Below are 56,793 nucleotides of genomic sequence, written 5' to 3'. Positions count from 1 at the left end.
CATCGAAACTCGCACTCGTCTCCTACCGCTTGCCCGAAGAATCACCCTTGGGCCAATGGGGGGTGCTGATCGAGTGCAGCGCCGACTACTGCGCGCTGATTAACAATAAGTCCGTTGAGGTGATTCGAGCAGAGCACGTGGCGCGCATTCTTCCTGGTGACACGTCCGACAGGCATCGATACGGCGCACCTGACCCAAGTCCCCATTTCTGTCCCGACCGCTTTTACAAGGCGCACTCAACAGAGAGTGGCGCAGAAGCAATAAGAAAAAATAATGGGTGACCATTGAAATGGTCGTTTGTCCACTGGACACGGTTTGTCGACCATGGCGGCTTAAAAAGGAGAACCACATGATCGCTCGACGACAGTTCCTGCAATGGACCGGCGCGGCCGCCGCGTCTGCGCTGGCGGCCACCGCCACCGCCACCGCCTTCGCCAAGACGCCGCTGCCCGCGCCGAAACCCGCCGTCGCGGCGAAAGACTTCGCCGCGTTGGAAGTAGCAAGCGGCGGGCGCCTCGGCGTGACCCTGCTCAACACCGGCACCGGCTGGCGCACCGGCAACCGGCAGGACGAACGCTTCCCGATGTGCAGCACGTTCAAGTTCGTATTGTCCGCCGCAGTGCTGCACCTGGCCGACCAGGGCAGGCTCTCGCTGGACCGGCGCGTGGCCGTGCGCCAGCAGGACATGCTCTCGCATGCGCCGGTGACCACGCGGCACATCGGCAAGGACGTCACCGTGCGCGACCTGTGCCGGGCGACCATGATCACCAGCGACAACCCCGCCGCGAACCTGCTGCTGGGCATGGTGGGTGGGCCGGCCGGCGTGACCGCCTTCCTGCGTGCCAACGGCGATGCGGTGACCCGCAATGACCGTCTCGAGCCGGAGATGAACCGCTTCGCCCCGGGCGACCCGCGCGATACCACCAGCCCGGCCGCGATGGCCGCCAGCCTGCAGCGCTTCGTGCTCGGTGACGTCCTCAAGCCCGCCTCGAAACAGCAGCTGGCCGACTGGCTGATCGACAACGAAACCGGCGATACACGGCTGCGCGCCGGATTGTCCAAGGCGTGGCGGGTGGGTGACAAGACCGGCAGCAATGGCGAGGACACCACCAATGACATCGCCATTCTGTGGCCGCTCGCCGGCGGTGCACCGTGGGTGCTGACCAGCTACCTGCAGGGCGCGACGGTGGACGATGCCGGCCGTAACGACGTGCTGCGCCAGGTGGCGGTGATCGCCGAAGGCATCATGCAGCACGCCGGGTAAGCCACACCGCCCGGTACGCCACCCCGCCGGCAGGCACCGACCGTTGGTCGGTGCAGCACAGGGTAGTGCCGGCCGCTGGCCGGCAACCCATGAAACCGGCACCGCTTGGAGCCGGCACCGCTTGGAGCCGGCCAGCGGCCGGCACTACCTCTACAACGTCAGCCTTCGGTGTGGCTGGTGCGTACCGCTTCCAGGAAGTCCCGGCCCCAGCGATCCACGTCGTAATACTCCACGCTGCCGAACAGCTGGCGCATGCGCCCGGTGGCTTCCTCGTCGGGCATCGACAACGCCTGCAACAAGCCCGCGGTGAGGTCGGCCGGGTCATGCGGATTGGTCAGCACCGCGCCCTTCAGCTCGGCCGCCGCACCGGCGAATTCGCTCAGCACCAGCACGCCGTTGCTGCCCTCGATGCCCTGCGTGGCCACGAACTCCTTGGACACCAGGTTCAAGCCATCGCGCAACGGGGTGATCCACATCACCTGCGCGGCGGCGTAGTGCGCCACCACCTCTTCGAACGGCAATGCCTGGGCGAAGAAGCGCACGGGGGTCCAGTCGAGCCGCGAGAAGCGCCCGTTGATCCGCCCCACCGCCTGCTCGATCTGGTTCTGCAGCGTGCGGTAGATGGTCATCTCGCGCGCGGCCGGTACGCAGATCATGAGCAGGGTGACTTTGCCCTGGCGATCCGGATGCTGCTCCAGCAACCGCTCGAACGCCTCCAGCTTGGCCAGCGTGCCCTTGGTGTAATCCAGGCGCTCCACTGACAGCACCAGCTTGCGCGCGCCGATCTCGCGGCGCAGCTTGAAGATGTCATTGCGCACGTCGCTGCGGGCGAGCACGTTGTGGATGCGGCGCAGATCGGTGCCGACCGGGTGCGCACCGAGGGCGACTTCGCGGTCGCCCACGCGCAGGCGCGTGGTCATCGTGTCCAGACCCACGGCGCACCCATAGGTGAGGAAGCGCGGGGCACAGCTTTCCCACGCCAGCCGTTCGGCCGGCATCGCACCGCGCACGACGTCCACGAAGTTTTCCACCTGGCGCGGAATGTGGAAGCCGATGTAGTCGCAGCTGAGCAGGCTGCCGATGATCTCGCGGCGCCACGGCACCACATTGAACACATCCGCCGACGGGAAGTAGGTGTGGTGGAAGAAGGCGATCTTCAGGTCCGGGCGCAGTTCGCGCAGCGTGGCCGGCACCATCCACAGGTTGTAGTCGTGGATCCACACGGTGGCGCCATGCGCGGCCTCGGCGGCGGTGGCCTCGGCGAACTTGCGGTTGACCTTCAGGAATACCTGCCAGTCTTCCTCACGGAACTTCGCGCGTTCCCAGAACACGTGCAGCATCGGCCAGAACGCTTCCTTGGAGAAGCGCTTGTAGAAAATGTCCACTTCCTGTTTGCTCAGCGGCACGCGCGCAGCGGTCAGGGTCGGGTAGCGCTCGGCATCCACCGCCAGGTGCGTCTGGAACGGACCGCGCTTGGGTTCATCGATGCCCCAGGCGACCCAGGAGCCCTTCTGGCCGCCTTCGAAGAAGCTCAGCAGCGAGGGGATGATGCCGTTGGGCGAGCGCGGCGGGCGCTGCACCAGCACGCCGTCTTCCATCACTTCATCGAAGGGCAGGCGGTGATAGACCATCACCAGGTCGGCGCCGTCGGCGCGCGCCTGCGGCGGTGGGCGCAGGAAGGGATCGTCATCGGCGAGCAGGCCGAAATGTTCGATCGCTTCGAGGATGCCGCCGCAACCCGGCGCCTGTGCATGGAAGGTGTGCTTCAGGTCGGCCGTCGCGGCAGTCAGCGCCGGCTCCGAATCGCCCACGCACACCCCGCGGAAACCGGAGGTGTACATCGACAGGTCATTGAGGGTGTCACCGGCCACCAGGATGCGGTCGCGCGGGAGCTCCAGCAGGCGCGCAAGCGCGGCCAGGGTGCGGCCCTTGTCGGTGTCCGGCGGCAGGATGTCGAGATAGCGGTCGGCCGAGTACAGCACATCGCAGCCCAGCGCCTGCGCGGCGGCCTGGATCTGCGAGCGCAGCGGCGCCAGCGTGTCCGGATCGCAGAAATACGAGCAGCGGCGTTCCTGCGGCACATCCTGGCGCTGGAGTGCGGTGAACGGACGCATCGCGGCGGCGACCACCTGCTCGCCCGGCCAGTGCGCGTCGATCATCGATTGCAGGGGCTGCAGCGGCTGCAGGGTGTGGCCGTCGACGACGGTCGCACCGACATCGCAGACCACGTAATCCGGGCGCGGAATGGCCGGATCGGAGAGCAGGGGCATCACTGCTTCCAGGCCGCGGCCGGTGATGAAGATCAGGCGGATGCCCGGGTGCTGGTCGACCAGCCGGTAGAGCCGATGACGCGCGGCGGGATCGCCGGCGAGGAAGGTGCCATCCAGATCGGTGGCGAGAATCAATTGCGGGGCCGGCGGCGCCGGCGGTGTACGGGTTGGAGTGAGGGAGGTCGGTGTCGAAACAGTCAATGCACTTCCTTATCGGAGTCAGAGGGGAGGGGGATATCGGGATCCGGCGGCGCGGTGTCGGTCTCGGGCATCAGTTCCAGCGCCGAGGGGGTGGTGCGCAGCATCAGCCGGAAGCCGACCGGATGCGTGCGCAGCCGCTGGAAACTGAGCAGGCGCGCGGTGGTGAACAAGGCCAGCAGCATCAGGACCACCGCGAAGTACAACGGCAGTGCAGGCGCGCCGAACTGTTGCATGGCCGCGCCCGCCAACGCGGGGCCGAGCGCGGCGCCCACGCCATGGACCAGCAGCAGGCTGGAGCAGCCCGAGAGCAGATCTTCGCGCGGCAGGTAATCGAGCATGTGCGCGACCGCGAAGGGATACAGCGCGAAGGCCAGCCCGCCATAGAAGAAAAACAGGCCGAACAGCAGATGGGTCTGCAGCTGGATCATCGGCAGCGAGGCCACCACGGCGATACCCGCCGCGGCCAGGCTCAGTGCGACCAGTCCGGTGCGGCGGTCATGCCCGTCGCTGATGTGACCCAATGGCCATTGCAGCAACGCGCCACCGGCGATGGCGGTCAGCATGAACAGGGCGACGCCATTGCCGTCCAGGCCGACCTCACCAGCGTAGACCGGCAGCAAGCCCCAGAACGCACCCATCGCCAGGCCGGAGAGGCCGGCGGCAACCGTCGCCACCGGGGCCATCGCATACAGCCGCGCCAGTTTCAGGCGCGGCACCGAGGGAATCTCCGGCGGGCGCAGGCGCGTAGCGGTGACCGGCAATACTGCCGCGCAGACCAGGATCGCGGTCAGCATGAACATCGAGGTCGCGCCGGCGTCGCCAAGCATCAGCAGCACCTGGCCGAGCGCCAGTGCCGAGAGGTTGACCACCATGTAGAGCGAGAAAGCGCGGCTGCGCAGGCGCGGGTCTGGCTCGGCGTTGAGCCAGCTCTCGATCACCGTGTAAAGGCCTACCAGCGCGATGCCGGTGAGGATGCGCAGCACGCCCCAACCCACCGGATTGATCCACAGAGGGTGCAACAGCACCGCGATGGCGGCGAGGGCGGCAAAGAAGGCAAACGCACGGATATGGCCGATGCGGCCGATCAGCGAGGGGGCGAAGAAGGTGCCGATGAAAAAACCGGCGAAATAGCCGGACATCACCAACCCCAACGTGCCGGCTCCGAAGCCGGCTTCACCCCCGCGCACCGCCAGCAATGTGCCGAGCAGGCCGCTGCCGGTCAGCAGCAGCGCCACACCGGCGAGCAGGGCGGTCAACCGCAACATGCGTGCGCCCTTCGTGGGGAAGAAGGCGAACAAGTCACGTGATTGACCATAACACAGGGGCAATGAAGCCCCGGTTGCAGCGGCGGCGATGCGCGCGTGAACCGGTCTGTCGCATCAGGCGCGCGGTTTGCGCTGCCCGGTCGCGACCGTTAGGGTGGGGGCATGAACGCAGTCAAACTTCTTCCTTTGGCCGCTGCATTGGCGATCACCGCCTGCAGTGGCTCCAACGACACAGTCGGGCATGAGGTGTCGATGGCACCGTCCGATGCCTTCATGTCCGCCGTGGCTGCGCATTGCGGCAAAGCGTTCGAAGGTCGCATCGCGGTCAACGAACCGCGCACCGAGGCGCCGGACCCGTTCGAGGGCAAGCGCCTGGTGATGCATGTGCGTGGCTGCGAGGATCCGGCGCACGAGCTGCGGATTCCGTTCCATGTCGGCGACGACCACTCGCGTACCTGGGTGCTGAGCCGTACCGAGAACGGCCTGCGCCTGAAGCATGATCACCGCCACGAAGATGGCAGCCCGGATGCGGTGACGATGTACGGTGGCGACAGCAAACCGCCGGGTACCGCGCAACGTCAGTCCTTCCCGGTCGATTCGGATTCCGTGGCGATGTTCCGCAAGGCGGACATGCTCGCTTCGGTGCAGAACACCTGGGCGATGGAAGTGGAGCCGGATCAGCGCTTCGTCTACGAATTGACCCGCCCGGGCGGCCGCCACTTCCAGGTGGTGTTCGATCTGAGCAAGCCGGTGGCATTGCCGCCGGCGCCGTGGGGCAGTGAGACGCCCGCGCCGTAACGTTCACCGGTGCCGACCCGCGGTCGGCACCTACCGCGGGCAGTAACGCTCAGCGCGCCCCGAACCGGGCGCGGCAGCCGCCGCTGACCCACAGGCTGCCATTGCTGTAGCCCCAGCTGCGGCCTTCCACGCAGGCCGTGCCCGACAACTGCTGCACCAGCGCCGGGCGACCCTGACGGGCATCCCAGGCACAGGTCTGCTGGCGCTTGTCGTTGCTGCTGCAGGTCACGCTGTAATTGCTGTTGCCGCCACCGCCTCCCCAGTTGCCACCGCTGTTGCCACGCGCTTCGGCGAACTCGCCGCGGCAGCCGCGATTGACCCAGATCGCCCCATTGCGCACGCCCCAGGTCTGGCCCTCGACACACGCCGTACCGGAGATCTGGCGGACCAGGCTTGCGTTGCGCCAGCCGGTGTTGCAGGTGCGCTCGCGGTTATCCTGGCTCTCGCAGCGGATCGTCGCGCCGGTACCGCCACCGCCGCCCCAGTTGCCGCCATTGCCACGGCCCTCGACGAATTCGGCCCGGCAACCGCCGCTGACCCAGACCGTCCCGTCGCGCGAGCCCCAGTTGCGGCCCTCGGTACAGGTCGTCCCGGAGATCTGGCGGGACAGCCGGGCACTGCGCCAGCCCGTGTTGCAGACCCGCTCGCGGTTGTCCTGGCTTTCGCAGCGGACCGTGCCGTTGTTGCCGGGGCCGTTGCCGCCGCCATTCCAGCCACCGCCGTTGCCGTTGCCGCGCAGCGAGGTGGCGATGTCCTGCTTGATGCGGGAGAAGTTCCAGCCCGAATTGACCTGGGCCAGGTAGAAGCGCAGCTGGTCGTCCGGGATCCGGCGGCCATTGGACTGGTCGGCGTATTCCTGGGTGATGACCCGGCTGCGGTCGGAGGAGGACAGCTGCGACAGATTCTCCGGGGCATAGGCCCGTGTACTCATCTGGGCGTGGAGGGCCGGGGCCATACAGGCCAGGGCAAGGGTGAGGCAGACGGTGCTCAGACGGCGTTGCATGGCGACATCCCCGTGCGGTCGTTGGTGCGCGGACTATAGGAATGGCCCCGGTTCAGAGCGTGTGATGCCGGGCCGCAGCCCCCGGATTTGCCCCGCCGGGCTGGCGGCCGCAGAATAACGGGCTTTCCGGCGCAGCTTGGCGCCGGCACTCTCCTGCGGAGCTTTACCCCCATGCGTACCCACTTCTGTGGCCTGGTCGACGAGACCCTGATTGGCCAAACCGTAACCCTCGCCGGCTGGACCGACGTTGCCCGCAACCAGGGCGGCGTGGTCTTCATCGATCTGCGTGATCATGAAGGCATCGTGCAGGTGACGGTGGAAGTCGACAACGCCGCTGTATTCGCCGTGGCTGCCAGCCTGGGCTACGAGGACGTGCTGCAGGTGGAAGGCGTGGTGCGCGCGCGCCATGCGGCCAACGACAAGCTCCGCACCGGCAAGGTGGAAGTGATCGCCACGGCCATCACCCTCCTCAACAAGGCAGAGCCGCTGCCGTTCCACGCGCACGAGAACCCGGGCGAAGAAACCCGCCTGAAGTACCGTTACCTGGATCTGCGCCGCCCGGAAATGCAGCGCATGCAGCGCACCCGCATCAAGCTGGTGCAGGCCCTGCGCCGCCACCTGGATGCCACCGGCTTCCAGGACATCGAAACCCCGATCCTGACCAAGGCCACCCCGGAAGGCGCCCGCGACTTCCTGGTGCCGGCGCGCATGCACCCGGGCGAGTTCTACGCCCTGCCGCAGAGCCCGCAGCTGTTCAAGCAGATCCTGATGGTGGCCGGCTTCGACCGTTACTACCAGATCGCGCGCTGCTTCCGCGATGAAGCCCTGCGTGCCGACCGCCAGCTGGAATTCACCCAGCTGGACATGGAGTTTGCCTTCGTGCGCGAGCGCGACGTGCAGGACTTTGTGGAAACCATGATCCGCGCCATCTTCAAGGAAGTGGTGGACGTGGAGCTGGCCGCCAGCTTCCCGCGCATGACCTGGGCCGAAGCGATGCGTCGCTACGGCTCGGACAAGCCGGACCTGCGCATCGCGCTGGAGCTGGTGGACGTGGCCGAGCTGGTCAAGACCAGCGAGTTCCCGGTGTTCACCGCCGCCGCCAATGATGCCGATGGCCGCGTCGCCGCGCTGCGCATCCCGGGTGGTGCCAGCCTGTCGCGCAAGCAGATCGACGACTACGCCGCGCATGCCGCCAAGTACGGCGCCAAGGGCCTGGCCTACATCAAGATCAGCGAGAGCGGCGAAGTTGCCTCGCCGATCGCCAAGTTCTTCAGCGAAGAGGCCTTCGCCGCGCTGGTCGCCCAGGTGGGTGCCGGTAACGGCGACATCGTGTTCTTCGGCGCCGGTGGCTACAACAAGGTCTCCGACTTCATGGGCGCCCTGCGCCTGAAGGCCGGCAAGGACTTCAATCTGGTCGCCGCCGGCTGGGCACCGCTGTGGGTCACCGATTTCCCGATGTTCGAGTACGACGACGAAGCCCAGCGCTACGTCGCCCTGCATCACCCCTTCACCGCACCGGCGGTGGACGACATTGCCGATCTGCGCGCGAATGCGAAGACCGCCGTGTCGCGGGGCTATGACATGGTGCTCAACGGCAACGAGATCGGCGGTGGTTCCATCCGTATCCACCGCTCGGACATGCAGAGCGCGGTGTTCGACCTGCTGGGCATCGGGGCCGAAGAGGCCGAGGGCAAGTTCGGCTTCCTGCTCGACGCGCTGCGTTTCGGCGCGCCGCCGCACGGTGGCATCGCCTTCGGTATCGACCGCATCGCGGCACTGATGGCCGGTACCGAGTCGATCCGCGACGTCATCCCGTTCCCGAAGACCACCGGCGCGCAGTGCCTGATGACCGGTGCCCCCTCGCCGATCCCGGACGAGCAGCTGGCCGAAGTGCACGTCCAGGTGCGTCCGCGCGCGGTCAAGGAATAAGCCGGCAAGCGCCGGCCATCGGTCGGCGTGGGGTGCGGCAGGTACCGGCAGGAGGTCGGTGCCGGGCCGCGCCATCATCGCAGCGTTCAGGTAAATTGGCGGCTCCCGCCGATGCCGATGCTCCCGCCGTGACCCCAGGCCGCTACACCATCCGCCGCGCCACCCCGGACGATGCCCAGACCCTGTCGGTGCTGGCCGCGCGTACCTTCGTGGAAACCTTCGGCCATCTGTACCCGCCCGAGGACCTGCAGGCCTTCCTCGACGAGGCCTACCCGGCGCAGCGCCAGCGCATCATCCTCGAACACCCCGATTACGCAGTCTGGCTGCTGGAGCTGGACGGTGTTGCCGTGGGCCACGCCGCTGCCGGCCCCTGTGGGCTGCCGCATGCCGAGGTGCAGCCCGGCGATGGCGAGCTCAAGCGCCTGTACCTGATCAAGGACCAGCAGAGCTGTGGCTGGGGCAGCCGTCTGTTCGAAACCGCGCTGGCCTGGCTGGAACGCGAGGGCCCCCGCACGGTGTGGCTGGGGGTGTGGTCGGAAAACTTCGGCGCGCAGCGCTTCTATGCCCGCTACGGCTTCAGCAAGGTCGGCACCTATGAGTTCCCGGTCGGCAAGGTGCGCGACCTGGAGTTCATCCTGCGCCGCCCGCCAACGGCCGCCTGAGCCCGATCCTGACGGGCCGCGATGGCTTCACCTGCCGTTGTCCGGTCCATTCGTCTAATGACGCTGTTTCCTTCTGCAGGCGCCCCGCCCAACGGGCTAGGCTGACACCATGAATCCCCCTGTTTTACTGCTGCATGGCATCTGGAATGCGCGCGCGTGGGTCGGCCCGCTGGCTTGGCGTCTGCGTGCCCGTGGCTTCGCCGTGGATACCTTCGGGTATTCCAGTGTGTTCGGGGGGCCGGAGGTGGCGGTGCCGCAACTGCTGGAGCGGCTCAAGGGCAGCGGTCCGGTCTCGCTGGTCGGGCACAGCCTGGGCGGGCTGGTCGCGCTGGAGGCGCTGCGGCGCGCGCCGGAACTGCCGGTTTCGCGGGTGGTCTGCCTCGGCTCGCCGTTGCGTGGCAGTGTGACCGCGCGCTCGCTGAGCGATCACGGCTGGTCGCTGGCGCTGGGCCGCAGCTCGGAACTGCTGCTGGATGGCCTGCCGGCCTGGGAGGGCAGGGCGCAGGTCGGCCTGATCGCCGGCTCCGTCCCGCACGGGCTGGGCAGCCTGCTGGGCGCCTGTGGGGATGCCTCCGATGGCACCGTGGCGCTGGATGAGACGCAGTTGCCGGGCCTGGCCGACCACTGCGTGATCCCGGCCAGCCATAGCGGGCTGGTGTTCTCACCGGATGCCGCGCGCCAGACCGCCGCGTTCCTGCGCGATGGCCGATTCCGCCGGGACGACGCGGCCCACGCTGCCTGATCGGGCCCGGCACTGACACGGGCAGGCCGACGGATCAGGTAGAATTCGCGCCCTGTTCCTGACAGAAACACGAGAGTCACCCCATGGGTAGAGGCCCCTCCATCGAGAACCGCAAAAACGCGTCTGACGCGAAGCGCGGCAAGATTTTCACCAAGATCATCCGCGAGATCGGCGTTGCCGCGCGCGGCGGTGGAGGCGACCCCAACAACAACCCGCGCCTGCGGGTGGCCATGGACAAGGGCCTGTCCTCGAACATGTCCAAGGACGTGATCGAGCGCGCCATCAAGAAGGCGACCGGTGAGCTGGAAGGCGTCGAGTACGAAGAGATCCGCTACGAGGGCTATGCCCCCGGTGGCGTGGCCGTGATCGTGGACTGCCTGACCGACAACCGCGTGCGCACCGTGGCCGATGTCCGCCATGCGTTCAGCAAGTGCGGCGGGAACATGGGCACGGAAGGCTCGGTGTCGTTCATGTTCAAGCGCCTGGGCGTGCTGCACTTCGCCGCCGGTGCGGACGAAGAAGCCGTGACCGAGGCGGCGATCGAGGCCGGCGCGGACGACATCGTGGTCTACCCGGAAGACGGGGCGATCGATGTGGTGACCGCGGCCGACAGCTATCACGCCGTCAAGGATGCGATGGAGGCCGCCGGGTTCACCCCGGACCATGCCGAAATCACCTACCGCGCTGACAACGACATCAAGGTCGAAGGCGACACCGCCTTGCAGGTCAAGAAGCTGCTGGACATGCTCGAAGACCTGGACGACGTGCAGGACGTGTTCTCCAACGCCGATCTCGGCGCGGACGCCTACGCCTGAGCAGGCGCTTCACCGGTCGCTTTGCGCGACCGGTGAGCGGACAATGCGGACCATGATGACTCCAGCCGTTCCCTGTTATCCCCGCCGCATGTGTCCCTTCCGGGCCACGGGCGGCCGTGTGCGTGCCGCATGACCCGCATTCTCGGCATCGACCCCGGTTCGCAGCGCACCGGGGTGGGCATCATTGATGTGGACGCCGCCGGCAAGGTGGTGCATGTGCATCACCTGCCGCTGGTCCTGCTCGGCGCGGACGACTTCCCGCAGCGGATGAAGCTGCTGGTGGTCGGCCTGACTGCCCTGGTCGAGGAATACCGCCCCGACGAAGTGGCCATCGAAAAGGTGTTCATGGCGCGCAACCCGGATTCGGCCTTGAAGCTGGGCCAGGCGCGCGGCGCCGCCATCTCGGCCGTGGTGATGCGCGACCTGCCGGTCAGCGAGTACGCCGCCACCGAGATCAAGCTGGCCGTGGTCGGCCGCGGTGGCGCGGAAAAACAACAGGTCCAACACATGGTCGGGCTCATGCTCAACCTGAAAACCAAGCTGCAGGCCGACGCTGCCGATGCGTTGGCCGTGGCGATCACCCACGCCCATGTCCGGGCGACGGCGCTGCGCCTGGGCGTCAATGCGCGCCAGGCCTGGAGCCGGAAATGAGGAACACTGCATGATTGGTCGTCTGCGCGGGATCGTGGCCTACAAGGCGCCGCCTTGGCTGATGGTGGACGTCAATGGCGTCGGCTACGAGCTGGAGGCGCCGATGAGCACCTTCTACGATCTGCCCGAGCTGGGCCGCGAGGTCACCTTGTTCACCCATTACGCGCAGAAGGAAGACAGCGTCTCGCTATACGGCTTCCTGCGCGAGGGCGAGCGGCGCCTGTTCCGCGATGTGCAGAAGGTCAGCGGGATCGGTGCCAAGATCGCGCTGGCGGTGCTGTCCGGCGTCAGCGTGGACGAGTTCGCGCGCATGCTGCAGGCCGGTGACATCACCGCGCTGACCCGCATCCCGGGCATCGGCAAGAAGACCGCCGAGCGCATGGTGCTGGAGCTGCGCGACCGCGCGGCCAATTTCGGTGGCGGCGGCGCGCCGATCGCCGGTGCGGCACCGGCCACCGATCCGGTCTCCGAGGCAACCGTGGCCCTGCAGCAGCTGGGCTACAAGCCGACCGAGGCCGCGCGCATGGCGCGCGATGCCAACGCCGAGGGTGACGATGTCGCCACGGTGATCCGCAAGGCCCTCCAGGCCGCGCTGCGCTGAGCCGCGCGCCTGCCGTTTCCTGATTCCGACACTACCCACCGCGTCCGCCCGGAGCCCCATGTCCACCACTTCTTCCCAGCACAGCGACGGCCAGGCCCCGCACGGGCACGCGCCGGCCGCCGGTGGCATGGCGCTGATGATCGGCGCCATCGGCGTGGTGTTCGGCGATATCGGCACCAGCCCGCTGTACACGCTGAAGGAAGCGTTCTCCCCGCACTACGGGCTCAACAGCGACCATGACACCGTGCTGGGGGTGCTGTCGCTGGCCTTCTGGGCACTGAACATCGTGGTTACCCTCAAGTACGTCACCATCATCATGCGTGCCGACAATGAAGGCGAGGGCGGCATCATGGCGTTGATGGCGCTGACCCAGCGCACGCTGCGCAACGGGTCGCGCTCGGCCTATGTGGTCGGCATCCTCGGCATTTTCGGCGCCTCGCTGTTCTTCGGCGATGGCGTGATCACCCCGGCGATCTCCGTGCTGGGCGCCGTCGAAGGCCTGGAGGTGGCGGCCCCGGGCCTGCACAACTTCATCGTGCCGATCACCGTGGTGGTGCTGCTGGCGGTGTTCGCGGTGCAGCGCTTCGGCACGGCCAAGATCGGCAAGCTGTTCGGCCCGATCACCTCGATCTGGTTCATTTCGCTGGCGGCGATCGGCATCTGGAACATCGTCGATGCGCCGGAAGTGCTCAAGGCCTTCAACCCGATGTGGGCGCTGCGCTTCTTCATGGAGCACGGCTGGCACGGCATCTTCATCCTCGGCGCGGTGGTGCTGGCGGTGACCGGCGGCGAAGCACTGTATGCGGACATGGGCCATTTCGGCGCCAAGCCGATCCGCCATGCCTGGTACTACTTCGTGCTGCCGTGCCTGGTGCTGAACTACCTGGGGCAGGGCGCCCTGGTGCTGAAGAACCCCGAAGCGGTCAAGAACCCGTTCTTCGAGGCGGTGCCGGAGTGGGGTCTGTACCCGATGATCGTGCTGGCCACGATGGCGGCGGTGATCGCCTCGCAGTCGGTGATCACCGGTGCGTTCTCGGTGTCGCGCCAGGCCATGCAGCTGGGCTACATCCCGCGCATGCGCATCACCCACACCTCGCACGACACCATCGGCCAGATCTACATCCCGGGCATCAACTGGGGTATCGCGGTGATGGTGATCGGGCTGGTGCTGGCGTTCCGCAGCTCCTCCAACCTGGCCGTGGCCTACGGCATTTCGGTCTCGGCGACGATGCTGATAGATACCCTGCTGCTGGCCCTGGTGGCCCGCGCGCTGTGGCCGACCTCGCGCTACTGGATCATCCCGCTGTGCGCGGTGTTCTTCGTGATCGACCTGGGCTTTGTGATCGCCAACGGCGCCAAGCTGCTGCAGGGCGCGTGGTTCCCGGTGGTGCTGGGCATCGTGCTGTTCACCATGATGCGCACCTGGCGGCGTGGCCGCGAGCTGCTGCGCGATGAGATCCGCAAGGACGGCATCCGGATCGATACCTTCCTGCCGGGCCTGATGCTGGCCCCCCCGGTGCGGGTGCCGGGCACCGCCGTGTTCCTGACCGCCGACCCCTCGGTGGCGCCGCACGCGCTGATGCACAACCTCAAGCACAACAAGGTGCTGCATGAGCGCAACGTGTTCCTGCACGTGGTGACCCTGCCGGTGCCGTACGCGCCCTCGGGCCAGCGCCTGAAGATCGAATCGGTGGGCGATGAGTTCTATCGGATCTACGTGCGCTTCGGCTTCATGGAGACCCCGGACGTGCCGCTGGCGCTGATGCGCTCGTGCGACCACGGCGGGATCTACTTCGACCCGATGGACACCACGTTCTTCGCCAGCCGCGAGACCATCGTGGCCACCGCCAACCGCGGCATGCCGATCTGGCGCGACAAGCTGTTCGCGCTGATGCACCGCAACGCCGCGCCGGCGACCGGGTTCTTCCGGATTCCGGGTAATCGATTGGTCGAACTCGGGGCGCAGGTGGAGATCTGACGCCGTCAGATCGCCACCTGCGGCCAAGGTCTGCTTCGCAAACCTTGGGACCCGGGCGCATTCCACCTTATCCCCGCGCCTTCGGCGCGCCCCCTTGAACACCCCATCCGCCCTTGGCGGACTGGGGTGTCCGCGCATTCCACCTTATCCCCGCGCCTTCGGCGCGCCCCCTTGAACAACAAGGGGGCTCTTCCTCCGATTCGAGCCCGGTAGTGCCGGCCGCTGGCCGGCTCCGCGGGATGCAGATGTCATGAGGAGCCGGCCAGCGGCCGGCACTACCGGGCGCGGATCGCGCCGCTTTTGCCGCATAATTGCCGAATGACCGACGACCGCATCATCGCCGCCGGTGCCACCCGCGAAGACGAGGGCACCGACGCCAGCATCCGCCCCAAGCGCATGGCCGATTACCTCGGCCAGGCCCCTGTGCGCGAGCAGCTGTCGATCTACATCGAGGCGACCAAGGCCCGTGGCGATGCGCTGGACCACGTCCTGATCTTCGGGCCGCCGGGCCTGGGCAAGACCACGTTGAGCCATGTGATCGCCAATGAGCTGGGGGTCGCGCTGCGTGTCACCTCCGGCCCGGTGATCGAAAAGGCCGGCGATCTGGCCGCGCTGCTGACCAATCTGCAGCCGCACGATGTGCTGTTCATCGATGAAATCCACCGTCTCTCGCCGGTCGTGGAGGAAGTGCTGTACCCGGCGATGGAAGATTTCCAGATCGACATCATGATCGGTGAGGGCCCTGCGGCCCGCTCGATCAAGATCGATCTGCCGCCGTTCACGTTGATCGGTGCGACCACCCGGGCAGGCCTGCTGACCGCGCCACTGCGCGACCGCTTCGGCATCGTGCACCGGCTGGAGTTCTACACCCCGGAAGAGCTGACGAAGATCGTCCGGCGTTCGGCCAGCATCCTCAACATCGACTGCACCGCCGAAGGCGCGGCCGAGATCGCACGGCGCTCGCGCGGCACCCCGCGTATCGCCAACCGGCTGCTGCGCCGCGTGCGCGACTTCGCCCAGGTGAAGGCGGCGGGCCACATCGATCAGGACGTTGCCCAGGCCGCGATGCAGATGCTCAAGGTCGATCCGGAGGGCTTCGACGAGCTCGATCGGCGCCTGCTGCGGACCATGGTCGATTACTTCGACGGTGGCCCGGTCGGCATCGAGTCGCTGGCGGCCGCCCTGTCTGAAGAGCGTGGCACGCTGGAAGACGTGGTCGAGCCGTACCTGATCCAGCAGGGTTTCCTGATCCGCACCGCGCGGGGCCGCATGTGCACGCACAAGGCCTACCGGCACATGGGGCTGAAGCCGAAAAACCCGCCGGCGGACCTGTTCGCGGAGGTCCCGGATGTCGGTTGAGCCCCGGATTGAGCCCCGATTCAGTTGGCCGACACGCATTTACTGGGAAGATACCGACGCTGGCGGGGTGGTGTACCACGCCCGCTACGTGGCCTTCATGGAACGGGCGCGCACGGAATGGATGCGCGCATTGGGGTATGGTCAGGAGCGGATGCGCTGCGACCATGGCCTGGTGTTCGCGGTGCGCAGCATGACCCTGGATTTCCTCAAACCGGCGCGCCTGGATGATGCGCTGGATGTCACCGCCACGCTGGTGCAGTGCAAGCGCGCCAGCATGGTGTTCGCGCAGGCCGTGTGCCGGGGCGGGGAAACACTGCTGACCGCGCAGGTGAAGATCGCCGCGCTGGATGCAACCACCTTCAAACCGCGTGGCATGGACGATGCACTGCATGCCGCGCTGAAACACCTCGAATTTCCAGAATCCGCATACTGAGGAACAACGGATGATCGCAATGCTCCTGGCCCTGCAGGCCACGGTGACCGAAGCGCTGCCGCAGGAAGTCACCAGCGCCGCGGCGCAGACTGTCGCCCAAGCCGCGCATGGCGGTGGCATCAATTACCTGGACCTGATGATCAAGGCCAGCATCCCGGTGAAGATCATCGTGCTGCTGCTGTTGGCCGGCTCGTTCATCAGCTGGGTGATCATCTTCCGCAAGGCGCGCGTGTTCAATGCCGCCAACCGTGAGGCCGACGAGTTCGAAAGCCGCTTCTGGTCCGGTGCGGACCTGGGCAAGCTGTACAGCTCGGCGACCGACCGCAACCGCAAGGTCGGCGGCCTGGAAGCGATCTTCGAAGCCGGTTTCCGCGAGTTCACCCGCCTGCGCGACAAGCGTCGGCTGGATGGCCGGGCCCAGCTCGAGGGCGCGCAGCGCGCCATGCGCACCACCTATACGCGTGAAGTGGACCAGATGGAGCGCAGCCTGGAGCTGCTGGCCAACATCGGCTCGACCGCCCCTTACGTGGGCCTGGTCGGCACCGTGTTCGGCATCATGGTGACCATGCACGACATGATCAACAGCGGTGAGCAGGCCGGTATCGCCTCGGTTGCCCCGGGCATCTCCGAAGCCCTGTTCGCCACCGCGATCGGCCTGTTCGTGGCGATACCGGCCGTGTGGGCCTACAACCGCTTCACCACCCGCGTGGAGCGCATGTCGGTGCGCTTTGAAACCTTCGCAGAAGAGTTCAGCTCGATCCTGCAGCGCCAGACCGCGGGCGACGAGTAAGCGCCCAGCACAGGAGTCCTGCCATGACCGCAGCCATTGGCCGCCGCAAGCGCCGAAAGCTCAAATCCGAAATCAACGTCGTGCCGTACATCGACGTCATGCTGGTGCTGCTCATCATTTTCATGGTGACCGCGCCGCTGCTCACGCTGAGCTTTGAAGTGGATCTGCCGACCTCCCAGGCCAAGGCGCTGGAGAGCAAGCAGGATCCGGTCGTCGTGTCCGTCCGCCTGGATGGCCAGCTCAGCCTGAAGCTGCCCGAGGCCAAGGACCCGGAGCCGATGGATGCGGCCCGCCTGCAGGCCCAGCTGTCCGCGCTTTCCTCGCAGGACAAGAACCTGCGCGTGATCGTCGCCGCCGACCGGGCCGTGGCCTATGAAAAGGTGGTCGCGGCCATGGACGTGATCAAGCGCGCCAACGTGGAAAAGGTGGGCCTGGCGACCGATGCACACTGAAGCCCTGCCACCGCAGCGCGCACGGGATGAGGAGTGGGGCCTGCCGATCGCGCTGGCGCTCGGCGTCCATCTGCTGCTGGCACTGATCTTCATCGCCGCCTGGTTGTGGTCGCCGCAGCGCACCACCGAAGCGGCCGCGGGCGATCCGGCCATCGAAGCCAGCCTGCAGCTGTCCGCGTCCGAAGCCTCGGCCGCGCGCCAGGCCCTGCGTGCCTCCGAATCGCTGCCGGACCTGCCCGAGCCGGTCGCCGAGCCCGAGCCGATTCCGGAAGACACCGTGCCGCCGCCGCAGCCGTTGCCCGAGCCGCGCCCGCAGGACGCGCCGACGCCGCAGCAATCGCAGGCGCAGGAGCGCATCGCCCAGCCCGATACGGTCGATCAGGAAGCGGTCAACGCGCTGGCGATCTCGGCTGAAAAGGCCAAGCAGGAGCAGGAAGCCAAGCGCCGCCAGGAACAGATCGACCTGACCGAGCGCAAGCGCCAGGAACAGGCCGAGCAGAAGCTGCGCCTGGCCAAACAGCAGGAAGAGGCGGAAAAGAAGAAGCTGGCCGAGCAGGAACAGAAGGCCAATGATGCCAAGGCCGACGCCGAGCGCGACAAGAAGCTTGCCGAAATCCGCCGCAAGCGCGCCCAGGCCGAGAACGAAGCCAAGCTGGCCGAACAGAAGCTGCGCCAGGTCACGGCCGCGCGTGCCGCCAATGCCTCGGCCTCGACCGCCGGGGCGACCGGTGCTGCCAAGCCGGCCGCCGGTGCCGGTGGCACCAGTGACGATCTCAGCGCCAAATACGCGGCGGCCATCCAGCAGAAGGTCTCCGCACAGTGGACCCGTCCGGATTCGGTGCCGCTGGGCCAGCGCTGCCAGGTCTCGATCACCCAGATTCCGGGTGGACAGGTGATCCAGGCCAAGGTCAGCGGCAGCTGCCCGTTCGACGAGGCAGGCCGCCGTTCGATCGAGGCCGCTGTGTTGAATGCCCAGCCGTTGCCGTACCGCGGCTTCGAGTCGGTATTCGCGCGCACCATCAACTTCACGTTCACCGCCCAGGATTGACCCGGCAGACCGCTGATCCCGCCGGATCAGCGGTCCTGGCAGGCGCGCACCGCCCGCCGTTGCGCAGCCCAACGGCGCCTGAAGGGGTTAACGGTGTGTGAGTTTTGTGCGCCAGGTGACTCGGAATTCACACGGCCTTGGTTCATGATTGCGAAACTGTTCACCGCGGTCCTGTTATCCCTCGTTCTGGTTTCCCCCTATTGAGCGCTCCATGAAAAAAATGCCTCGTTGGCTTGCCGTTGTTGCGGCCCTGTTGTTGCCCTTCGCTGCCATGGCGCAGCAGAAGGGGCTGGATATCGACATCATTGGCGGCAATGCCTCCGCCACGCCGATCACCGTCGTCCCCATGCCGTACCAGGGGTCGGCCGGTGCACCGCAGACCGATGTGGCCGCCGTGGTGCGTGCCGATCTGGACCGTTCGGGTCAGTTCCGCAACCTGCCGGAAGCCCAGATCGTCGAAAAGCCGACCCGTGGCAGCGAGATCCAGTTCGCCACCTGGCGTGCGCTGAAGCAGAACTACATCGTGGTCGGCCGGGTGATGGACGCCGGCGCTGGCGCCTACCGCGTCGAGTACGAGCTGTACGACGTGCCCAAGGGCGAGCGCCTGCTGGGCCTGGCGATGACCGCCCGTGGCAACGCCATGCGCGATGTCGCCCACCAGATGGCCGATGCCATCTACGAAAAGATCACCGGTGTCCGCGGCGCCTTCTGGACCCGCATCGCCTATGTGACCGCCAGCGGCAAGGGCGATGCCATGCGCTATGCGCTGATGGTGGCCGATTCGGACGGCTTCAACCCGCAGACCATTGTGCGCTCGGCCGAGCCGCTGCTCTCGCCGAGCTGGAGCCCGGACGGCAACAAGCTGGCCTATGTGAGCTTCGAGCGCGGCAACTCGGCGATCTACATCCAGAACATCTCCAGCGGTGCCCGTGAACTGGTCACCAGCTTCCGCGGCATCAACAGCGCCCCGTCGTTCTCGCCCGATGGCCGCCGCCTGGCCCTGTCGCTGTCGCGCAGTGGCAACCCGGAAATCTACGTGATGGATCTGGGCAGCAAGCAGCTGACCCAGCTGACCAACCACTTCGCCATCGATACCGAGCCGACCTGGAGCCCGGATGGCAGCAGCGTCTACTTCACCTCCGACCGCGGCGGCCGCCCGCAGATCTACCAGGTGGCCTCCAGCGGTGGCAGCGCCTCGCGCGTGACCTTCCAGGGCAACTACAACGCCACCCCGAGCCTGTCCTACGACGGCAAGAAGCTGGTGGTCGCCCAGGGCAGCGGCAATACCTACAAGATCGCGATGATGGACAGCAGCACGGGCTCGGCCCGCTGGAACACGCTGTCGCCAGGGTCGCTGGATGAATCGCCGAGCTTCGCGCCCAACGCAAGCATGGTGTTGTACGCCGCCCGTGAGGGTGGTCGTGGAGTGTTGTACGCCGTATCGGCCGATGCGCGCGTGCGCCAGCGGCTGGTTCTGGCCGACGGTGATGTTCGTGAGCCTTCTTGGTCGCCATACCGTACAAAGCGCTAACAGAGTGTTAAGATTTCGCCGTATTCATCCCTCATCCGGCTTTAGGAGCCTCAAAGGTATCGCCATGAACAAGACCACCCGCGTTCTGCTTGTCTCCCTGTTGTCCGTGGCCGCCCTGGCCGGTTGTTCCAAGAAGGTCAAGGAAGTGCCGGCTGCCCCGGTTGATACCGGCAGCACCACCGCTCCGACCGGCCCGTCCACCTCGGGTCTGTACGGTCCGGGTGATCTGGATACCGATTCCTGCCTGCGCCAGCGCGTGGTGTACTTCGATCTGGACCAGGACAGCGTCAAGCCGGAGTTCCAGGCCATCATGGCGTGCCACGCCAAGTACCTGCGTGACCGTCCGTCCTCGCGCATGACCCTGCAGGGCCACACCGATGAGCGTGGTTCGCGTGCTTACAACCAGGCTCTGGGCGAGCGTCGTGGCAACGGCGTGTCCTCGGCACTGCAGGCCAACGGTGGCTCGGCTTCGCAGCTGACCGTCGTGTCCTACGGTGAAGAGCGTCCGGTCTGCACCGAGTCGGGCGAGTCCTGCTGGTCGCAGAACCGTCGCGTCGAGATCGTGTACACGGCTCAGTAATAGATGCGCTTTCGATTTCTATCGATGATCGTTGCGGCAGCCCTCGTGGCTGCCGCACCGGCCAATGCGCAGCGCCAGAGTCTGGCCGACCGCGTCGGCGCGCTTGAGCAGCAGGCGAACAACAACCAGTCCAACATGGACATGCTCAACCAGCTGAATCAGTTGCGTACCCAGTTGCAGGCCCTGCAGTCGCAGGTCGAGCAGCTGCAGCACGACAATGACCAGCTCAAGCAGTCCGCCAAGGACCAGTATCTGGACCTGGACAGCCGCCTGAACCGCCTGGAAGGTGGAGCCCCCGTGCTTCCTGCCGCCCCGGCCGCAGCCGCGCCTGCCCCCGCTGCATCCCCGAAACCGGCAACGGCCGCTTCCGAGCGGCCGCCAAGCGTGCACGGCGATGCCGGCAGCCTGGCCGCCAGTGGCGATGAACGCACCGCCTACAATGTCGCCTTCGATTCGCTCAAGGCCGGCAAGTACGACGACTCGGCGCAGCTGTTCATGAGCTTCCTCGAGCTGTACCCCAACGGCGTCTATACCCCCAACGCGCTGTACTGGCTGGGCGAGAGCTATTACGCCACCCGCAATTTCCCGCTGGCTGAGGCGCAGTTCCGCGACCTCATCTCGCGCTACCCGACCCATGACAAGGCGTCCGGTGGCCTGCTCAAGATCGGCCTTTCCCAGTACGGCGAAGGCAAGGTCGACCAGGCCCAGGCGACCCTCGAACAGGTCGTGTCCACGTATCCCGGCTCCGACGCCGCGCGCACCGCGCAGGACCGTCTGCAGTCGATCCGGCTGGGTCAGCAGATCCGCTGAACCCGCCTGGGCCGCTGGAGCGGCCGGGCCCGGTATACTGATGGATCGCCAACCGGGCGCTGCCCGGTCTTCCGTGCCGGGCCATGCCCGGCTGTTGTCGTTTCCGAAGCCGTCCGCCAAGAATCACCGCCATGACCACGACCCTGTCCGCTGCCGCCGCACTCCCCAGTGAGATCGTGCAGTCCCCGTTGCCGCGACTGAAGATCACCGAGATCTTCCTGTCCCTGCAGGGCGAAGCCGATACCGCCGGCTGGCCGACCGTGTTCGTGCGCCTGACCGGCTGCCCGCTGCGCTGTACCTATTGCGATACCGCCTACGCCTTCCACGGCGGCACCTGGTGGGACATCGACGCGATCGTGGACGAAGTGCTGGCCCAAGGCGTGCACCACGTCTGCGTGACCGGTGGCGAGCCGCTGGCGCAGAAGCGCTGCCTGGTGCTGCTGGAGAAGCTCTGCGACGCCGGCCTGGACGTCTCGCTGGAGACCTCCGGTGCGCTGGATGTCAGTGGCGTGGATCCGCGCGTGTCGCGCGTGGTCGACCTGAAGACCCCCGGCTCCGGCGAAATGGCCCGCAACCGCCTGGAGAACCTGCCGCTGCTGACCAAGCGCGACCAGATCAAGTTCGTGCTGTGCAGCCGCGAGGATTACGAGTGGGCCCGCGGCATGGTCCGCGAGCACCGGCTCAACGAGCGCAGCATGGTGCTGTTCTCGCCGAGCAAGAGCGAGGTCAGCCCGCGCGAGCTGGCCGACTGGATCGTGGCCGATCGCCTGCCGGTGCGCTTCCAGATGCAGCTGCACAAGCTGTTGTGGAATGACGAACCCGGGAGGTAGCGCCGGCTGCAGCGCTACGGCGCTGCGCTTGCCATCGACCACGCCTCACCATCAGTAAAGACGTCCGGCGCGGGACAGCGTGCTGGTTCCCCGCAAACCACCGGAAACACCCCCCATGAAAAAAGCAGTCGTCCTCCTGTCCGGCGGCATGGACTCCGCCGCCGTTGTCGCCATCGCCCGCGAGCAGGGCTTTGCCGTCCACGCCCTGAGCGTGCGCTACGGCCAGCGTCACACCTCCGAGCTCGATGCCGCCGCGGCGGTCGCCAGCGCGCTGGGTGCGGTCGCCCACAAGACCGTCAATGTCGACCTGCGCAGCATCGGCGGCTCGGCCCTGACCGATGACATCGACGTCCCGGAAGCGGGCGGCGAGGGCATCCCGGTCACCTACGTGCCGGCGCGCAATACCATCATGCTGTCCGTCGCACTCGGTTGGGCGGAGGTGCTGGGTGCCAACGACATCTTCTGCGGCGTCAACGCGGTGGACTATTCCGGCTACCCGGATTGCCGCCCTGAATTCATCCAGGCCTTCCAGACGCTGGCCAACCTGGCCACCAAGGCGGGCGTGGAAGGTGCGGGTATCCAGGTTCACGCGCCGCTGCAGTTCCTGAGCAAGGCCGATATCGTGCGTGAAGGCGTCCGCCTCGGCGTGGATTTCGGCCTGACCGTGTCCTGCTACAACGCCGACGACCAAGGCCGCGCCTGCGGGCACTGCGATGCCTGCCGCCTGCGCGCGCAGGGCTTCACGGATGCCGGCGTGCCGGACCCGACCAACTACGTGTGATGCGGGACGGGTACGCATGAGCGCGAAGATGCGTTAGAATGCGCACCCCCGGCGTCACGTCGGGGATGCAATGGGCCGTTAGCTCAGTTGGTAGAGCAGAAGACTTTTAATCTTTTGGTCGATGGTTCGAATCCATCACGGCCCACCAATTGCATCATGATCGAGGCGACCGCGAGGTCGCCTTTTTCATGCCTCCAGCGGGGCGCACGCGCCATGGGAGCTCAAGTCCGCGCTACCGAGCTTCATCACAGCGAATTGCGCCTTTCACTGAGGCGCAGCAGGGCAAGAACCGATGCCTGTCCATCGCCCGGACGCGCACGCTGTACCTCCCGACCTTGAGCACGACATGCTGCTTCCCGGAGAACGCGTGCATGCCGGCGGTCGATCCGGAGCAGTGGAATGGCAATGGTGATCGATGTCCTGCAGACCGCCGTCGTCTTTGCGACGGTACTGTCTGTTTTTGCTCTCCTACTGCGCGCCTGGCATTGGCACACCGGCGCAGTGTCTCCAGGGTACCGGTCAGGCGCGTGGGCGTCCCTGCGCATCGGTGCGCAGCGAGCGCAACAGGCACACCGCCGAGACCAGGCAGGCTGCGATCACCGCCATCGACAACGGCAGGTGGAAAGCGCGGTGGCCGAACACGGCGAAGCCGAGGTGAATGAGGAACGTCGCGATGCCCAGCGCCGCGCAGACCATCGCAAAGCCGCGCGCCTTGCTGGTCTGCAGCAGCACGTGGCGGTAGCCGAGCAGCACCACGCCGATGGCCAGCAGGTTGAAGACCAGGAAGCCCTGCACGCCACCGGGCAGCAGGAATATCTCCCACTCACGCCAGAATGCGGCGTCGATCTGATGAAGGATCAAGGCAAGCAGGGTGGCGAAGTAGCGTCTTTCCATGGGACAGGCGATGCCGAAGGCTGCGGATCCTGCAGCGTGCACAGTGTAGCGGCGCTCACCGCGTGCCTGCGTGCCGGTTTGGCTCCGCCGCGGCCCGCATTCAATGCAGCGCGATGTCGCCGATGAGCGTATCGACCAGCCGCTGCGCGCGGGCCCGTGCGCCTTCGCCACGACGCGGCGCGACCGGCAGGTCCGGGCGGATGCCGGCCACCTCGTCACTGCCATCGGCACGCAGGCGCACGCAATTCGGAACGCGCAGGCGCAGATGCGAATGGGGCAGTTCAGGCATCGCCTGCGCACTCATGAAGCCGCAGCCGTACCCTCCGCTGTGCGTCCCGACGATGCGCGCGATGTGGTTGTCCTGCATCCGCGCCGCGAACATCTCGGCGGAGGACGCCGTCTTTGCATTGGTGAGGACATATACCGGCCCCTTCCAGGCGCCCCAGTGCTCGCGCAGATCCTGTGACCAGTCCAGGCGGTGCGCGATGAGGAAATCATCGAGGGTGTCCACGGCAGGGCTCGGCAACGGGCCCCCGGAGGTACCTGCGGGCACCAGGCGCCGGCATGTGGGGCCGTTCCAGTCGTGCTGTACCCGCCAGGCCCATGACAGATCGCAGGCCGGCAGCGCCGTGGCCCGCCGCGACGCCTGGAACGCCTGCCGCTCCGTAGTGAGCAGCCTGCGGGCTGCGGCGTTGGGGCGGTGATTGCGCAGTGCGTCGTCGAGCCGCTCGTATTGCTCGTCCAGATAGGGCTTGCCGGCCGGGGACTGGCTGACCTGGAGCACGGCGGAGGCAACCGGCTGCGGGGTGAACAGCCGGGTCAGCGTATCGCCACTGTCGTCGCCCCCCGGGTTGTCGCCGACATCCACCAGCACGGCGTCCACTCCGTCCTGTTGGAAACGCCGCAGGCTGGCGGCGATCACCGCGACCCAGCCCCGGGCCAAGGTGCCGCGCATGTCGTCGGTGGAGTCCGCATGCCGCAGTTGCGGCCACAGCGCGTGGCAGAGGCCCGGATAGCGCAAGGCATCGAACTCATGCAGGCGCAGCAGACCCACCGTGTGGCCATCCGGCAGCGAGAGAATGCCGGCGCGCAGCACAGGATCGGCGTCGTCGTTGAGGGGGTGGTAACCGGCCAGCGTTTCCAGCGGCAGGCTGAAATCGTGCCGGCCTTCATCGGCCACGCCGAGCGCGGCACACCCTGCGCTCGCGCCCAGCGTGCGCGGGTCCACAGCAGTGGGCGAGGCCGTGTCGGACGCCTGTTCAAGCGGGTCGAGCAGGCTGAGGTGACCATCCTGGAACCCGGCCAGGAAAGTGTGCAGGGCTTGGCGCGCCTGCGTATCCGTACGTGCTTCAGCCAGCGCACGCTGCGCCTCGGCATCCAGTGCGGGAAGATCCACACCGCTTTGTGGCGAGGCGGCCCATGCCAGATGCGCGTAATCCTGCTCCAAGGCGCGCTTGAGCGCCACATGGTCGGCCTGCCAGGCGCTGCGATCGAATGCCGGCGCGGCAACGGATGCCCCCGGCGCGGCGACGCCCAGCATCGCGAGCATTAATACAGTGCCACTCATCCCTGCCATACAGCCTCCTTGCGACCCGGCGCAGTGCCGCACGGGGCAAGGGTGACGGGATCGTGTGTGCGATCGACTCCGGTCGATCGTAGCCAATGCGCGTGTTCCGCGGAAGTCCCGGTGCCGCATCACGCCACCGTCCCTACGACGCGCGCACGATCAGGCGATACCCGGCCACAGTGGGCCCACGATCCCACGGAGCGCTGTGATGAGTACCGTCCAATCCGGCCACGCGATACGCGAACTCAACCAGATCATCGGCATCGCGCGCGACGGCCACGACATCTACGCCAGAGCCGTCGCCGACGATGGGACGCAGGATCCGCAGTTGAACGCGCTGATGATGCGGATGGCCGCAGCGAAAATGCAGGTCATCGATGGGGTCACACGGCTGGTGCGCGACGCCGGCGGTCAGCCCTCCCGCCACCGTACCCTGGCCGGCAGCCTCCGTGGCGGCTTCGGCAGGTTGGGTACCGTACTCGGGGATGCGGACATCCAGTACGCCAGCGAGAGCCAGGCAGCTGAAGCGCGTCTGGTGAGGGCACTCGAAGTGGCCGCGCGCGATGGCGCACTGACGGCAAATGCGCGACGAACGCTCAACGGCATGCTGCTGGAGACGCGGCTCGGTTGGGACGACATGCGCCAGGAGGTAGATGAGCTGCGGGGCCGGGATGCATAGTCACCCACACCCTCACCTACACCGTCCAGGAAGCACGCGCATGCGCAGCGTCGCGAATCAACAGCGTCGCGAATCAACAGCGTCGCGAATGAGCTTCGTAGTGAAGGATGCAGGAAATTGAAGGACGCGAGACGCTGAAGCGTGCGGGATGGAGCCGAGTGCGCCTGGTCGCCGTCTGCGTGTGAGGGCTGCGCGGATGCGCAGCCCCACCATCCGGCAGAGCGATTACTTCTGCTGCGGCTTGTTGCCGGCATCAGGCGCTTTCTTGGTGTCCTGTTCCTGCTTCTGCTGCTTGGCCTGCGCGTCCTTGCGATCCTGTTCGGACTGCGGGCCTTTCTGTGCAGCAGCATTCTTGACGTTGTTTTCGTTGTTCTGCATGTTGGACATGGTGTGACTCCAAGGCGACGTGATGTCGCAACCCCAGCGTGGACCTGCCGCTGTTACGCGAGGGTCGCACTGGGATGAGCATCGGGTCAGGGTAGTCTCATGACCAGGTGCTACACCGCGTGGGTGTGACCACCCACGGCGCTGCGGGTCCACAACGTGCCTTCATCCCCGGCGCCGAGTTGGAGGCTGCGGCCGTCGATGTATCAGGATTGGCAGAGTGTCCCGCAATGGTTGCTGTTGAACCCGGCAATGGCCTGCTGCAGGAGCGGAACGTCGCTGGGGTCCACCTGTTGCAGCGCTTCCTTCAACGCCTCGCGCACCGGCTGCCGTTGCGCGGGCTGCAGCATCTGCGCGTAAGGCGCCGCCGTCTCCGCCAGCGCACCGACCAGGGTCCGCTTCAGCGTGCTGCCCGCCGGCTGGGCACGCATCACCTCCAGCATCTCCAGATACTGGCGTTGCGCATTGCGGCGAAGGGTGTCGGTGCCGCCCGGTCCCAGACCGGCGAGCTCTGCGGGCGTTGCAACGGTCAGCCACGTATCCACCAGGGGCTGCATCCGTGCACCGCACTGCAGCAGGTACGGCAGCAGCAGGCCCAGCTGTGCCTGGAAGCGCTCGGCGTTGTGCTTGCCTTGGCGGGCCTGCTCGCCGGAATGGAGGAGCACGGCTGCTGGCATCGTACCCATGCCGAACTGCATCAACCGGGTGGACAGCGTTACGCCGTACTGGCACGCGTTGGTCAGCAGCCCCAGGTCCGCCGTCGCGTAGTCCGGCGCCAGGACGTCGGTCGTGTTGGTCACCGCCGTCAGCAGTTGCATGGCGCGTGGGCTGTCGAGCTGCTCCGGTGCCTTGTCGGCGTCGGCTTGCTGCAGCAGTTGCAGGTAATCGCGCGTGGCTTCGTACTGCGCCATGAACTGCGGCGGTATGTCATCGGCACGTGCGGGTGAGGCGACCAGCAACACCACGAGGAGGGCCGCGCCCAGCGGTGTCTGGACAGGCGCACGCGCCGGCCATGCCAGTCGTCGCGTGAGAGAAGAAAACGGGCTGCCACTCATCCGGGGCATGGTCCTTGGATCGATTCGGGCATGGAGCGTAGGTGTGCCGGGGCTGGGCGGCAACCCGGTGCGCAGCATGCCTCGCCGGGGCATCCTGCGGGTGCCCGGCAATCGGTTGTTCTCGAATGACGGTGAGCAGAGAGGCGTGGCCATGAGCGGTCTGCCTGTGCACACCGCAGAACCGCTTACGGGGGCACAATAGCCAGTCATTCGTTGATCGTTGTTGGAGGTGCCATGAACCGTTTCGTCCTGCTGGGTGTGGGGGCGCTTGCGCTCGCGGGCTGTTCCAAGCCGGCGCCGTCCGATACCGCGACTCCGGCAGAGCCTGCCGCGCCGGCCACGTCGGCCCCCGCTGCCAGCGCGCCCGCCGCCCCCGACAGCCCGACCCTGCAGCCGCCGTCGTTCGATTGCACCAAGGCGCACGCCGAGGCGGAGACGCTGGTGTGCGGCGACGCGCGCCTGGCCGCGCTGGATCGCCAGCTGGCCGCGCTGTACAAGCGTGTGCAGACCAGCCCGGACGAGCTGGACATCGCGGCCGAGCAGCGTGGCTGGATCAAAGGCCGCGATGCCTGTTCGCGTGCGGTCGATCCGCACCGTTGCCTGGTGGAGTCCTACCAGACGCGTCTGGTCGAGCTGACCCTCAACGCTGGCGGCATCCAGGTGCCGGCGAAGGTCGAGTACCGCTGCGATGACAACAGCAAGCCGGTGACGGCGGTGTTCTACAACGACATCGACCCGACCGCGGCCGTGGTCAGTTGGGGCAACGATCAGGCGATCGTGTTCCCGGTGCCGGTGACCCGTGAGGAAAACAACGGTGGCCGCTGGGGGCGCGAAGGTGTCGACCTGCGGATCCACAACGACCAGACCACGCTGGAGTTCTACGGCACCACGCTGCAGTGCCAGATCGCCAAGTGATGGCGGCCATCGCCGCGTAGCTCAAGGCACGCGGCGGTAACGCACCTCGTTCTGGCGGTCGCCCACCTCGGTGGTGACGAAGCCCTCGCGGCTCTGGCTGATGTCGAACACGCTGCTGCCGACGTTGAGCTGGCCGCCATTGACCCAGCCATTCAACGACTGCCCACGCGTCTGTGCGCTCATGCGGCCGTCGCTGTCGATGCGCATGCGGATGTCGGCGTTGAAGGTCGGGTTGTAGCCCTCGAACTCGCCGATCATCCAGTTGGGCACATAGGACGTGTGGCGTGCGCCCTGGTAGTTCTCGTCGTCGTAGCGCGCGTCATCCTTGTTGGCGCTGTGGGCCAACGCGCCGAGAATCGCCGCACCGATCAACACGCCGGCGGCGACCTTGGCGTCGTGGTTGTCATCGTCATGGCGGTCATCGCGATCGTTGCCGCCGTGCACCCTGAACGAGGCGCGGCAGCCATCGTCGACCCACACCTCGCGGCGGTCGTAGTCCCAGTTGCGGCCCTGGCGGCAGTCCGCACCGGACAGTTTGCGGTCCAGGGTGACGTAGCCGGCGCGGGGCAGGGTGCAGGACTGATAGCGGTTGTCGCGGCTCTCACAGGTGACGAAGTCATCCGCGCGTGCGTCGTCCAACGGCAGCATCAACAGCAAGGGCGTGGCCAGCAGCATACGGAAGAGCATGTCGTCGATTCCGGCAAGGAAAAGGAGCGCGTCGCATCGTATGGGAAGCGGGAGACCCCTGTTCCCGGCACCGACGATGGCCACGCGGACATGAAATCCGGATGAAGATCACTGAGCTGCGCGCCCGGACGGCCGCCGGCGACTCGCCTCAGGCGCAGGCTGCCAGCGGGTGCTGGAAGCAGGCACGGATCGCGTCGAGCAGCTCGCTCATGCTGTAAGGCTTGGGCAGGAAGTGCATGCCCGGGCCGAGCTGCGGCACCACCACGGAGGGCTCCAGGCCCGAGGTGACCAGCACCGGCAGCCCGGGCTGTTCCTGCTTGACCCGATGCGCCGCCTCGATGCCACTCACCGCGCCCAGGCAGACATCGGTGAACACCAGATCGAAGCGCTCGCCGGCCTGGAGCAGGCCCAGCGCGGCTTCGGCGGAACTGACCGCTACGACTTCGCACGCCTGGCTTTCCAGGGCCATGCGGCTGAGCTCACGGGTGTCTTCGGTGTCTTCGATCAACAGCACGCGGGGTTCGGGATGGTGTTTGGACAACAACATGGAGCGTGGTTCCTGCTTACCCCCGGACAGGGGCGCGCAAGTATCGCGGGGCGATGGTGAGGAGATCGTCGACGGCGCCGAAATGCCCGGTGAACCGGCCGTGCTGCCGGCGTCAGCGCGGGTCAGGCGAGGGCGAGTGAACGTTTTCGACGACGCTGCCAGGCCCATAGCAGCCCGACCGCCAGGCCCGCTGCCGAGAGACGCAGCACCGTCGCCGGCCAGCCGACGGCGGTCGCCTCGGTGATCACGAAGACGTTCCAGGCCAGGTTGAGCGAGACGTGCAGCGCCAGCCCGCTCCACAGGGTGTAATCGTCCAGCGTATTGAGCCAGGCGAACACCAGCCCGCCGATGCCGGTGATGGCGAACACCTGCAGCGCCATGCCGCCGCCGCCGCCGAACGACCACCAGTGGATCGCACCGAAGACCACCGCCTGCACCAGCGCGGCGGCCAGCCACGGCCAACGCTGCTGGCGGTGCGCGAAGATGAAGCCGAAGCCGCGGAAGATGATCTCCTCGGCGAGCGGGAACAGCACGCCGAGCATCAGCAGGGCGAGCAGGTCCTGGGTGGGATTCACACCGCCCAGCCACCACAGGCCGAGGCAGCATGGCAGGGTCGCCAGCAGGGCCAGCGCCGGGCCCTGCCAGCCATTCCAGCGCAACCCGAGCAGCGCGTGCAGGCGTTGCCCGGGACGCAGCACCAGCGCAGCCACGGCCAGCACCAGCAGCACGCCCAGGCCGTTGTCGAGGATGGCCCCGCCATAGGGAATCGGCAGCGTCGGAATTGGCGTGCCCAGCCACGCGGCGAGGTCGCGCAGATTGATCGACACGGCCAGTGTCAGCACCACCACGAAGGTGGCCAGCCAAGTGCGCAGGCGAAGGGACGGCATGGGACGCTCCATATCCAGGGACGGCGTGGATTGTTCGCCATTGCCACACCAGCAGCATGGGGCATAGGTCGGGGGGCCATCGGTCATGGCCGCGTTGCACCACGGTCAGGTGCGACCGGCTAGAGTGCGGCTTTACCCCTTGGACGACCGCCCATGCAATGCCCCGTATGCAAGACCCAAGCGCTGCAGATGTCCGAGCGCCAGGGCATCGAGATCGACTACTGCCCGCAGTGCCGTGGCGTGTGGCTGGACCGAGGCGAGCTGGACAAGATCATCGAGCGCTCGGCCGGTGCCGCCGTACCCGCGGCGGTGCGCGCGGCCGCACCGCCGCCGCCGGCCGCCGTGCAGCACCGTGATACCCGCCACCTGGGCCAGCAGCAGTACGGCGACCAGCAGGGCTACCGCAAGAAAAAGAAAGAGAGCTTCCTGTCGGACCTGTTCGACTTCTGATGTACGCCTGCGCTGCGCTCAGGCGCGGCGCAGGATGAATTCCCGGTCGACGCTGTCGCCGACCGGGAAATCGTATTCGCCCACCTTGCTGCAGCCATAGCGCGCATAGAAGCGCTGCGCACCAACGTTCCCGGACCACACGCCGATCCACAGCGTGCGCCGCTGTGGCTGATCGAGCCACGCCAGGAAGGCGTCCATCAGGCGCGCGCCGTGGCCGCCACTGTGGTGACTGGCGAGCAGGTACAGGCGTTTGAGCTCGATATCGCCCTCGGCGGCATCCGCATGGGGCAGGCTGTTGGGCCCTGCGGCGAGATACCCCACCACACGTTCCCCGGCTTCCAGCAGCCACGCCGCGTTGCGTGGATCGGCGAGCTCGTCACGCTGCGGCTCGACCGAATAGTGGCTGTGCAGGAACGCGTGCAGATCCTGCGGCGGGTAGGAATCGCCGAAGGTTTCGGTATAGGTGGCGATGGCGATCGCCGAGAGGGCGTCGGCATCGGCAACGGTGGCACGGCGGAGGGTCAACATCATGGCGCAAGGCAGGCAGGTGGGGCCGGCAGCTTACGCCATCGCCTGGGGTCGGCCGTGGTTCCGGGTACGTCGGTACCCGGAACCTGTCATGGCTGCTGGATCAGAACCAGACGCGCACGCCCGCCACCCAGCGGGTATCGCGCGCACGTTCGCCGGCTGCTTCGTGGTAGTCGGCGGTATCACCGAACAGCCGCTCGTGGCTGATGCCGATGTAGGGCGCGAAGCGGCGGCTGAACTCGTAGCGCAGGCGCAGCCCGGCCTCGAGTTTGTTCAGGCCGGCGCCATTGCCATACGCCGGCTCGTCCTTGGCCGAGAAACTGGCTTCCACCAGCGGCTGCAGGATCAAGCGGTTGGTCAGCAGCAGCTCGTACTCCACTTCCACCGTGGCCGCGAACTGACCGCCTTCGCCGACATACGCCGTGGCCGAGGTCTCGAACTTGTACGGCGCCAGCCCCTGGATGCCGAACGCCGCCCAGGTGCGTGAATCGGCCGGGCGGAAATCCTGCTTCACGCCGACCAGCACGTCCCACCACGGCGACACGCTGCGGCCGTACATCACCTCCAGATCGGCCGAGCCGGTGCGGCCGTCGCTGCGCTCGCCTTCGCTGCGCAGCCATAGCCTGTTGATGTTGCCACCCACCCAGCCGCTGGCCTCCCATGCCTGGCCGGTGCCGTGCTGGCCGTCCCAGTGTTCGAGGCGGTTGACCAGCAGCAGGCTGTGGATCTCCGGCGCATGCTCCATCGCGCCGTGGTCGATCGGCGGGAACGCGGCGAGGCGGTCGGCGGCGGTCACGACAGGAATCGGTTCGAGCGGTTCGGTAGGGGCAGCCGGCTTCGGCGTGCCATGGCCCATCGCGGCGTGGTCCATCGTTGAATGGTCCATCGTCGCGTGGTCCATCTGGCTGTGATCGGTGCTGCCATGGTCCATCGTCGCGTGGTCCATCTGGTTGTGATCAGCGCTGCCATGGTCCATCGTTGAATGGTCCATCTTGGTGTGATCCATGCTGCCGTGATCCATCGGGCGGTCATCCGCCGGTGGTGTGTCGGCTGTGGTTGTGGTCGGCGCCGTGGCATGGCCGGCATGCGACTGTGCCCAGGCCGGTGCGGCCAACGCCAGCAGCAGGGCGGCGCTCAGTGCGGACAGCGCGGTGAGAGGTGAGCGGCTCATTCTTCGATCCTCACTTCGCGCATCATGCCCGCTTCCATGTGGTACAGCAGGTGGCAGTGGTACGCCCAGCGCCCAAGCGCGTCGGCACGGACGCGGTAGGTGCGGCGGGTGCCCGGCGGCATGTCGATGGTGTGCTTGCGCAGGTGGAACGCGCCGTCCGCGTTTTCCAGATCGCTCCACACGCCGTGCAGATGAATCGGATGCTGCATCATCGTGTCGTTGACCAGCACGATGCGCATGCGCTCGCCGTAGGTCAGGCGCAACGGTTCGGCGCTGGCGAACGGGATGCCGTCGAAGGACCAGCTGAATTTCTCCATATGGCCAGTCAGGTGCAGCTCGACCTCGCGGCCGGGATCACGCCCATCGGGATCGTCGAACAGGCTGCGCATCGCACCGTAGGTGAGTACGTTGCGGCCGTTGTCGCGCAGGCCGATACCGGGATCATCCAGCTTGGGCTCGGTGGCCATGCTCTGCATGTCCACCAGCGGGTTGCCCTGCTCGCTGGCCGGGTGACGCGGCGCTTTGGGATCGGCACCGTGCGCACCGTGGCCCATGCTGGCACCGCAGCCGCCTTCCATGCCCTTCATGTCGTGGCCTGCCATCCCGTTCGAGGCATGGCCCATGTCGTGGCCCATGTCACTCATGGTCAGCAGCGGGCGCGGGTCGCGGGCGGGAATCGGCGCCTGCAGGCCGTGGCGTACCGCCAGCGTGCCGGCGGCATAGCCGGTGCGGCCCATGTCCTGGCAGAAGATCGTGTACGCGTCCTGGCCGCTGGGTTCGACGATCACATCGAAGGTCTCGGCCGGGGCGATGCGGAATTCATCGATGCTGACCGGGTGGATGTACTGGCCATCGGCGGCGACCACGGTCATCTTCAGGCCAGGGATGCGCACGTCGAAATAGGTCATCGAGCCGCCGTTGATGAAGCGCAGCAGCACCTTTTCGCCACTGCGGAACAGCCCGGTCCAGTTGCCGGCCGGGGCGGTGCCGTTGAGCAGGTAGGTATAGGTGTGGGCGTTGACGTCGGAGATGTCGGTCGGCGTCATCCGCATCCGCCCCCACATGCCGCGGTCGGCGGTGGCGGCGGCCCAGCCGTCCTTGCGGACATCGCGCAGGAAGTCGGGCAGGGTGCGCTTGTAGTAGTTGTCGTACTCGGCGAGCTTCTTCATGCGCCGGAACAGCGCACCGGGGTCCAGGTCGGTCCAGTCCGAGAGCAGGATCACGTGCTCGCGGTCGGCGTGATACGGCGCCGGCTCGAGCGGGTCGATGATCAGCGCGCCGTACAGGCCGGCCTGTTCCTGGAACATGGAATGGCTGTGATACCAGTACGTGCCCGACTGCTTGAGGGTGAAGCGGTACTGGTAGGCCTCGCCCGGGGCGATGCCGTTGAAGCTCAGGCCGGGCACGCCATCCATGTTGGCCGGCAGCAGCAGGCCGTGCCAGTGGATGGAGGTGGGGTGGCCCTGCAGGGTATTGGCGACCCGGATGTTGACCGTCTGGCCTTCGCGCCAGCGCAGGATCGGCGCCGGAAGGCTGCCGTTGACGGTGATCGCCGGGCGGGTGCGGCCGGTGAAATTGGCCAGCGATTCGCCGATGCTCAACTGCACGTCGTGGTGGCTGAGCACCTGCGGGGCAGCGGCCAGGCCGGGGCCGGCGGCGGCGAACGCACGCGGGCTCAGGCCGGTGGCGGCCAGGCCGGCGACCACGCCGCCAGCAGCGACGCCCTGCACGAACAGGCGCCGCGACGGCATGGGCGGGGTGCCCGTGCCGGGTGTTTTAATGAAAGACATTGCAACTCCGGATCTGATTCGAATGGCACACGCGGTGCCGTCAACGCACGCACACCGGGGCATGCGCGCAGAGCATCAGGCAGCGCTCGCAGAGCGCGGCGGATCAGGCGATCGGAGGGCGGGTGATACGGTCCAGCGGCGGTGTCGGCAGGGTGGGATGCGCGGTGTTCGGCGGCGACATCGACACCGGCGGCGGGGTCGCCAACCAGGCGACCTGGACGGTCAGGCTGGGTTGCTGGGCGCAGCTGCGCAGGCAGTCCTTGATCTTGCAGTGGTCGCCATCATGCGGTGCCTGCACGCCGGTGTCGGCGGTGGCCATGGTGTGGTGATCGTGTGCGGCGGGCATCGGCGCGTCGCCATGGCAGGGCGGTGCCGCGCTGCCGGCCACGGCCGGTTCGGCCAGGGCCAATGCCATCGGGCCGGCCATGGCCACGTTCAGCCCATTGAGCAACAGGCTGAGCATCAGGACGACTCGCAGGAGCAGGCCACTGGCGGACATGGGGCTCACCTTACTGCCAAACCCTGGCCGCCGCACCCGCGGCTGAACGCAGGGTTCAACTCTGGAGCCGGGTCTGACTGAACGCGCCGGGGCATCAGCCTTCCTCGCGCACGATCTCGACCAGGCGGTCGCCGTAGCGGGCCAGCTTGGTGCCGCCGATGCCACCGACCCGGCCCAGGGCGTCAACGCTGGTGGGGCGCTGTTCGGCGATATTGCGCAGGGTGCTGTCGTGGAAGATCACGAAGGCCGGCACGTTCTGCTCGCGCGCGAGTTCGGCACGCAGGCCACGCAGCGCATTGAACAGCGCCAGATCCTGCGGCAGCACCGACAGGCCGGTGCGCTGGCCGCTGCGGTCACGCTCGCGGGCGGCCTTGGGTGTTTCGCGCCGCATCATGACCTTGCGCTGGCCCTTGAGCACCTCGCGGCTGCCATCGGTCAGGCGCAGGCCACCGTACGCGCTGCTGTCCACCTCGAGCAGGCTGGAGGCGACCAGCTGGCGGAACACGCTGCGCCAGCTGCGGGCATCCAGGTCCTTGCCGATCCCGTAGGTACTCAGCTCGGTATGCCCGAACTGACGGACCTTCTCGTTGTCACCGCCGCGCAGGATGTCGATCAGATGGCCGACACCGAAGCGCTGCCCGCTGCGGTAGACGCAGCTCAGCGCTTTCTGGGCGGCGACGCTGGCATCCCAGGCATCCGGCGGCAGCAGGCAGTTGTCGCAGTTGCCGCAGGGTTGGGGATAGGTTTCCCCGAACCCGGCCAGCAGCACCTGGCGGCGGCATTGCATGGATTCGCAGTAGCCGAGCAGGTGGTCGAGTTTGGACCGTTCGAGCGTTTTGCGGTCTTCGCCGGCTTCGGACTGTTCGATCATCTGCTTGAGCAGCACGACGTCGCCGAGCCCATAGCAGAGCCAGGCTTCGGCAGGCTCGCCATCGCGCCCCGCGCGGCCGGTTTCCTGGTAATACCCTTCCATCGATTTGGGCAGATCGGTATGCGCGACGAAGCGCACGTCCGGCTTATCGATGCCCATGCCGAAGGCGATGGTGGCGCACATGACGATGCCATCCTCGCGCAGGAAGCGGCGCTGGTTGGCGGCGCGTACCTCGGCGGGCAGGCCAGCGTGGTAGGGCAGGGCGTTCATCCCTTCCTTGCACAGGAATTCGGCGGTTTCTTCCACCTTGCGCCGCGACATGCAGTAGACGATACCGGCTTCCTGACGGTGGACCTTCAGGAAGTCCAGCAGCTGGCGCTTGGCATTGTCTTTCTGGACGACGGTATAGCGGATGTTGGGCCGGTCGAACGAACTGACGAAGTGCTGGGCGTTGGTCAGGTCCAGGCGTTCGGCGATTTCGCGCTGGGTCGGCGGATCGGCGGTGGCGGTCAGCGCGATGCGCGGGACGTCGGGCCAGCGCTCGTGCAGGACGGTGAGCTGGCGGTATTCGGGGCGGAAGTCGTGGCCCCACTGCGAGACGCAATGGGCTTCATCGATGGCGAACAGCGCGATCCGGCTGCGCGAGAGCAGCGAGAGGAAGCGGCCGGTCAGCAGTCGCTCGGGGGCGACGTAGAGCATGTCCAGTTCGCCGGCGAGCAGTTCGCGCTCGACCCGGGCGGCGGTTTCGCCATCAAGGGTGGAGTTGAGGTATTCGGCGCGGACGCCGAGCTGGCGCAGGGCTTCGACCTGGTCCTGCATGAGGGCGATCAGCGGCGAGATGACGATGCCGGTGCCGTCGCGGAGCAGGGAGGGGACCTGGTAGCAGAGCGATTTGCCGCCGCCGGTGGGCATGAGGACGAGCGCGTCATTGCCGGCGGCGACATGCTCGACGATCGCTTGCTGCGGACCGCGGAATTCGTCGTAACCAAAGATGCGGCTGAGCAGGTCGTGCGCGGGGCGGGAAGACATCGCGCTAGTTTACCTTGCCCAGGCTACGGGCCGTGTCCTCTGATGCCGGATCGGTGTGTAGGGATGCCGGGAGCCAAGGCATCAAAGCCTCAAGGCCTCAAAGGCAGAGGCTCAAAGCGCCGGGCGTTCCGTCTTACGGGTTTGGCGCGGTGTGGGTGGGCCTGCAGGACCCGCCGTGAACCCGTCCATGGGGGCTCGTAGTGCGCCATCCATGGCGCCCAACGGTCCTGCAAACCCACCCACACCGCGCCGTCGACACGTGGCTGGTGTCCAGAGGAGAGCCAAGTCAAGGGCCGCTCAAGAGCCGGTCACGAACCAGTCAAACGCGCACAGGCGCCAATCGGCGCCTGTGGGTTGTTGCCTGTTGCATCTAGACGTTGCATCTCGACGGGGTGACTTGGCTACTTGCGGCGGGCTGCTTTGGCTTGCCCCACCGTCCATCCAGATCTGTCTGGCGAGTGGGGGCCAGGCCCTGACGGGACCGTCAGGGCGCCAAGGATGGCGCCCACGAGCCCCCAGGGATGGGTTTACGGCGCGTCCCGGCAGGGCCTGGCCCCCGCTCGCCAACACGGAGACCCCGTCAGCCAATGCCTCTGCCTTCGCTTTCAGTCAGCCAGCCAAGCCTGCCGCAACACAAACCCTTACTGCAGCAGCGAACGCAGCATCCAGGCGTACTTTTCGTGGGTCTGCAGACGCTGGGTCATCAGATCCTCGGTCGGTGCGTCGTCCGCATCGTCGGCCACGTCCAGCACTTTGCGCGCCGTACGGCACACAGCCTCGTTGGCGGTGACCAACTGGCGTACCATTTCACGCCAGTCCGCGCTGTCGGTCAGGCCCGGCTCCTCGGCGATCGAGGTCAGGGCCGCGAACTCGCGGTACGAGCCCGGGGCATTGAAGCCCAGTGCACGGATGCGTTCAGCCACGTCATCCAGGGCCGCCCACTGTTCGGTGTACTGGGTCTCGAACATGGTGTGCAGCGAGTTGAACATCGACCCGGTCACGTTCCAATGGAAATTGTGGGTCTTCAGGTAGAGCGTGAACGCATCGGCCTGGAAGGCCGACAGTCCATCGGCGATCTTCTTGCGATCGCCCTCCTTGATCCCGATATCGATGTTCGGGGCCGACGGGGCCGCCGCGCCGAGCTTCTGCTTGGCAGTCTTGGGCTTTGCCGGGGTCTTGGTCGTCTTCGCCATGGGAGAACTCCTTATGGATGGGATGAATCGGATGGCCTTCACAATAGATCAGGCTACCCTTTCAGTAGTAAACAAAAGTTCTAAACGAATCGATTGATGAGCGCTATCGAAAAACCACATGCAGCACGCCTGGCCCAGCAGCAGGCCGCCATCAACGGGGCCATGAGCCGCGACCGCGGTCGTTTGCTGGGGATGCTCTCGCGTTGGCGGGCCAAACCGGCGGATACGGGTCTGGCGGCGGCGTTCGAGCAGGCCTTGCAGGCGTCCGTGCAGCGCCGTGAAGCGCGTGCGCTGAATCAGCCGACCATCACTCTGGACGAGCAACTGCCGATTGCGCGTGAAGCCGAGGCCATCACCGCGCTGATCCGCGACCACCAGGTCGTGGTGATCGCCGGTGAAACCGGCTCGGGCAAGACCACCCAGCTGCCCAAGCTGTGCCTGGCCGCCGGCCGTGGCACCGCCGGCATGATCGGCTGCACCCAGCCGCGACGGATCGCCGCACGTGCCGTGGCGACCCGCGTGGCGCAGGAACTGCAGTCCGAGCTGGGCACCACGGTGGGTTACCAGGTGCGCTTCACCGATCGCGTCGGTGACGACACCCGCATCAAGTTCATGACCGACGGCATCCTGCTGGCCGAGATCAGCAGTGACCGCTGGCTGTCCAACTACGACACGATCATCGTCGACGAGGCGCACGAACGCAGCCTCAACATCGATTTCCTGCTCGGCTATCTGAAGCAGCTGCTGAAGAAGCGCCCCGACCTGAAACTGATCGTCACCTCGGCGACCATCGACACCTCGCGCTTCGCCCAGCATTTCGACGATGCCCCGGTGATCAGCGTGGAAGGCCGCACGTTCCCGGTGGAGGTGCGTTACCGGCCGCTGGAAGGCGAGGGCGGTGGCGAGGCGGACGGTGGGCGCGATGGCGAGCGCACCGTCAATGATGCGGTGGTCGCGGCGGTGGATGAAATCACCCGGATCGACCCGCGCGGCGACATCCTGCTGTTCTTCCCGGGCGAGCGCGAAATCCGCGATGCGCACCAGTCGCTGGAACGGCGCAAGTACCGTGGCACCGACGTGCTGCCGCTGTATGCGCGGCTGTCGGTCAAGGATCAGGACCTGGTCTTCAACCCGGGCGCCAACCGGCGCATCGTGCTGGCCACCAACGTCGCTGAGACGTCGCTGACGGTGCCGCGCATCCGCTATGTGATCGACCCGGGTTTCGCCCGCATCAAGCGCTACAGCCCGCGCCAGAAGCTGGACCGGCTGCACATCGAGGCGGTCTCGCAGGCCAGCGCCAACCAGCGCAAGGGCCGCTGCGGCCGGGTGTCCGAAGGTATCTGTTACCGGCTGTATTCCGAAGCGGATTTCCAGTCGCGCCCGGAATTCACCGATCCGGAGATCCGCCGTTCCAGCCTGTCCGGGGTGATCCTGCGGATGCTGCAGCTCGGCCTCGGTCGGATCGAGGATTTCCCGTTCCTGGAAGCGCCGGATGAACGCGCGGTCGCCGATGGCTGGCAGCAGTTGGGTGAGCTGGGTGCGGTCGATGCCGAGCGCCGCCTGACGCCGATCGGCCGTCAGATGGCGCGCCTGCCGGTGGACGTGAAACTGGCCCGCATGCTGGTCGCCGCGCAGGCCCAGGGCTGCCTGCGGCCGATGCTGGTGATCGCCTCGTTCCTGGGTATCCAGGACCCCCGTGAGCGCCCGCCGGAAGCGCGCGCCGCCGCCGACAATGCGCATGCGCTGTTCGCCGATGGGCGTTCGGAATTTGTCGGCGTGCTGCGCCTGTGGGACGGCTACCGCCAGGCCCACGAAGACCTGACCCAGTCCAAGCTGCGTGACTGGTGCGGGCGGCATTTCCTTGGTTTCCTGCGCATGCGCGAGTGGCGGGAGCTGCATCGTCAGCTGCGCGTGCTGTGTGAGGAACTGGGATGGAGCGAAGAGCCGGCGGAGACATCGTTGGCACCGTTGCTTGCCGGATCCTCGGCGCCTGCCCCGGCGCGCGATGACGGGGCCAAGATCAAGGCGACGCGTGGCCAGCAGCACCGTGCCGCACGCCTGGCCCGTGAAGGGAAATCCGAGCCGACCCCTGCCCAGAACACGCCGGCGCCGGTCAAGGGGGCCGATTCCGAGGCGCGCAACGCATTCAGCGACAAAGTACGCGCGGCGGCCTACCAGACCCTCCACCGTGCCTTGATCGCCGGCCTGCCCACGCAGATCGGCCACCGCAGCGACAAGGGCGATTTCCTGGCGCCGCGCCAGCGCCGCTTCCTGCCGTTCCCGGGCTCGACTCTGGCCAAGCGGCCGCCGCCGTGGCTGCTCACCGCGACCTTGCTGGATACCCAGAAAATCTGGGGCCTGACCAACGCGGCGATCGAGCCGGACTGGGTCATCAACGAACTGCCGCATCTGCTGCTGCGCAAGCACTTCGACCCGCACTGGTCGCGCGCGCAGGGCCAGGTACTGGCCTCCGAGCAGATCAGTCTGTTCGGGCTGGTGCTGGCCCCGAAGAAGCCGGTGCACTACGGCCGCATCGCGCCGGGCGAGGCACACGATATCTTCGTGCGGCAGGGCCTGGTGACTGGCGAAATCAACACCCGTGCCGGCTTCGTCGCCGACAACCTCAAGGTGTTGGAGCAGGCGCGCGAAGAAGAGGCCAAGCTGCGCCGTGCCGGCATCGTCGCCGACGAAGGCTGGCAGGCGCGCTGGTACCTGGACCGGATTCCGGCCGAGATCCATTCGGCGATGGGCCTGGATACCTGGTGGAAGGCGCTGGCACCGGAGAAGCGCCGCGCGCTGCCGTGGACGCTGGCCGATCTGCTGCCGGGCGACGGCAGCGACGCCGAGCGTTATCCCAACTACCTGCCGCTGGGCGATGCGCGCTTGCCGCTGCACTACACCTTCGAACCAGGCGCCGACGAAGATGGCGTGACGTTGGAGGTGCCGCTGCATCTGCTCAACGCACTCGATCCGGCACGGTTGTCGTGGCTGGCGCCCGGCTTCGTGGCCGACAAGGCCGCCGCGTTGATCCGCAGCCTGCCCAAGGCGATGCGCCGCAACTATGTACCGGCACCGGACTTCGGTCGCGCGTTCGCCGAGGCCTTCGCCGAGCCGACCGCCGATGACATCCGTGGTGAGCTGGCGCGGTTCCTGTCCCGCGCGACCGGTGCAAAACTGGCGGCGACCGATTTCGACAACGCGTCGCTGGAGACGCACCTGCACATGAATCTGCGCCTGCGCGACGCAGACGGCAACGTATTGGCAACCTCACGCGATCTGGATGCACTGCGTGCCCGCTTCGGCGACCAGGCCGGTGACGCCTTCGCCGCACGTGCCGGGCGTGCGCTGGCGGCGGACGGGTTGCGCGATTTCCCCGCCAGCCCGATCCCGCTGCAGGTGCCCGGCGAAGCCGGCGTGCCGGCCTATCCTGCGTTGGTCGATCAGGGCGAGACCGCCGCGTTGAAGATCTTTGCCGATCGCAACGAGGCGCTGGAGCAGCATCCGCTTGGCGTGCGCCGCCTGCTGGAGATCGCGCTGGCCGACAAGGCCAAGCAAGCGCGCAAACAATTGCCGGTGCCGCCCAAAACCGGCCTGCTGTATGCCGCTATCGAATCGCAGGAGCGGCTGCGTGGTGATCTGGTCGATGCGGCGATGAACGCCGTGCTGGCTGATGGGCTGGGCGATATCCGCGATCCGGCAACGTTCGCCAAACGCAGTGCCGAGGCGGGCAAGGCGTTGTTCGGCGAGGCGATGGCGCGGCTGAAGCTGGCCGACAACATCCTCGCCCACGTGGCCGAACTCAAACCACAGCTGGAAGCGCCGCTGATGGGCTGGGCGCGTGGCAACCTGGATGACATGGAGCAGCAGCTTGCCGCCCTGGTCCATGCCGGTTTCCTGCGTGACACGCCGGCCGACGCGCTGGCGCAGTACCCGCGCTATCTGCGTGCGATGATCCTGCGCACCGAGCGCGCCAAGCGCGATCCGCCACGCGATCAGGCCCGCATGCTGGAACTGCGTCCGTTCCTGGATGCGCTGGCACAGGCCGACGCACGCGGCCTGCGCAAGCGACCCCAGTGGCAGGACCTGCGCTGGGATCTGGAAGAATTGCGGGTCTCGCTGTTCGCCCAGGAGCTGGGCGCAAAGACCGGCATTTCGGCCAAGAAGCTGGCCCAGCGCGTCGCTGCGCTGCAGAAGGCCTGATCCGGCAACTGCCCCGTGCCGATTCGGCGCGGGGCGCTGGGGGGGACCTGAACCGGCTTACTTGACGCGGCGCACCTTGGCGCGGGTATTGACGCCCTGGACCTGCATGTACCACGCGCCGCCGACGCCGGCAGCGATGCTGACCTCCGGCGACTGGCGGCGGACACCACCGACCTGGACGTCGTCGATCTGCTCCCATTCCTGAGTGTTGGCGAGCACGTAACGCTGCCCCTTGCCGAAGCCGCGGAACTCTCCGGTCAAGGCGCTTTTGATCGGCTCCTTGGTGCCGAAGTCGAAGAAGCCGTGGTTTTTCACGATCACTTCCTGACGACCCTCTTCGCGGGCCTCTTCGCGGGCCTGTTCGCGTGCATCGGCCGCCAGCGCCGCCACTTTGCCCTGCAGCCAGTTGTTGAGCTCGGCCAGTTCCTGCGGCGTGAGCTTCTCCAGCCCGGCGGCCTTGAACTCGGCCGGCGACATCTGCTGCTGCAGATCGCCTTCCACCACGCGCTGGGCCAGCGCCGGTAGCGAGAGGCTCATCATGACGGCCGCACAGGCCAACAACCGCAGACGGGAAAAGCGCATGGCAGGGTCTCTCCTAGGGATAGCCGCAGTGTAGTGCCAGCGCCGGGGCATGTGCACATGCAGGTGATGGCGATTGTCGGGGGGGCGCTGCGGCGCTAGTGTAGGTGGCCTCTGTCTTGTCTGTACGATGCTGTGAACCGCGCTTCCTCCCCCGGCCTGGATGGCTTGTTGACCCGACCCTCGGTGGCTTCGCTGCCGCCTGAGCTGCGCGAGGCATTGCTGCAGCGCTGGCAGCAACCCGAGGCCGATCTGGAAAGGCGCGCGGGCTGGCCGGTGCTGGCCGATACGCTCGATGCGCTGTCATTGCTCTCGGCCGACGAGTCTGCCTTGCTGGCCACGTTGCTGTTCGATCTGCCGTGGTTGCGTGCCGGGCTGGACACGCTGCCGATCGGTGCGCTCAAGCCGGTGGTCGTCGGCCTGCTGGACGGTCTGGACGCTGCCGACCAGGTCTGGGCGCTGCACGCCGGGCGCGAGGGCGGGCGCAACAGCGAAGGCCTGCGCCGCCTGCTGCTCTCGATCATCCGCGATCTGCGTGTGGTGCCGATCCTGCTCGCCCGCCAGCTGGCCCGCATGCGCGGTGCCGATCGCTTGCCCGAGGACGAACGGCGCGCGCTGGCCCAGCTCACCCGCGACATCCACGCGCCGCTGGCCAACCGGCTCGGCATCTGGCAATTGAAGTGGGAGCTGGAGGATCTGGCGTTCCGCCACCTGGAACCGGAGACCTACCGCCGCATCGCGCGCGAGGTGGATGAAACGCGCTTGGCGCGCGAGCGCTATGTCGAGGGCGTCAAAAAGGCGCTGTCGCGTGAACTGCTGGCGCAAGGCATCCGTGCCGAGGTCAGCGGCCGCCCGAAGCACATCTACAGCATCTGGCGGAAGATGCAGAAGAAGCGGCTGGCGTTCGAGCAGTTGTACGACATCCGCGCCGTGCGCGTGATGGTGGACGACGTGGCCGCCTGCTACGCCGCGCTGGGCGTGGTGCATGCACTGTGGGCGCCGGTGCCGAGCGAATTCGACGATTACATCGCACGCCCGAAAGCCAACGATTACCGTTCGCTGCATACCGCCGTGATCGGCCCGGAAGGGCGCACCATCGAAGTGCAGATCCGCACCCACGACATGCATGCCCAGGCCGAGCTCGGCGTGGCCGCGCACTGGCGCTACAAGGAAGGCAGCAAAGGCGCGGAAAAGGCGTTCGACCGCAAGATCACCTGGATGCGCCAGCTGTTGGAGCAATCCCAGGATGGACATGCCAGTGAGCTGGCCGGGGCGCTGGATGCCGAGCTGACCGAAGACCGGGTCTACGCGCTCAGTCCCAAGGACGAGGTGATGGACCTGCCGCAGGGCGCCACGCCGTTGGATTTTGCTTACCACGTGCACACCATGGTCGGGCACCGCTGCCGTGGGGCGAAGGTCAACGGCCGCATCGTGCCGTTGACCTACCGCCTGCGCAGCGGCGACCGGGTCGAGATCCTGACCGGCAAGGAGGCCGACCCCCGGCGCGACTGGCTGCTGGCCTCCAGCGGTTTCCTGGCCAGCAACCGCTCGCGTGAGAAGGTGCGCGGCTGGTTCCACAAGCTGGACCGCGCGCGCAATGTGCAGGCCGGCCGCGAGCTGCTCGAGCGCGAACTCAAGCGCCTCGGCCTGCAGCACGCCGATCTGGCCATCGCGGTGAAGAAGTTCCACGCCGACAGCGTCGATGATCTCTACATCCAGGTGGCCTTGGGTGACACCGGGCCGAACCAGGTCAGCCGCACACTGCTGGAAGCCGAGCGTGCCGCCAGCCAGCCGGCGGTGCCTGCCCTGCCGCGCCCGACGGCGCGGCGCGACAGCGTGCGCAGCGCCGATTTCACCGTCCAGGGCGTGGGCAATCTGCTCGTGCAGCTCGCCCGGTGCTGCCAGCCCGTGGCCGGTGAGCCGATCGTCGGGTACCTCACGCGTGCGCGCGGCGTCACCGTGCACCGCACCGACTGTGCCGCGCTGGCACGTCTGGCCGCGGCCAGCCCGCAGCGCATTCTTCCGGTGGAGTGGGGCCAGGCCGGCGGTGGCTATGAAGTGGACGTGGTGGTCGACGCGGTCGACCGGCGCTGGCTGCTCAAGGACATCACCAACCTGATCGCGCAGGAGGATGCCTATGTGCTGGACATCCACAGCGACAACGTCCGCAACAGTGGCCGTGCGCATCTGCGTCTGCGCTTGAAGGTCAGCGACTACGGCCAGCTTTCGACCCTGCTGGGCAAGCTGGACGCGCTGCCCGGTGTCAGCGAAGCCCGGCGTCTAGGCTGAGCTCACGTGCCCCACGCTAGGCTCGCGCCATGAGCCGGGACGATGACAGGCATGACGCCGCCCACGAGGCACTGCGACGGGTGCGCCGCGAAGGCCGCTGGTGGTGGTTGCAGGCGCGCCATGCCCGGCGCATCTGGCGGTGGGCGTTGTTGGTGGCCGTGCTGCTGTTCGTCAGCCTGGCACTGTTGCGCCGGCCGCTGGCCAACTGGTTCTGGAACGAACCGCAGATCGAGCAGCTGCTCGACCAGGGCGATCGCGCGCTGGCCGCGGGCCGGTTGAGTGCGGCAGACGGTCGTGGCGCACGTGAATCCTTCCAGGCCGCGCTGGCGCTGGACAACGACCGCTTGCAGGCGCGCAGCGGTCTGGCACGCACGGGCCAGGCTGCCCTGCAGCAGGCGCGGGATGCGCTGGACCGGGGCAATGCACCGGCGGCGACCGCCGCGCTGGCGCTGGCCCGCGAACTGCAGGTGCCGCAGCGCGACGCCGATGCGGTGGCGCAGCAGCTGCACGCACACGACCAGGCACGCGCGGGGATCGGGGCGTTGCTTGGTCGCGCCGAAGCGGCCTTGCAGGCGCAGCGGCTCGAGGGCAGCCCCGACAGCGCACTGCCGTTGTTCCAGCAGGTGCTGGCGCTGTCCCCCAACCAGGTGCGCGCGCTGGAGGGGCGCGAGGATGCGCTGTCCGATCTCCTCCAGCAGGCGCGCACGGCGGCCGGCCGCGGCGATGTGGCCAGGGCTGCGGCGCTGGTGCGCAGCGCGCGTGGCTTCGATGCCGGCCATGTCGATCTGCCGGCCACCCAGGAAGCGCTGAACAACGCGCTGGAGCGACGCCAGCGCGAGGGCGAGATCGCGCTGCGCCGACAGAAGCTGGAGGTTGCGGCCGATGCCTTCGCCGCGGTGCTTTCGGCGCTGCCCGACGATCCTGCCGCGCGCCGTGGCCAGCTGCAGGTCGCCGATGCGCAGCTCACGCGTGCGACGCGGCTGGCCGGCAACTTCCGCTTCGAAGACGCAGCCCGGGCGCTTCAGGTGGCGCAATCGCTGGGCGCGTCCACGCGTTCGGTGGAGGCGGCCCGCCATGTGATCGAGCAGGCGCAGCGCTCCCAGGCGGCACTGAAGACCCCGGCGGTGCCGAGGGCGCAGCGCGAACGCACAATGCAGCGTCTGCTCACGCGCCTGGCGGAGGCGGAGGACCGTGGCAACTTCCTGGACCCGCCCGGACGCAGTGCCTACGACGCCCTGCGCGAGGCCCAGGGCGTCGCGCCGCAGGACCCGCGGGTGCGTGCCGCCGCGCAGCGCCTGCTGCCCGCAAGCCGGCAGTGCTTTGAAGATCGCCTGCGCGAGAACCGTGTGCTGGCCGCGGGGGCCTGTCTGGACGCCTGGCAGACGCTGTCGACCAATGATGCCACCCAGGCCGCCGCGCGGCGGCGGCTGGCGCAGCGCTGGCTGGCCATCGGCAGCGAGCGCCTGGGCTCGGGTGACATCGCTTACGCGCAGCAGGCGCTGCAGCAGGCGCAGCGCTGGCAACCGGACCTGCCGGAATTGCCGGCCTTCGCCGAGCGCCTGCGCAGCGCCGGCGGTGGCTCGGGCACTTAATCCAGGAACACCCGCTGCACGGTGGCGCGGGCCGCATCCAGCGAGAAATGATCCACGATGTTCTGCAGCCCAGCGGTCGAGAGCCGGCGCCACAGGGCCTTGTCCTGGTAAAGCTGCACCACGGCCTGCGCGAATGCCTCGGCATCGTCGGCCACCAGCACATCCTCGCCATCGCGCAGGTGCATGCCTTCCACGCCACAGGTCGTGGCGACCACCGGCTGCCCATGCGCCATGCTGAGATTCACCTTGCCCTTCACGCCTGCACCGAAGCGCAGCGGCGCGACGGCGATGCGGATGCCATCCATGTAGGGCACCACGTCCGGCACGAACCCGTGGATCTCCACGCCCGGCTGGGTCGCGGCCAGCGCGCGCAGGGTATCGGGCACGGCCGCGCCGATGCAGTGGAAACGGATGTCGGGCAGGTGTGCGCGGATGCGCGCGAAGACCTCACCGATGAACCACTGCATGGCATCCAGGTTGGGCGGATGACGGAAGCCACCGACGAACACCAGATCGCGCCGCTCGGCCCAGTCAGGGCCGGCCCCAGCAACCTCGTGCAGGTTGGAGATCAGTTCCACGGTCGCGCCTGGCGCATCGACGCGCAGCTGCTCGCGCTCGGCCGCGCTGACCAGCACCGTCACATCCACCTGTTCCATCACCGCCAGCTCGCGTGCGCGGGTGCGCTCGGCATTGCGCAGCAGCCCTGCATCACCGGCGATCTCCGCACCACGGCGTTCGCGCAGGTAGTGCAGGTCAACGGTATCGAAGACCGTGCGGGCCTGCGGCGCAAAGCTGCGCAGCAGCGGCAGGCACTCGTGGGCGACGTGGTAGCGGACCATCATCACCACATCGAAGCGGGTGCCGTTGGCGCGCAGCCACGGCGCCACACCGTCCAGATACGGGGCGTACCAGACCTCCACGCCAAGCGCCTGCAGCGCCTCGGTGGCCGCGCCGCCGTGCTCGCGCCGGGTCGGCCCGAACACCACGTGGACCCCGGCTTCAAGCAGCATGCGGATCAGGTTGTACTGGCGCAGCGAGGCCGAGTCGCGGTCCGGCTGCGGCACTTCTTCATCCAGGATCAGGACCTGGCGCTGGGCACGGTGCAGCAGGACTGGCGAGGGAACGCTGCCGACGGCGGGCTGCGCCTGCAGTGCGTCGGCCCACTTCGCCGCGAACACGCCGCGGTTGCGGACCTGGTAAGCCTTGATCCCGCTGCCGGTATCGGTGCCGTTGCTGGTGCCCTCGTCATGCACCACCCGGCTGGCCGGTTGTACCAGTACGCGGTGGCCGCTGGCGCGCACGGCGAAAGCCAGGTCGGTGTCTTCGTAATACGCCGGCTTGTAGCGCAGATCGAAGCCGCCGATCTCCTCCCACAGCGCGCGCCGGATCATCAGCGCCGCACCGGAGCAGTAGTCGGCATCGCGCAGCGCGCTGTAGCGCGGATCTTCGGGCGATTCGAAGCGGCCGTAGCTCCAACCACTGCCATCCTGGAAGATCACCCCGCCCGACTCCTGCAGGCGGCCGTCGGGGTAGAGCAGCTGTGAACCGACCAGGCCGGCGCGCGGCACCCGGGCGAAGGTGGCGAGCAGCGCATCCAGCCAGCCGGGCTGCGGCACAGTGTCGTTGTTGAGCAGCACCACGTACTGACCACGCGAACGCGCGACGCCATCGTTGCAGGCCTCGATGAAGCCGCCGTTGCTCGCCCGTATTTCATAGCGCAGGCCGCGGATCTGCGGCATCCAGGTGATCGTCTCGTCGCTGCTGCCGTCGTCCACCACCAGGATCTCGCAGGCGACCTGCGGTGGATGCGCGGCCAGTGCCCGCAGGCAGGCCAACGTATGCGCGGCGTGGTTGTAGACCGGAATGATGATGCTGACCACCGGGCGCTCGCTGGCGGGGACGGTGAACGGCGCGAACGCTGTGGCCTCCGGCAGGTACAGGGGCGCCCCGCGTGGCGCCGGCACGGCCTGGGTATGGACCCGGATGCGCTGCCAGGTAGCACGCCAGCCCCGGGTGCGCAGACTGGCCAGGCTGCGACGGAACAGGCCGAGCATGCGGTTCAGGAAATAGCGAGCATCGGCCAAGGACATCGACATCCCGTTGCAACTCCAGCTTAAGCGGGGGAACCCGGGAGAACGCGCCGCTCGCGGTGGCTGCGTTAGACTCGCCGGAATCCATATTCTCGCATCCCCGTGCCCCGACGCTACGATTCCGACGACATCGACGAGTTCGACGACGACACCGAAAGCCGCGGCCCGCTGTGGCGGCGCCGGTTGATCACCTGGAGCATGGCGGCTGTCGCGCTGGGGTTGGGCTTCCTGATCCCCTATACGGTGTACCTGAACCAACAGGTCACCCAGCGCTTCGGTGAGCTGCGCTGGCAGATTCCCACCCGTGTCTATGCGCGCCCGCTGCCGCTGGCGCCCGGCGTGGCGATGGATGCGGCCACGCTCAAGACCGAGCTGGCGGCTTCCGCCTACCGGGATGACGGGATCGGCAAGTCGCCGGCCACGTATACGCAGGAGGGAGGGCGTTTCGTCATCTCCAGCCGTGGCTACAACGACGTCGATGGTCGGGTCGCCCCGCGCCGCGTCGAGCTGAGCCTGTCCGGCGGGTCGATCGCTTCGCTGCGTGACCCCGACACCCGCAAGGCGCTGAAGGCCGCGCGTCTGGATCCGGCCCGTATCGCCACGCTGTACGGCCAGAAGCAGGAAGAGCGCCGGCTGGTGCGGATTGAAGAGACCCCCGAGCTGCTGGTCACCGGCCTGCAGGCGGTGGAGGACAAGGACTTCAACCGCCACCACGGCATCGACCTGAGCGGCATCGCCCGCGCGATCTGGGTGACCGTGCGTTCCGGTGGCCAGAGCCGCCAGGGCGCCTCGACCCTGACCCAGCAGCTGGCCCGCAGCGGCCTGCTCGGGATCGGCAAAGAGCAGACCGTCACCCGCAAGTTCAATGAGGTGCTGTACGCGCTGATCATGGAGGCGCGCTACGACAAGCGCACCATCCTGGAGGCCTACCTCAACCAGGTCTACCTGGGCCAGCGCGGCAGCCAGGCGATCCACGGCATGTCCTCGGGCGCGGAGTTCTGGTTCGGGCGTGATCTGGCCTCGCTCAATACCGAGCACGTGGCGCTGCTGATCGGCCTGGTCAAGGGCCCGTCCTATTACGATCCGCGCCGCAATCCCGAGCGCGCGCTGGATCGCCGCAATTTCGTGCTGGGCAAACTGCGCGACGCCAACCTGATCGACGATGCCGAGTACACGCGTGCGGTCGATGCGCCGCTGGGCGTGCCCAAGACCCCGGGCCTGATCGCGGCCAATCGTTTCCCGGCCTATGTCGATCTGGTCCGTCGCCAGCTTGGCCACGATTACCCCGAGTCGGTGCTGCAGGGCGCCGGCCTGAGCGTGATGACCGGCATGGCACCGTCGGCGCAGGCGTATGCCGAAGGCGCGGTCACCAAGACGATCAAATCACTGGAAAGCAAGCGCCGTCCCGCGTTGCAGGCCGGCCTGGTGCTGACCGACGTGCACAACGGGGATGTGCTGGCCGTGGTCGGCAGCCGTGACGTCTCCGAACCGGGCTTCAACCGCGCCATCGAGGCGCAGCGCCCGGTCGGTTCGCTGCTCAAGCCGTTCGTGTATCTGCTGGCGCTGGCGCAGCCGGACCGCTACTCGCTGTCCAGTTGGGTCGACGATTCGCCGGTGACGGTGCAGCTCAGCCGCGGCAAGCAGTGGTCCCCCGGCAACGCGGACAACCGCAGCCACGGCACGGTCCGCCTGATCGATGCGCTGGCCCATTCCTACAACCAGGCCACGGTCCGGGTAGGCATGCAGGTGGGTCCGGAGCGGGTCACGCAGTTGATCCATGTGCTGGCGGGCATCAAGGCCGAGCCCAATCCCGCGGTGATCCTGGGCTCCACGGATCAAAGCCCGTATGCGATGGCCCAGCTGTATCAGTTCCTGGCCTCGGGCGGCGAGATCCAGCCGCTGCATGCGGTGCGTGGCGTGCTCGATCCGCAGGGCAAGCTGATGAAGCGCTACGACAAGACCCCGGCGCCGGCGCAGGAAGGGGACTCGATTGCCGCCAACCTGATCAGCATCGGTCTGCAGCAGGTCGTGGCCAGCGGTACCGCGCAGCGCCTCAACGCCGACGGCCTGGGCCGCCTGCAGCCGGCGGGCAAGACCGGCACCACCAACGACGGCCGCGACAGCTGGTACGCCGGCTACACCGGTGACCATCTGGCTGTGATCTGGATGGGCAATGACCAGAACGAACAGGCCGGGCTGTATGGTGCGACCGGCTCGATGCGGGTCTGGTCCGGCATTTTCCAGCGCCTGCCCAGCTCGCCGCTGAAGGTCAGCAACAAGGGCCTGGACTGGCAGTACGTGGAGGCCAGCGGCACGGCCACCACCGATGAAGCCTGCCCCGGCGCGCGTCGCTTCCCGTTCGTGGTGGGTTACACCCCGGCCTATGTACCGTGCACCGCGCCGAGCGCCTTGCCGGAAGGCGAGGGTGGCGAACAGAGTGAAGGCGGTGGCTGGCGCAGTTGGTTCGGCCTGGAGAAAAAGCCCGAGCCTGCCCCCGAACCGGCGCAGAATGCACCGGTCGCCACCCCCGCGCGTCAACCCTGATCGAGGCCTGCCTGCATGACCACCCGTTTCCTGATCCGTTCCGCGTCGCTTGCCACGCTGTGCCTCGCGCTGGCGGCCTGCGTCACTCCGCCGCCGGTGGTGAAGGCACCGGTCGACACCACCACGCCGGCCCAGCGCCTGGCCGCCGTGGATGCCGCCGCGGGCAATGACGACAAAGAGCTGGCCGTGCAGCCGCTGCGCGACAGCGAGGTGGAAGACCTGCGCCAGGCCGCGCATGCCCGTCGCCAGGCCAACGATCTGACCGGCGCTGCGGCGGCGCTCGATCAGGCGCTGGCGATCATGGCCTCGGATCCGTCGGTGCTGCAGGACCGTGCCGAGATCGCCCTGCTGCAGGGCGATTGGGCGGCGGCGGAAACCTTCGCCCGCAAGTCGGTCGAACTGGGCTCCAAGACCGGCCCGCTGTGCCGCCGCCATTGGGCAACGATCGAGCAGTCGCGCCTGGCCCGCGGTGAAAAAGAAAATGCCGCCTCGGCGCATGCCCAGCTGGAAGGCTGCACAGTGCCGGGCATCATGCGCTACTGAGGCCAGCGCGACAGCGGATGCGTGACGGCGTAGCGCCGGGCGCAGCCCGGCAGCCTCTATCATTGTCGTCATGTCCCAACTTGCCCACGCCAGCCGCGATGCCCTCAGTGAGGGCGGTGCGCTCGCCAGCCAGCTCGATGCTTTCGTACCTCGCCCGGCCCAGCTGCGCCTGACCGCGGCGATCGCCGAAGCCTTCGACCAGCGCGACGTGCTGCTGGCCGAGGCCGGCACCGGCACCGGCAAGACCTATGCGTATCTGGTGCCCGCGCTGCTGTCCGGGCTGAAGACCATCATCTCCACCGGCACCCGCGCGCTGCAGGATCAGCTGTATCACCGCGATCTGCCGCGCGTGCGGGCCGCGCTCGGTGTGGGCCACAGCAGTGCGCTGCTGAAGGGGCGCGCCAATTATCTGTGCCGCTATCGGCTGCAGCAGGCCCGGGGCGAACCCCGCTTCAGTTCCCCCGAGCAGGTCGCGCAGTTCCAGCGCATCCTGGCCTGGTCCGGGCGCACGAAGTACGGCGACATGGCCGAGCTGGAGGCGTTGCCGGAGGACTCGCCGCTGTACCCGATGGTGACCTCCACCGTCGATAACTGCCTGGGCACCGAGTGCCCGTTCTGGGATGACTGCTTCGTCGTGCAGGCACGGCAGCGGGCGCAGGCGGCCGACGTGGTGGTGGTCAACCACCACCTGCTGCTGGCCGATCTGGCGCTCAAGCAGGAAGGTTTCGGCGAGATCCTGCCGGGTGCGCAGGCGTTCGTGATCGACGAGGCGCACCAGTTGCCCGAACTGGCGGCCAACTTCTTCGGTGAAGGCTTCGGCATGCGCCCGTGGCAGGAGCTGGCACGCGACTGCCTGGCAGAGAGCCGCAGCGTGGCCGGTGCGCAGGCGGCCCTGCAGGAGCCCGCGGCCGCGCTGGAGCAGACCCTGCGCGACCTGCGCGTGGCGATGGATGGCCTGCCGCCGCGCGGCACCCAGTGGCGGGCGTTGACCGTGCCGCAGGTGCGCGATGGCTTCGATGCGGCGATGAGTACGCTGGTGCAGCTGCGCGATGCGCTGGCCGGCGTGCGCGAGGCGTCGCCCGGTCTGGATGCCTGCCATGCGCGCGCGATGGAAGCGGTCTCACGGTTGTCGCGCTGGCTGGGCGACGATGCGCCGATGCTGGATTTCGACACCGATCCGGACCAAGCGCCGCCACCAGCGGAGGTGCTCTGGTATGAACTGACACCACGCGGTTTCCGCTGCCAGCGCACGCCGATGGATGTTTCCGGTCCGCTGCGCGAGCATCGGCAGCGCTCGATGGCGGCCTGGGTGTTCACCTCGGCCACGCTGACCGTGGACGGTGGTTTCGAGCATATTTCCCAGCGGCTGGGCCTGGAGGATCCGGTCAGCCTGCTGCAGCCCAGCCCGTTCGACTGGGCCCACCAGGCGCTGTGCTATCTGCCGACCGATCTGCCCGATCCGGCCGCGCGCGGCTTCGGCACCGCGTTGATCCGCGCACTGACGCCGGTACTGGAGGCCTCGCACGGCCGTGCGTTCCTGTTGTTCGCCTCGCACCGCGCACTGCGCGAAGCGGCCGAGGCCCTGCGCGATGCACCGTGGCCGCTGTTCGTGCAGGGCGAGGCGCCGCGCGCGACCCTGCTGCAGCGCTTCCGTGAATCGGGCAACGGCGTCCTGCTGGGCTCGGCCAGTTTCCGCGAGGGCGTGGACGTGGTCGGCGATGCGCTCAGCGTGGTGGTGATCGACAAGCTTCCCTTCGCCGCGCCGGACGATCCGGTGTTCGAAGCGCGGCTGGATGCAATCCGCCGCGACGGCGGCAACCCGTTCCGCGATGAGCAGCTGCCGCAGGCGGTGATTGCGCTCAAGCAGGGCGTGGGCCGCCTGATCCGCAGCGAAACCGATCGCGGTGTGCTGGTGCTGTGTGATCCACGCCTGCTCAGCCGTGGCTATGGCCGGATCTTCCTGGATTCACTGCCGCCGTTCCGGCGTACCCGTTCGCTGACCGATGTGCAGGCCTTCTTTGCGCCACAATGGCCCGTCGCTGACCCCACACCCGTCGCTGCGCCTGCATCACCGCCGCCCGTGCAACGTCTGCCGTCCACCGATGACTTTCCCACTTCCCTGTTCTGACCGCCATGAAACTGCTCGCCTTTGAAACCGCCACCGAAGCCTGTTCCGTTGCCCTGTATGTGGATGGGCAGGTCAGCGAGCGCTTCGAGATCGCCCCGCGCCGCCATGCCGAGCTGAGCCTGCCCTGGGCCGAGGCGCTGCTGGCCGAAGCGGGGGTGGCCCGTTCGCAGCTGGATGCGATCGCGTTGGGGCGGGGGCCGGGCGCGTTCACCGGCGTGCGGCTGGCCATCGCCATCGCCCAAGGGATCGCCCTGGCGCTGGACCGCCCGCTGATCGCGGTCTCCACCCTGCAGGCGCTGGCGCTGCGTGCCCCGGCGGAAGCCGATCATGTACTGGCCAGCATCGACGCGCGCATGGGCGAGGTCTATGCCGCACGCCACATCCGCGTGGACGGGCAGTGGCAGCTGCAGGGCGAGGAGAGCGTGTGCGCGCCCGAGCAGGTCGTGTTGCCTGAGGGCACGCACTGGTTCGGCGTGGGGACTGGCTTCGGCGCGGCCGACGGCGTGCTGGCGACGCGGTTGGCCGATCAACTGACCGGCGTGGACGCGCTGGCGCTGCCGCGGGCGTCGGACGTGCTGGCCTTGGCGGTACCCGCGTTCCAGCGCGGCGAGGGCGTGGCGCCGGAGCTGGTGGAGCCGGCGTATCTGCGCAACAACGTGGCACTGACCCTGGTGGAACAGCAGGCGGCGCGGGCGGCGAAGCAGGCGGCTTCTTGAAGCCGGTCGCCTTGTAATGCCCCAGCCACGCATGGCGTGGCTCTACATGCAGGTTGCGTAGTGGGCGGTAGGGCCACGCCGTGCGTGGCTGCGCCCTGCGCCCGATCAGCGGTCGTCGCGCAGCTCGCCGCCGGGCAGGAACACCCAGGTGCGGGTCACCTGCAGGATGTCGATCGCATCCTCGGTTCTGGGCAGCGGCGGGAACGGCTGGGCCAGCGTGATCACGCGCAGCGCGGTTTCATCCAGCAACGGCGTGCCGCTCGACTGCAGGATGCGGGCACTTTCGACCGTGCCATCGCGGCGCACACCGACCGTGATCACCACCTGGCCACCGAGCCGGCGGGCGCGGGCCTCATCGGGATAATTCAGATTGCCGACGCGCTCGGCGCGGTCGACCCACGCGCGCAGATAGGTGGCATAGGCGTATTCGCGGGTGCTGGCCGAGACGAACTTGCGGTTCGGCCGCTTGGCGTACTGGGCCGAGCGCAGGTGTACCTCGGCGGCCAGTCGTGCCATCTCCACGTCGCGCTGCTCGCGGGCGGTCATCGGTGCATCCGGGCGGGGGTGCTCGGGAAGCGGCTGTGATTGCGCCTCGGCGATGGTGTCGGCGCCATTGCGGCTGTTGACCACGCGGGTCTGCGGCGGCGGAACGCTGGCTGCCTCCTGGCGCTGTTGCGGCACCGGTGACAGCCCGGCCTGTGCCTGCGGCACGATCCCGGCCTGGTTGTCGCGCGGGCGCTGCGCCTTGTCGTGGTCGCCACCGCCCTGCTGATTGGCCTGGGCCAGGAAATCGGCCTGCTTGGGGGTCAGCGGGGTCTGGGTCTGGCTGAAGATCACATCCAGGGTGGGCACCAGCGGCGCGCTGTCACTGACCGCGAAGCCGACTCCCAGCAGCAGCAACGCGTGCACGAGCACGGACAGCGTCAGGGTCGCGCCCAGCCGCTGGGATTCGCGCGCCTGCCACGTCGGGGCCGGGACGACGCTGGCGCTCATCGCGGCAGGCTGGCCTCGATCGCATCGAACAGGGTGCCGGCGATGTTCAGTCCGAACTGAGCGTCGAGCTCGCGCACGCAGGTCGGGCTGGTGACATTGACTTCGGTCAGGTAATCGCCGATCACGTCCAGGCCGACGAAGCGCATGCCGCGCCGCTTCATCTCCGGCCCGACCTGGGCGGCGATCCAGCGGTCGCGCTCGCTCAGCGGGCGGCCTTCGCCACGGCCACCGGCGGCCAGGTTGCCACGGAACTCATCGCCCTGCGGAATCCGCGCCAGGCAGTAGTCCACCGGCTCGCCATCGACCAGCAGGATGCGCTTGTCGCCGGCGGTGATGTCCGGGATGAATTTCTGCGCCAGGGCCAGCGTGCGCTCGCCATCGGTCAGGGTTTCCAGGATCACATTGAGGTTGGGATCACCGGTGCCGCTGCGGAAGATCGAGCGCCCGCCCATGCCGTCCAGCGGCTTGAGCACCGCCTGGCCATGTTCGAGCACGAAGGCCTTCAGGTCCGCATTGCGGCGGCTGACCAGGGTCGGCGGGCAGCACTGCGGGAACAGCAGGGCGGCCAGCTTCTCGTTGTAGTCGCGCAGGCCCTGGGGGTCGTTGACGACCATCGCACCGGCCTGCTGGGCGACGCTGAGCACATGGGTGTCGTAGATGAATTCGGCATCCACCGGCGGGTCCTTGCGCATCAGCACCACCTGGCCGGGGCCGAGCACGGTCTGGCTGAACTCGCCCAGGGTGAACCAGTCGTTCTTGTCCTCGCGCACCTGCAGCGGGGCGGTGCGGGCGATGGCCTGGCCATCGCGCAGGGCCAGCCCGCCGGGGCTGACGTAGTGCAGCGCATGGCCGCGGCGCTGGGCTTCCAGCAGCATCGCGAAGGTGGTGTCCTTGGCAATCTTGATATGGGCGATGGGGTCCATCACCACGATGACATTCAACGGCATGGTCGCAACCTGGCGGGCAGGCCGATGATGGTAGCGACAATGGGTCCGCAATGCCTGCCCGGGGGCGCGGAACGCAGTGTCCGGCCGGGCGGGCGCCGCCCCGGATTTGCGCAAACGGCCCGGCACGGGCGCCCGCCGGGCCGCTGGCGCCGGGGCCGCGGTGGGTGTGCTTGAAGCGCGCGGCGGTATTGGGATATAGATACGCTTTCGCAGCGACGCCGGGGATCAGGCAA

The 56,793-nt window shown here is 67.6% G+C and carries 50 protein-coding genes and 1 tRNA gene (1 of these 51 only partly in view); 31 read left to right on the top strand and 20 right to left on the bottom strand.

The genetic code is table 11. From position 1 onward, the window contains the following. Both ACW6W5_RS08005 and blaL2 read left to right on the top strand, forming a co-directional pair. A protein-coding gene (locus tag ACW6W5_RS08005; RefSeq protein WP_152151879.1) for a hypothetical protein crosses the window boundary here: on the top strand, positions 1-281 show its 3' end. 592 nt of this gene lie to the left of the window's left edge; only the last 281 of its 873 coding nucleotides appear in the window; the start codon falls outside the window, past its left edge; it ends in the stop codon at positions 279-281. Positions 282-349: 68 nt separating this feature from the next. Continuing rightward, positions 350-1,264 (top strand): L2 family extended-spectrum class A beta-lactamase, encoded by a 915-nt coding sequence (gene blaL2 / locus ACW6W5_RS08000; protein WP_152151881.1) that lies wholly within the window; start codon positions 350-352, stop codon positions 1,262-1,264. Between the two features lie 158 nt (positions 1,265-1,422). Here the strand turns inward: blaL2 and ggpS are convergent, their stop codons facing one another. Further along, a complete protein-coding gene (ggpS, locus tag ACW6W5_RS07995; protein WP_152152013.1) occupies positions 1,423-3,669 on the bottom strand; it encodes a glucosylglycerol-phosphate synthase in 2,247 nt (748 codons plus the stop codon). Between the two features lie 62 nt (positions 3,670-3,731). Continuing rightward, on the bottom strand, positions 3,732-5,000 hold the full coding sequence (locus ACW6W5_RS07990; RefSeq protein ID WP_121041194.1) for an MFS transporter: 1,269 nt from the start codon (positions 4,998-5,000) through the stop codon (positions 3,732-3,734). 162 nt (positions 5,001-5,162) lie between these two features. On the opposite strand from ACW6W5_RS07990, the gene ACW6W5_RS07985 reads away from it, so the two are divergent. Then, positions 5,163-5,798 carry a hypothetical protein gene (locus ACW6W5_RS07985; protein ID WP_121039175.1) on the top strand — a complete coding sequence of 212 codons (636 nt, stop codon included), beginning with the start codon at positions 5,163-5,165 and terminating at the stop codon, positions 5,796-5,798. Between the two features lie 49 nt (positions 5,799-5,847). On the opposite strand, the gene ACW6W5_RS07980 is transcribed toward ACW6W5_RS07985, so the two are convergent. Next, positions 5,848-6,537, bottom strand: coding sequence for a DUF3011 domain-containing protein (locus ACW6W5_RS07980; protein WP_428999821.1), 690 nt, complete (start codon positions 6,535-6,537; stop codon positions 5,848-5,850). 435 nt (positions 6,538-6,972) lie between these two features. Here ACW6W5_RS07980 and aspS point away from each other — a divergent pair, with 435 nt between their 5' ends. From aspS to ACW6W5_RS07890, 18 genes are all read left to right on the top strand, one after another. Continuing rightward, positions 6,973-8,730: an aspartate--tRNA ligase gene (gene aspS / locus ACW6W5_RS07975; RefSeq protein ID WP_121039169.1), complete on the top strand. Its 1,758-nt coding sequence runs from the start codon at positions 6,973-6,975 to the stop codon at positions 8,728-8,730. A gap of 128 nt (positions 8,731-8,858) precedes the next feature. Continuing rightward, positions 8,859-9,392, top strand: a complete 534-nt coding sequence (locus tag ACW6W5_RS07970; protein WP_193222761.1) for a GNAT family N-acetyltransferase — start codon at positions 8,859-8,861, stop codon at positions 9,390-9,392. Positions 9,393-9,501: 109 nt separating this feature from the next. Beyond that, entirely contained in the window at positions 9,502-10,134 is a 633-nt protein-coding gene (locus ACW6W5_RS07965) for an esterase/lipase family protein (RefSeq protein ID WP_121039166.1), read from the top strand. Between the two features lie 83 nt (positions 10,135-10,217). Continuing rightward, a complete protein-coding gene (locus tag ACW6W5_RS07960) occupies positions 10,218-10,949 on the top strand; it encodes a YebC/PmpR family DNA-binding transcriptional regulator (RefSeq protein WP_152151885.1) in 732 nt (243 codons plus the stop codon). Between the two features lie 129 nt (positions 10,950-11,078). Then, positions 11,079-11,600, top strand: coding sequence for a crossover junction endodeoxyribonuclease RuvC (gene ruvC / locus ACW6W5_RS07955; protein WP_121039160.1), 522 nt, complete (start codon positions 11,079-11,081; stop codon positions 11,598-11,600). 10 nt (positions 11,601-11,610) lie between these two features. Beyond that, positions 11,611-12,201, top strand: a complete 591-nt coding sequence (ruvA, locus tag ACW6W5_RS07950) for a Holliday junction branch migration protein RuvA (RefSeq protein WP_088433901.1) — start codon at positions 11,611-11,613, stop codon at positions 12,199-12,201. Positions 12,202-12,259: 58 nt separating this feature from the next. Then, positions 12,260-14,179, top strand: coding sequence for a potassium transporter Kup (locus tag ACW6W5_RS07945; protein WP_121039157.1), 1,920 nt, complete (start codon positions 12,260-12,262; stop codon positions 14,177-14,179). 318 nt (positions 14,180-14,497) lie between these two features. Continuing rightward, entirely contained in the window at positions 14,498-15,538 is a 1,041-nt protein-coding gene (gene ruvB / locus ACW6W5_RS07940) for a Holliday junction branch migration DNA helicase RuvB (RefSeq protein WP_121039149.1), read from the top strand. Beyond that, the gene (gene ybgC, locus ACW6W5_RS07935) at positions 15,528-15,971 is read left to right on the top strand and encodes a tol-pal system-associated acyl-CoA thioesterase (protein ID WP_152151888.1); all 444 of its coding nucleotides are present in this window, start codon (positions 15,528-15,530) and stop codon (positions 15,969-15,971) included. The genes ruvB and ybgC overlap by 11 nt, the downstream gene beginning before the upstream one ends. 10 nt (positions 15,972-15,981) lie before the next feature. Beyond that, positions 15,982-16,761, top strand: coding sequence for a protein TolQ (tolQ, locus tag ACW6W5_RS07930; RefSeq protein WP_121039143.1), 780 nt, complete (start codon positions 15,982-15,984; stop codon positions 16,759-16,761). 23 nt (positions 16,762-16,784) lie between these two features. Further along, a complete protein-coding gene (gene tolR, locus ACW6W5_RS07925) occupies positions 16,785-17,213 on the top strand; it encodes a protein TolR (protein WP_121039140.1) in 429 nt (142 codons plus the stop codon). Beyond that, complete coding sequence (gene tolA / locus ACW6W5_RS07920) at positions 17,203-18,261, top strand: cell envelope integrity protein TolA (protein WP_121039137.1); 1,059 nt, start codon at positions 17,203-17,205, stop codon at positions 18,259-18,261. Before tolR ends, tolA begins: the two co-directional genes overlap by 11 nt. Positions 18,262-18,472: 211 nt before the next feature. Beyond that, positions 18,473-19,792, top strand: a complete 1,320-nt coding sequence (gene tolB / locus ACW6W5_RS07915; RefSeq protein ID WP_046272625.1) for a Tol-Pal system beta propeller repeat protein TolB — start codon at positions 18,473-18,475, stop codon at positions 19,790-19,792. Positions 19,793-19,856: 64 nt separating this feature from the next. Beyond that, on the top strand, positions 19,857-20,372 hold the full coding sequence (pal, locus tag ACW6W5_RS07910) for a peptidoglycan-associated lipoprotein Pal (protein WP_121039134.1): 516 nt from the start codon (positions 19,857-19,859) through the stop codon (positions 20,370-20,372). A gap of 3 nt (positions 20,373-20,375) precedes the next feature. Beyond that, positions 20,376-21,182 carry a tol-pal system protein YbgF gene (gene ybgF / locus ACW6W5_RS07905; RefSeq protein WP_193222762.1) on the top strand — a complete coding sequence of 269 codons (807 nt, stop codon included), beginning with the start codon at positions 20,376-20,378 and terminating at the stop codon, positions 21,180-21,182. Positions 21,183-21,313: 131 nt separating this feature from the next. Then, positions 21,314-22,012: a 7-carboxy-7-deazaguanine synthase QueE gene (gene queE, locus ACW6W5_RS07900; protein WP_121039128.1), complete on the top strand. Its 699-nt coding sequence runs from the start codon at positions 21,314-21,316 to the stop codon at positions 22,010-22,012. A 115-nt stretch (positions 22,013-22,127) separates the two neighbouring features. After that, positions 22,128-22,793, top strand: a complete 666-nt coding sequence (queC, locus tag ACW6W5_RS07895; RefSeq protein WP_152151892.1) for a 7-cyano-7-deazaguanine synthase QueC — start codon at positions 22,128-22,130, stop codon at positions 22,791-22,793. Positions 22,794-22,865: 72 nt separating this feature from the next. Then, positions 22,866-22,941, top strand: a tRNA-Lys gene (locus tag ACW6W5_RS07890). A 371-nt stretch (positions 22,942-23,312) separates the two neighbouring features. Here ACW6W5_RS07890 and ACW6W5_RS07885 read toward each other — a convergent pair. Together ACW6W5_RS07885 and ACW6W5_RS07880 are read right to left on the bottom strand one after the other, a co-directional pair. Next, positions 23,313-23,687, bottom strand: a complete 375-nt coding sequence (locus ACW6W5_RS07885; protein WP_121039122.1) for a DUF6713 family protein — start codon at positions 23,685-23,687, stop codon at positions 23,313-23,315. Between the two features lie 100 nt (positions 23,688-23,787). After that, positions 23,788-25,236 carry a S41 family peptidase gene (locus ACW6W5_RS07880; RefSeq protein WP_458233638.1) on the bottom strand — a complete coding sequence of 483 codons (1,449 nt, stop codon included), beginning with the start codon at positions 25,234-25,236 and terminating at the stop codon, positions 23,788-23,790. Positions 25,237-25,462: 226 nt separating this feature from the next. On the opposite strand from ACW6W5_RS07880, the gene ACW6W5_RS07875 reads away from it, so the two are divergent. After that, the gene (locus tag ACW6W5_RS07875) at positions 25,463-25,933 is read left to right on the top strand and encodes a PA2169 family four-helix-bundle protein (RefSeq protein ID WP_152151896.1); all 471 of its coding nucleotides are present in this window, start codon (positions 25,463-25,465) and stop codon (positions 25,931-25,933) included. A 225-nt stretch (positions 25,934-26,158) separates the two neighbouring features. Here ACW6W5_RS07875 and ACW6W5_RS07870 read toward each other — a convergent pair whose 3' ends face one another. Together ACW6W5_RS07870 and ACW6W5_RS07865 are read right to left on the bottom strand one after the other, a co-directional pair. Then, the gene (locus ACW6W5_RS07870) at positions 26,159-26,320 is read right to left on the bottom strand and encodes a hypothetical protein (protein WP_193222764.1); all 162 of its coding nucleotides are present in this window, start codon (positions 26,318-26,320) and stop codon (positions 26,159-26,161) included. A gap of 203 nt (positions 26,321-26,523) precedes the next feature. Then, entirely contained in the window at positions 26,524-27,372 is an 849-nt protein-coding gene (locus tag ACW6W5_RS07865) for a hypothetical protein (RefSeq protein ID WP_152151897.1), read from the bottom strand. Between the two features lie 234 nt (positions 27,373-27,606). On the opposite strand from ACW6W5_RS07865, the gene ACW6W5_RS07860 reads away from it, so the two are divergent. Next, positions 27,607-28,287 (top strand): lysozyme inhibitor LprI family protein, encoded by a 681-nt coding sequence (locus ACW6W5_RS07860; RefSeq protein ID WP_152151899.1) that lies wholly within the window; start codon positions 27,607-27,609, stop codon positions 28,285-28,287. Positions 28,288-28,308: 21 nt separating this feature from the next. Here ACW6W5_RS07860 and ACW6W5_RS07855 read toward each other — a convergent pair whose 3' ends face one another. The 3 genes from ACW6W5_RS07855 to ACW6W5_RS07845 all read right to left on the bottom strand — a co-directional run bounded on the left by ACW6W5_RS07855 (position 28,309) and on the right by ACW6W5_RS07845 (position 30,408). Beyond that, positions 28,309-28,974: a DUF3011 domain-containing protein gene (locus ACW6W5_RS07855; RefSeq protein ID WP_152151901.1), complete on the bottom strand. Its 666-nt coding sequence runs from the start codon at positions 28,972-28,974 to the stop codon at positions 28,309-28,311. A gap of 148 nt (positions 28,975-29,122) precedes the next feature. Next, positions 29,123-29,521: a response regulator gene (locus ACW6W5_RS07850; RefSeq protein WP_152151904.1), complete on the bottom strand. Its 399-nt coding sequence runs from the start codon at positions 29,519-29,521 to the stop codon at positions 29,123-29,125. Between the two features lie 122 nt (positions 29,522-29,643). Next, entirely contained in the window at positions 29,644-30,408 is a 765-nt protein-coding gene (locus ACW6W5_RS07845; RefSeq protein WP_152151906.1) for a CPBP family intramembrane glutamic endopeptidase, read from the bottom strand. A 153-nt stretch (positions 30,409-30,561) separates the two neighbouring features. Here ACW6W5_RS07845 and ACW6W5_RS07840 point away from each other — a divergent pair, with 153 nt between their 5' ends. Beyond that, positions 30,562-30,858, top strand: a complete 297-nt coding sequence (locus ACW6W5_RS07840) for a TFIIB-type zinc ribbon-containing protein (RefSeq protein WP_152151908.1) — start codon at positions 30,562-30,564, stop codon at positions 30,856-30,858. Between the two features lie 18 nt (positions 30,859-30,876). Here the strand turns inward: ACW6W5_RS07840 and ACW6W5_RS07835 are convergent, their stop codons facing one another. The 6 genes from ACW6W5_RS07835 to ACW6W5_RS07810 form a co-directional block, all read right to left on the bottom strand. Next, positions 30,877-31,389, bottom strand: a complete 513-nt coding sequence (locus ACW6W5_RS07835; protein ID WP_121039095.1) for a GNAT family N-acetyltransferase — start codon at positions 31,387-31,389, stop codon at positions 30,877-30,879. A gap of 100 nt (positions 31,390-31,489) precedes the next feature. Next, positions 31,490-32,557, bottom strand: coding sequence for a copper resistance protein B (locus ACW6W5_RS07830; protein ID WP_152151909.1), 1,068 nt, complete (start codon positions 32,555-32,557; stop codon positions 31,490-31,492). Further along, entirely contained in the window at positions 32,554-34,347 is a 1,794-nt protein-coding gene (locus tag ACW6W5_RS07825) for a copper resistance system multicopper oxidase (protein ID WP_152151911.1), read from the bottom strand. Before ACW6W5_RS07825 ends, ACW6W5_RS07830 begins: the two co-directional genes overlap by 4 nt. Positions 34,348-34,450: 103 nt before the next feature. Beyond that, positions 34,451-34,846 (bottom strand): CopL family metal-binding regulatory protein, encoded by a 396-nt coding sequence (locus ACW6W5_RS07820; RefSeq protein WP_152151913.1) that lies wholly within the window; start codon positions 34,844-34,846, stop codon positions 34,451-34,453. 94 nt (positions 34,847-34,940) lie between these two features. Continuing rightward, the gene (gene recQ / locus ACW6W5_RS07815; RefSeq protein WP_152151915.1) at positions 34,941-36,746 is read right to left on the bottom strand and encodes a DNA helicase RecQ; all 1,806 of its coding nucleotides are present in this window, start codon (positions 36,744-36,746) and stop codon (positions 34,941-34,943) included. A 641-nt stretch (positions 36,747-37,387) separates the two neighbouring features. Next, the gene (locus ACW6W5_RS07810; RefSeq protein ID WP_019185151.1) at positions 37,388-37,939 is read right to left on the bottom strand and encodes a Dps family protein; all 552 of its coding nucleotides are present in this window, start codon (positions 37,937-37,939) and stop codon (positions 37,388-37,390) included. Positions 37,940-38,035: 96 nt separating this feature from the next. Here ACW6W5_RS07810 and hrpA point away from each other — a divergent pair, with 96 nt between their 5' ends. Further along, positions 38,036-42,139, top strand: a complete 4,104-nt coding sequence (hrpA, locus tag ACW6W5_RS07805; protein ID WP_152151917.1) for an ATP-dependent RNA helicase HrpA — start codon at positions 38,036-38,038, stop codon at positions 42,137-42,139. Positions 42,140-42,196: 57 nt separating this feature from the next. On the opposite strand, the gene ACW6W5_RS07800 is transcribed toward hrpA, so the two are convergent. Next, entirely contained in the window at positions 42,197-42,721 is a 525-nt protein-coding gene (locus tag ACW6W5_RS07800; protein ID WP_121039078.1) for a hypothetical protein, read from the bottom strand. 132 nt (positions 42,722-42,853) lie between these two features. On the opposite strand from ACW6W5_RS07800, the gene ACW6W5_RS07795 reads away from it, so the two are divergent. After that, positions 42,854-45,007 carry a RelA/SpoT family protein gene (locus ACW6W5_RS07795; protein WP_152151919.1) on the top strand — a complete coding sequence of 718 codons (2,154 nt, stop codon included), beginning with the start codon at positions 42,854-42,856 and terminating at the stop codon, positions 45,005-45,007. Between the two features lie 29 nt (positions 45,008-45,036). Continuing rightward, entirely contained in the window at positions 45,037-46,599 is a 1,563-nt protein-coding gene (locus tag ACW6W5_RS07790) for a hypothetical protein (protein WP_152151921.1), read from the top strand. Here the strand turns inward: ACW6W5_RS07790 and ACW6W5_RS07785 are convergent. Continuing rightward, positions 46,596-48,695: a glycosyltransferase gene (locus tag ACW6W5_RS07785; RefSeq protein WP_152151923.1), complete on the bottom strand. Its 2,100-nt coding sequence runs from the start codon at positions 48,693-48,695 to the stop codon at positions 46,596-46,598. The two genes, ACW6W5_RS07790 and ACW6W5_RS07785, sit on opposite strands and share 4 nt — an antisense overlap. Positions 48,696-48,791: 96 nt before the next feature. Here ACW6W5_RS07785 and mrcB point away from each other — a divergent pair, with 96 nt between their 5' ends. The 4 genes from mrcB (at position 48,792) to tsaB (ending at position 54,620) form a co-directional block, all read left to right on the top strand. Continuing rightward, positions 48,792-51,233, top strand: a complete 2,442-nt coding sequence (mrcB, locus tag ACW6W5_RS07780) for a penicillin-binding protein 1B (protein WP_152151925.1) — start codon at positions 48,792-48,794, stop codon at positions 51,231-51,233. 15 nt (positions 51,234-51,248) lie between these two features. After that, positions 51,249-51,776 (top strand): hypothetical protein, encoded by a 528-nt coding sequence (locus ACW6W5_RS07775; RefSeq protein ID WP_121039063.1) that lies wholly within the window; start codon positions 51,249-51,251, stop codon positions 51,774-51,776. A 70-nt stretch (positions 51,777-51,846) separates the two neighbouring features. Continuing rightward, the gene (locus ACW6W5_RS07770) at positions 51,847-53,904 is read left to right on the top strand and encodes an ATP-dependent DNA helicase (RefSeq protein WP_121039060.1); all 2,058 of its coding nucleotides are present in this window, start codon (positions 51,847-51,849) and stop codon (positions 53,902-53,904) included. A gap of 5 nt (positions 53,905-53,909) precedes the next feature. After that, a complete protein-coding gene (gene tsaB / locus ACW6W5_RS07765) occupies positions 53,910-54,620 on the top strand; it encodes a tRNA (adenosine(37)-N6)-threonylcarbamoyltransferase complex dimerization subunit type 1 TsaB (protein ID WP_152151927.1) in 711 nt (236 codons plus the stop codon). A 105-nt stretch (positions 54,621-54,725) separates the two neighbouring features. On the opposite strand, the gene ACW6W5_RS07760 is transcribed toward tsaB, so the two are convergent. After that, positions 54,726-55,613 carry an energy transducer TonB family protein gene (locus ACW6W5_RS07760; RefSeq protein WP_152151929.1) on the bottom strand — a complete coding sequence of 296 codons (888 nt, stop codon included), beginning with the start codon at positions 55,611-55,613 and terminating at the stop codon, positions 54,726-54,728. Further along, positions 55,610-56,560 carry a glutathione synthase gene (gene gshB / locus ACW6W5_RS07755; protein WP_152151931.1) on the bottom strand — a complete coding sequence of 317 codons (951 nt, stop codon included), beginning with the start codon at positions 56,558-56,560 and terminating at the stop codon, positions 55,610-55,612. Before gshB ends, ACW6W5_RS07760 begins: the two co-directional genes overlap by 4 nt. Between the last annotated feature and the right edge of the window lie 233 nt (positions 56,561-56,793).

The sequence above is a fragment of the Stenotrophomonas sp. IS26 genome, from assembly GCF_054188265.1.
The sequence above is the reverse complement of the archived record's forward strand: the minus strand, read 5'-3'. Positions and strand labels throughout refer to the sequence as shown.

Bases quoted from the DNA above. Each gene is read 5' to 3' on its own strand.
- blaL2 (WP_152151881.1), top strand. From the start codon at position 350: ATGATCGCTCGACGACAGTTCCTGCAATGGACCGGCGCGGCCGCCGCG.
- ACW6W5_RS07990 (WP_121041194.1), bottom strand. From the start codon at position 5,000: ATGTTGCGGTTGACCGCCCTGCTCGCCGGTGTGGCGCTGCTGCTGACC.
- ACW6W5_RS07985 (WP_121039175.1), top strand. From the start codon at position 5,163: ATGAACGCAGTCAAACTTCTTCCTTTGGCCGCTGCATTGGCGATCACC.
- aspS (WP_121039169.1), top strand. From the start codon at position 6,973: ATGCGTACCCACTTCTGTGGCCTGGTCGACGAGACCCTGATTGGCCAA.
- ACW6W5_RS07965 (WP_121039166.1), top strand. From the start codon at position 9,502: ATGAATCCCCCTGTTTTACTGCTGCATGGCATCTGGAATGCGCGCGCG.
- ACW6W5_RS07960 (WP_152151885.1), top strand. From the start codon at position 10,218: ATGGGTAGAGGCCCCTCCATCGAGAACCGCAAAAACGCGTCTGACGCG.
- ruvC (WP_121039160.1), top strand. From the start codon at position 11,079: ATGACCCGCATTCTCGGCATCGACCCCGGTTCGCAGCGCACCGGGGTG.
- ruvA (WP_088433901.1), top strand. From the start codon at position 11,611: ATGATTGGTCGTCTGCGCGGGATCGTGGCCTACAAGGCGCCGCCTTGG.
- ACW6W5_RS07945 (WP_121039157.1), top strand. From the start codon at position 12,260: ATGTCCACCACTTCTTCCCAGCACAGCGACGGCCAGGCCCCGCACGGG.
- ruvB (WP_121039149.1), top strand. From the start codon at position 14,498: ATGACCGACGACCGCATCATCGCCGCCGGTGCCACCCGCGAAGACGAG.
- ybgC (WP_152151888.1), top strand. From the start codon at position 15,528: ATGTCGGTTGAGCCCCGGATTGAGCCCCGATTCAGTTGGCCGACACGC.
- tolQ (WP_121039143.1), top strand. From the start codon at position 15,982: ATGATCGCAATGCTCCTGGCCCTGCAGGCCACGGTGACCGAAGCGCTG.
- tolR (WP_121039140.1), top strand. From the start codon at position 16,785: ATGACCGCAGCCATTGGCCGCCGCAAGCGCCGAAAGCTCAAATCCGAA.
- tolA (WP_121039137.1), top strand. From the start codon at position 17,203: ATGCACACTGAAGCCCTGCCACCGCAGCGCGCACGGGATGAGGAGTGG.
- tolB (WP_046272625.1), top strand. From the start codon at position 18,473: ATGAAAAAAATGCCTCGTTGGCTTGCCGTTGTTGCGGCCCTGTTGTTG.
- pal (WP_121039134.1), top strand. From the start codon at position 19,857: ATGAACAAGACCACCCGCGTTCTGCTTGTCTCCCTGTTGTCCGTGGCC.
- ybgF (WP_193222762.1), top strand. From the start codon at position 20,376: ATGCGCTTTCGATTTCTATCGATGATCGTTGCGGCAGCCCTCGTGGCT.
- queE (WP_121039128.1), top strand. From the start codon at position 21,314: ATGACCACGACCCTGTCCGCTGCCGCCGCACTCCCCAGTGAGATCGTG.
- queC (WP_152151892.1), top strand. From the start codon at position 22,128: ATGAAAAAAGCAGTCGTCCTCCTGTCCGGCGGCATGGACTCCGCCGCC.
- ACW6W5_RS07885 (WP_121039122.1), bottom strand. From the start codon at position 23,687: ATGGAAAGACGCTACTTCGCCACCCTGCTTGCCTTGATCCTTCATCAG.
- ACW6W5_RS07880 (WP_458233638.1), bottom strand. From the start codon at position 25,236: ATGCTCGCGATGCTGGGCGTCGCCGCGCCGGGGGCATCCGTTGCCGCG.
- ACW6W5_RS07875 (WP_152151896.1), top strand. From the start codon at position 25,463: ATGAGTACCGTCCAATCCGGCCACGCGATACGCGAACTCAACCAGATC.
- ACW6W5_RS07870 (WP_193222764.1), bottom strand. From the start codon at position 26,320: ATGTCCAACATGCAGAACAACGAAAACAACGTCAAGAATGCTGCTGCA.
- ACW6W5_RS07865 (WP_152151897.1), bottom strand. From the start codon at position 27,372: ATGAGTGGCAGCCCGTTTTCTTCTCTCACGCGACGACTGGCATGGCCG.
- ACW6W5_RS07860 (WP_152151899.1), top strand. From the start codon at position 27,607: ATGAACCGTTTCGTCCTGCTGGGTGTGGGGGCGCTTGCGCTCGCGGGC.
- ACW6W5_RS07855 (WP_152151901.1), bottom strand. From the start codon at position 28,974: ATGCTCTTCCGTATGCTGCTGGCCACGCCCTTGCTGTTGATGCTGCCG.
- ACW6W5_RS07850 (WP_152151904.1), bottom strand. From the start codon at position 29,521: ATGTTGTTGTCCAAACACCATCCCGAACCCCGCGTGCTGTTGATCGAA.
- ACW6W5_RS07845 (WP_152151906.1), bottom strand. From the start codon at position 30,408: ATGCCGTCCCTTCGCCTGCGCACTTGGCTGGCCACCTTCGTGGTGGTG.
- ACW6W5_RS07840 (WP_152151908.1), top strand. From the start codon at position 30,562: ATGCAATGCCCCGTATGCAAGACCCAAGCGCTGCAGATGTCCGAGCGC.
- ACW6W5_RS07835 (WP_121039095.1), bottom strand. From the start codon at position 31,389: ATGATGTTGACCCTCCGCCGTGCCACCGTTGCCGATGCCGACGCCCTC.
- ACW6W5_RS07830 (WP_152151909.1), bottom strand. From the start codon at position 32,557: ATGAGCCGCTCACCTCTCACCGCGCTGTCCGCACTGAGCGCCGCCCTG.
- ACW6W5_RS07825 (WP_152151911.1), bottom strand. From the start codon at position 34,347: ATGTCTTTCATTAAAACACCCGGCACGGGCACCCCGCCCATGCCGTCG.
- ACW6W5_RS07820 (WP_152151913.1), bottom strand. From the start codon at position 34,846: ATGTCCGCCAGTGGCCTGCTCCTGCGAGTCGTCCTGATGCTCAGCCTG.
- recQ (WP_152151915.1), bottom strand. From the start codon at position 36,746: ATGTCTTCCCGCCCCGCGCACGACCTGCTCAGCCGCATCTTTGGTTAC.
- ACW6W5_RS07810 (WP_019185151.1), bottom strand. From the start codon at position 37,939: ATGGCGAAGACGACCAAGACCCCGGCAAAGCCCAAGACTGCCAAGCAG.
- hrpA (WP_152151917.1), top strand. From the start codon at position 38,036: ATGAGCGCTATCGAAAAACCACATGCAGCACGCCTGGCCCAGCAGCAG.
- ACW6W5_RS07800 (WP_121039078.1), bottom strand. From the start codon at position 42,721: ATGCGCTTTTCCCGTCTGCGGTTGTTGGCCTGTGCGGCCGTCATGATG.
- ACW6W5_RS07790 (WP_152151921.1), top strand. From the start codon at position 45,037: ATGAGCCGGGACGATGACAGGCATGACGCCGCCCACGAGGCACTGCGA.
- ACW6W5_RS07785 (WP_152151923.1), bottom strand. From the start codon at position 48,695: ATGTCGATGTCCTTGGCCGATGCTCGCTATTTCCTGAACCGCATGCTC.
- ACW6W5_RS07775 (WP_121039063.1), top strand. From the start codon at position 51,249: ATGACCACCCGTTTCCTGATCCGTTCCGCGTCGCTTGCCACGCTGTGC.
- ACW6W5_RS07770 (WP_121039060.1), top strand. From the start codon at position 51,847: ATGTCCCAACTTGCCCACGCCAGCCGCGATGCCCTCAGTGAGGGCGGT.
- tsaB (WP_152151927.1), top strand. From the start codon at position 53,910: ATGAAACTGCTCGCCTTTGAAACCGCCACCGAAGCCTGTTCCGTTGCC.
- ACW6W5_RS07760 (WP_152151929.1), bottom strand. From the start codon at position 55,613: ATGAGCGCCAGCGTCGTCCCGGCCCCGACGTGGCAGGCGCGCGAATCC.
- gshB (WP_152151931.1), bottom strand. From the start codon at position 56,560: ATGCCGTTGAATGTCATCGTGGTGATGGACCCCATCGCCCATATCAAG.